Origin of the sequence: Pseudomonas sp. URMO17WK12:I9, assembly GCF_900230165.1 — a bacterium.
Taxonomy (GTDB): Bacteria; Pseudomonadota; Gammaproteobacteria; order Pseudomonadales; family Pseudomonadaceae; genus Aquipseudomonas; species Aquipseudomonas fulva.
Genome location: NZ_OCMQ01000010.1, coordinates 1 through 54072 on the forward strand (window position 1 = coordinate 1; position 54072 = coordinate 54072).

Sequence of the window (54072 nt, forward strand, 5' to 3'; positions counted from 1 at the left end):
TTTGATCGTTCCCTTCCCCACGTTAACGTCGGCACTATCGGCCACGTTGACCACGGTAAGACCACTCTGACCGCAGCTCTGACTCGCGTCTGCTCCGAAGTATTCGGTTCGGCAGTCGTTGAGTTCGACAAGATCGACTCGGCTCCGGAAGAAAAAGCGCGCGGTATCACCATCAACACCGCTCACGTTGAGTACAACTCGACCATTCGTCACTACGCTCACGTTGACTGCCCAGGTCACGCTGACTACGTGAAGAACATGATCACCGGTGCTGCCCAGATGGACGGCGCGATCCTGGTTTGCTCGGCCGCCGATGGTCCGATGCCACAAACCCGTGAGCACATCCTGCTGTCCCGTCAGGTTGGCGTTCCGTACATCGTGGTCTTCCTGAACAAGGCTGACCTGGTAGACGACGCTGAGCTGCTGGAACTGGTCGAGATGGAAGTTCGCGACCTGCTGTCCACCTACGACTTCCCAGGCGACGACACCCCGATCATCATCGGTTCGGCTCGTATGGCGCTGGAAGGCAAAGACGACAACGAAATGGGCACTACCGCTGTTAAGAAGCTGGTAGAAACTCTGGATTCCTACATCCCTGAGCCAGTTCGTGCCATCGACCAGCCTTTCCTGATGCCGATCGAAGACGTGTTCTCGATCTCGGGTCGTGGTACCGTTGTAACCGGTCGTATCGAGCGTGGTATCGTCCGCGTTCAGGATCCGCTGGAAATCGTTGGTCTGCGTGACACCACCACCACCACCTGCACCGGTGTTGAGATGTTCCGCAAGCTGCTGGACGAAGGCCGTGCTGGCGAGAACTGCGGCGTTCTGCTGCGTGGTACCAAGCGTGACGACGTTGAGCGTGGCCAGGTTCTGGTCAAGCCAGGTTCGGTCAAGCCGCACACCAAGTTCACCGCAGAAGTCTACGTTCTGTCGAAAGAAGAAGGCGGTCGTCACACTCCGTTCTTCAAAGGCTACCGTCCTCAGTTCTACTTCCGTACCACTGACGTGACCGGTAACTGCGAACTGCCGGAAGGCGTTGAAATGGTAATGCCAGGTGACAACATTCAGATGACTGTTACCCTGATCAAGACCATCGCAATGGAAGACGGTCTGCGCTTCGCTATCCGTGAAGGCGGTCGTACCGTCGGCGCCGGCGTCGTAGCCAAAATCATCGAGTAACCACTCGACCGATTGAAAAAGCCCCCGCTCAGCGGGGGCTTTTTTTATTGGGTTGACACCAAATGGGGGCATCTATAGAATCACGCCTCCTTTTAGCGGGCGTAGTGCGTCCGTTGGGAACAGCCTGGAGTCTGAAATCCAATGCAAAATCAGCAAATCCGTATCAGGTTGAAGGCTTTCGACCATCGCCTGATCGACCAATCCACCCAGGAAATCGTGGAAACCGCGAAACGTACTGGTGCACAAGTGCGTGGTCCAATTCCACTGCCTACCCGCAAAGAGCGTTTCACCGTTCTGGTCTCCCCGCACGTCAACAAAGACGCGCGTGATCAGTACGAGATTCGCACTCATAAGCGTGTTCTGGACATCGTCCAGCCAACGGATAAAACCGTTGACGCGCTGATGAAGCTTGATCTGGCGGCAGGTGTGGAAGTACAGATCAGCCTCGGCTAAGACTTCGGTCTGGTCGTGTAACGCTCTGAAATGGGCGGCCATAGCGGGTGAAAGCCCCGTACACTCATGAGGTTTACAACATGACTATTGGTGTAATCGGTCGCAAGTGCGGTATGACCCGCATTTTCACCGAAGAAGGTGTCTCCATTCCGGTCACGGTCATTGAGATCGAGCCGAATCGCGTCACCCAGTTCAAAACTGAAGAAACCGATGGCTACCGTGCAGTGCAAGTCACTGTCGGCGAGCGTCGTGCTTCGCGCGTGACTGCCGCTCAGGCAGGCCACTTTGCCAAGGCCAACGTTGCTGCTGGTCGCGGTGTTTGGGAGTTCCGTCTTGAAGAAGGCGATTTCCAGGCTGGCGATCTGATCAAAGCTGAACTCTTCACTGCAGGCCAGCTGGTAGACGTTACTGGTCAGTCCAAAGGTAAAGGCTTCGCCGGTACCATCAAGCGCTGGAACTTCCGTGGCCAGGACAACACCCACGGTAACTCCGTGTCGCACCGTGTCCCAGGTTCCATCGGCCAGTGCCAGACTCCTGGTCGTGTGTTCAAGGGCAAGAAGATGTCCGGTCACATGGGCGCCGAGCGCGTGACTGTTCAGTCCCTGGAAGTTGTTCGCGTAGACGCTGAGCGCAACCTGTTGCTGGTCAAGGGTGCCGTTCCAGGCGCTACTGGCGGCGACGTGGTTGTACGTCCAGCTGTCAAGGCTCGCGGTTAAGGGGAAACTGACATGCAACTTAATGTAAATGACGCTCAGGCGATCGAAGTTTCCGAACTGACTTTCGGTGGCGAATTCAACGAGACGCTGGTACACCAAGCAGTCGTGGCCTACATGGCCGGCGGCCGTCAGGGCACCAAGCAGCAAAAGACCCGTTCCGACGTGGCTGGTGGCGGTAAGCGCCCATGGCGTCAGAAGGGTACTGGCCGTGCTCGTGCTGGTACCACTCGTGGTCCGATCTGGCGTGGCGGTGGTGTAACCTTCGCAGCTCGCCCTCAAGATCACTCGCAGAAGCTCAACAAGAAGATGTATCGCGCAGCTCTGCGCTCCATCCTCGCTGAGCTGGTGCGTAGCGACCGTCTGGTCGTGGTTCAGGACTTCGCTGTTGAAGCACCGAAAACCAAAGATCTGCTGAACAAGCTGAACGGCATGGGTCTGAGCGATGTGTTGATCGTTTCCGACGCTGTTGATCAGAACCTGTACCTGGCTGCTCGTAACCTGCCGCACGTCGACGTTCGTGACGTACAAGGTTCCGACCCGGTCAGTCTGATCGCATACGAGAAAGTGTTGATCACTGTCTCGGCCGTGAAGAAATTCGAGGAGCTGCTGGGATGAACCAGGAACGCGTATTCAAAGTCCTCCTTGGCCCGCACGTTTCCGAGAAGGCTACCGTTCTGGCTGAGAAGAAAGGCCAGTTCGTATTCAAGGTTGCTACTGACGCAACCAAGCTGGAAATCAAGAAAGCTGTCGAAGGCCTGTTCAACGTAAAAGTTGAAAACGTGTCGACCGTTAACGTTCTGGGTAAAACCAAGCGTACCGCACGTGGTCTGGGCAAGCGTAATGACTGGAAGAAGGCGATCGTCTCCCTTCAGCCAGGCCAAGATCTCGATTTCAGCAGCAGTGCTGAGTAAGGAAGGGGTGCATCATGGCAATCGTTAAATGCAAACCGACTTCCCCTGGCCGCCGTTTCGTGGTCAAGGTGGTCAACAAGGAGCTGCATAAAGGCGCTCCTCACGCACCGCTGCTCGAGAAAAAATCGAAGTCTGGTGGTCGTAACAACAATGGCCGCATCACTACGCGTCACGTAGGTGGTGGTCATAAGCAGCATTACCGTCTGGTCGACTTCCGTCGCAACGACAAAGATGGCATCCCAGCCACTGTCGAGCGTATCGAATACGATCCAAACCGTACTGCTCACATCGCCCTGCTGTGCTACGCAGACGGTGAGCGTCGCTACATCATCGCCCCTAAAGGCGTGAGCGCTGGCGACCAGCTGATCGCAGGTGCCCTGGCCCCAATCAAGGCCGGTAACTCCCTGCAGCTGCGCAACATTCCAGTAGGTAGCACCATTCACGGCATCGAACTGAAGCCGGGTAAAGGTGCACAGATCGCTCGTTCCGCTGGTGCTTCGGCTCAGCTGATCGCTCGTGAAGGTGTCTACGTGACCCTGCGTCTGCGCTCTGGTGAAATGCGTAAAGTCCTGGCTGAGTGCCGTGCGACCCTGGGCGAAGTCTCGAACTCCGAGCACAGCCTGCGTTCGCTGGGTAAAGCTGGTGCCAAACGCTGGCGCGGCGTTCGCCCAACCGTTCGTGGTGTTGCCATGAACCCGGTTGACCACCCACATGGTGGTGGTGAAGGTCGTACCTCCGGTGGTCGTCATCCGGTATCGCCATGGGGCTTCCCAACCAAGGGTGCTAAAACCCGTGGTAATAAGCGTACCGACAACATGATCGTCCGTCGTCGCAAGTAACTAGAGGGATACGACAGTGCCACGTTCTCTGAAAAAAGGTCCTTTTATCGATCTTCACCTCTTGAAGAAGGTCGAAGTGGCGGTGGAGAAGAACGATCGCAAACCAGTTAAAACCTGGTCGCGTCGCTCGATGATCCTGCCACAAATGGTCGGTCTGACCATCGCGGTTCACAACGGTCGCCAGCATGTTCCAGTTCTCGTGAACGAAGACATGGTCGGCCACAAACTGGGCGAGTTCGCCGGTACCCGCACCTATCGCGGGCACGTGGCTGACAAGAAAGCCAAGCGTTAAGGGGTAAGGAAATGGAAGTAGCCGCTAAGTTGTCGGGCGCTCGAATCTCCGCCCAGAAAGCCCGCTTGGTCGCCGACCAGATCCGCGGGAAGAAGGTGGGCGAAGCGCTCAACCTGTTGGCCTTCAGCAGCAAAAAAGCCGCTGAAATCATGAAGAAAGTCCTCGAGTCGGCCGTAGCCAACGCCGAACACAACGAAGGCGCAGACGTTGATGACCTGAAGGTCTCCACCGTCTTCGTCAACGAAGGGCGTTCGCTGAAGCGCATCATGCCACGTGCCAAAGGCCGTGCTGATCGCATCGTCAAGCGGTCTTGCCATATCACTGTCAAGGTTGCGGACAAGTAACGGAGTCGATCAGATGGGTCAGAAAGTACATCCCACTGGCATTCGCCTGGGAATCGTCAAGGAGCACACCTCCGTCTGGTACGCAGACGGTGCTACTTACGCAGATTACCTGTTGAAGGATCTGAAAACGCGTGAGTACCTCCACGACAAACTAAAAAGCGCGTCCGTAAGCCGTATCGATATTCATCGTCCGGCTCAAACTGCACGCATCACCATCCACACCGCTCGTCCAGGTATCGTTATCGGGAAGAAAGGTGAGGATGTCGAGAAGCTGCGCCAGGACCTGACCAAGCAGATGGGTGTGCCTGTGCACATCAACATCGAAGAGATCCGCAAGCCGGAACTCGACGCCATGCTGGTTGCGCAAAGCGTAGCTCAGCAGCTGGAACGCCGCGTTATGTTCCGTCGCGCCATGAAGCGCGCCGTACAGAACGCCATGCGTATTGGTGCCAAGGGCATCAAGATCCAGGTGAGCGGTCGTCTCGGCGGCGCTGAGATTGCTCGTACCGAGTGGTATCGCGAAGGTCGTGTGCCTCTGCACACCCTGCGTGCCGATATCGACTACAACACCTACGAAGCTCACACCACTTACGGTGTGATCGGTGTGAAGGTTTGGATTTTCAAAGGCGAAGTTATTGGTGGTCGCCAAGAAGAACTGAAACCACAAGCACCAGCGCCTCGTAAAAAAGCTGCTAAGTAAGGGGTACGCCAAATGTTGCAACCTAAGCGTACAAAATTCCGCAAGCAGATGACTGGCCACAACCGTGGTCTGGCACTGCGCGGTAGCAAAGTCAGCTTCGGCGAATTCGCCCTGAAAGCTGTTGCTCGCGGTCGCCTCACCGCCCGCCAGATCGAGTCCGCACGTCGTGCGCTGACCCGTCACGTAAAACGTGGCGGCAAGATCTGGATCCGTGTATTCCCGGACAAGCCGATCTCCAAGAAACCTCTCGAGGTTCGTATGGGTAAAGGTAAGGGTTCCGTTGAGTACTGGGTTGCCCAGATCCAGCCAGGCAAAGTCCTGTACGAGATCGAGGGTGTTTCTGAAGAGCTGGCGCGCGAAGCTTTCGCTCTGGCCGCTGCGAAGCTGCCTCTCGCCACCTCCTTTGTTAAGCGGACGGTGATGTGATGAAAGCGAATGAACTTCGTGAAAAATCCGCACAGCAACTGAACGAGCAACTGCTCGGCTTGCTGCGCGACCAGTTCAATCTGCGTATGCAGAAAGCAACTGGCCAGTTGGGGCAGTCGCACCTGCTCTCGCAAGTCAAGCGTGACATCGCTCGCGTGAAGACTGTGCTCAACCAGCAGGCAGGTAAGTGATCATGGCTGAAGCTGAAAAAACCGTCCGTACGCTGACTGGCCGTGTCGTCAGCGACAAAATGGACAAGACCATCACCGTTCTGATCGAGCGTCGCGTTAAGCACCCGATCTACGGTAAATACGTTAAGCGTTCGACTAAGCTGCATGCGCACGACGAAACCAATCAGTGCAAGATCGGCGACAAGGTTTCCATTACCGAAACCCGTCCGCTGGCCAAGACCAAGTCCTGGGCACTGGTTGAAGTCCTCGAACGCGCTGTTGAAGTCTAAGGGCTAGGGGTCGGAGAAATTTTATGATTCAGACTCAATCCATGCTCGATGTGGCCGATAACAGCGGCGCTCGTCGCGTCATGTGCATCAAGGTGCTCGGCGGTTCTCACCGCCGTTACGCCGGCATCGGTGACATCATCAAAGTTACCGTCAAGGAAGCAATTCCGCGCGGTAAGGTCAAAAAAGGCCAAGTGATGACTGCTGTTGTCGTGCGCACCCGTCACGGTGTTCGTCGCGCTGACGGTTCCATCATTCGTTTCGACGGCAACGCTGCTGTTCTGCTGAACAACAAGCAAGAGCCGATCGGCACTCGCATCTTCGGGCCAGTGACCCGTGAACTTCGTACTGAGAAGTTCATGAAGATCGTCTCGCTCGCCCCTGAAGTGCTGTAAGGAGATCCGACATGCAAAAGATTCGTCGTGACGACGAGATCATCGTGATCGCCGGCAAAGACAAAGGTAAGCGCGGTAAGGTGCTGAAGGTTCTCGCTGACGACCGTCTGGTCATCGGTGGTGTGAACCTGGTCAAGCGTCATACCAAGCCTAACCCGATGGCGGGCGTTCAGGGCGGTATCGTCGAAAAAGAAGCGCCTCTGCACGCTTCCAACGTTGCCATCTTCAACGGTGAAACCAACAAGGCTGACCGCGTTGGTTTCAAAGTAGAAGACGGTAAGAAAATTCGTGTCTTCAAGTCGACCCAAAAAGCGGTTGATGCTTGAACACTGCTAGGTAGAAGACCATGGCACGACTGAAAGAGATTTACCGGAACGAGATCGCTCCTAAGCTTAAGGATGAACTTAAGCTGTCGAACGTGATGGAAGTTCCGCGCGTTACCAAAATCACCCTGAACATGGGTCTGGGCGAAGCGATCGGTGACAAGAAGGTCATCGAGCACGCTGTTGCCGACCTGGAAAAGATCACCGGTCAAAAGCCGGTCGTGACTTTCGCTCGCAAATCCATCGCTGGCTTCAAAGTCCGCGAAGGCTGGCCGATCGGCGTCAAGGTGACCCTGCGTAGCGACAAGATGTACGAATTCCTGGACCGCCTGCTGGCGATCTCCCTGCCTCGGGTTCGCGACTTCCGCGGCCTGAATGCCAAGTCCTTCGACGGTCGTGGCAACTACAGCATGGGCGTGAAAGAGCAGATCATCTTCCCGGAAATCGACTACGACAAGATCGATGCTCTGCGCGGTTTGGACATCACCCTGACCACCACTGCTCGTTCGGACGACGAAGGCCGCGCTCTGCTGCGTGCTTTCAAGTTCCCGTTCCGCAACTGATTGGAGTAGGAAAATGGCCAAGAAGAGCATGAAAAACCGTGAGCTGAAGCGTCAGCAAACGGTAGCCAAGTACGCTAAAAAGCGCGCTGAGCTGAAAGCGACCATCGTCAATCTGAACGCCTCTCCTGAAGAGCGTTTCGCTGCCGTTGTCGCTCTGCAGAAGCAGCCTCGCGATGCTAGCGCTGCACGCCTGCGCAACCGTTGCCGCCTGACCGGTCGTCCTCACGGTGTATACCGTAAGTTCGGCCTGGGCCGTAACATGCTGCGTCAAGCGGCAATGCGTGGCGACGTACCAGGTCTGGTCAAGGCCTCCTGGTAATCGCTGCAGGTTGAGTCGTCGGCGTAGGGGGTTAATCTTCCGACCGCCGGTGACGCTTCCCACGAACAAGCCCCTACATGGGGCTTGTTTCGTTTCTGGCTTGTGTCTAGAATGACCGGCTCACCTGAGCCTGGGCTTCTTGCCCTGCCTGTTCAGGTGGTTGTGATAGCCGCAAGGCTAATAATTCTTGTATCAGGAGCATCTAGCCCATGAGTATGCAGGACCCGTTAGCGGACATGCTAACTCGCATCCGTAATGCCCAGATGGCTGAAAAGTCCGTCGTAAGCATGCCTTCCTCCACCCTGAAGGTCGCGGTTGCCAAAGTTCTGAAAGATGAAGGTTACATCGCTGGTTACCAGGTAACTGGTGAAGCCAAGCCTTCCCTGTCGATCGAACTCAAGTACTTCGAAGGCCGTCCGGTCATCGAGGAACTGAAGCGTTCCAGCCGTCCAGGCCTGCGCCAGTACAAGTCCGTCACAGATCTGCCGAAAGTACGTGGCGGCCTGGGCGTGTCTATCGTCTCCACCAACAAAGGTGTGATGACTGACCGCGCTGCGCGCGCTGCCGGTGTCGGCGGCGAAGTTCTGTGCACAGTGTTCTAAGGGGAGATAGGCATGTCTCGCGTCGCTAAGAACCCCGTTAAGCTGCCAGCAGGCGTCGAAGTAAAATTCGCCGGCCAGCAGCTTTCGGTGAAGGGTGCCAAGGGCACTCTCGAACTGAACGTTCACTCGTCTGTTGAAGTTACCGAAGAGTCCGGCGAACTGCGCTTCGTCGCTCGCAACGGTGATCAGCAAGCTCGCGCCATGGCCGGTACTACCCGCGCTCTGGTGAACAACATGGTCCAAGGCGTAAGCCAAGGCTTCGAGCGCAAGCTCCAGCTGGTCGGTGTTGGTTACAAGGCACAGGCAAAAGGCACCGTCCTGAACCTGGCTCTGGGCTTCTCGCATCCAGTGGACTACGAACTGCCAGCCGGTATCACCGCAGAAACCCCAAGCCAAACCGACATCCTGATCAAGGGTATCGATAAGCAGCTGGTGGGTCAGGTGGCCGCTGAAATCCGCGATTTCCGTCCGCCAGAGCCTTACAAAGGCAAGGGTGTGCGTTACGCGGACGAAGTAGTCCGTCGTAAAGAAGCCAAGAAGAAGTAGGGCCTAGCAAATGACCGACAAAAAAGTTACTCGACTGCGTCGCGCTCGCAAAGCACGTCTCAAGATGCACGAACTCGAAGTCGTGCGCCTGTGCGTGTTCCGCTCCTCGCAGCATATCTACGCCCAGGTCATTTCGGCCGACGGCAGCAAGGTTCTGGCAAGCGCCTCGACCTTGGACAAAGACCTGCGTGATGGCGCCACTGGCAACATCGACGCGGCCACTAAGGTTGGCAAGCTGGTAGCTGAGCGCGCGAAAGCCGCCGGTGTATCTCAAGTTGCCTTTGACCGTTCCGGCTTCAAGTACCATGGCCGCGTCAAAGCGCTGGCTGATGCTGCTCGTGAAGGCGGGCTGGAGTTCTAAGTTATGGCAAATAACGATCAAAAGCGCGACGAAGGCTACATCGAGAAGCTGGTTCAAGTTAACCGCGTTGCCAAAACCGTAAAAGGCGGCCGTATCTTCACCTTCACCGCGCTGACCGTGGTGGGTGATGGCAAGGGTCGTGTTGGCTTCGGCCGTGGCAAGTCGCGCGAAGTACCTGCCGCGATCCAGAAAGCCATGGAAGCTGCTCGTCGCAACATGATTCAGGTAGACCTGAAGGGCACCACTCTGCAGTACGCCACCAAGGCCGCCCACGGCGCCTCGAAGGTTTACATGCAGCCTGCCTCGGAAGGTACCGGTATCATCGCCGGTGGCGCAATGCGTGCCGTCCTGGAAGTTGCTGGTGTTCAGAACGTTCTGGCCAAGTGCTACGGTTCGACCAACCCAGTGAACGTGGTTTACGCCACCTTCAAGGGTCTGAAAGCCATGCAATCTCCTGAATCCATTGCTGCCAAGCGCGGCAAGAGCGTCGAGGAGATCTTCTGATCATGGCAACCGTTAAAGTAACGCTGATCAAAAGCACCGCCGGCCGTCTGCCTAACCACATTCTGTGCGTTAAAGGCCTGGGCCTGCGTCGCATCGGTCACACTGTAGAAGTCCAAGATACTCCCGAGAACCGCGGGATGATCAACAAGGCTTACTACATGCTGAAGGTCGAGGGTTAATCAATGAAACTCAATGATCTGAGTCCAGCGCCGGGTTCCCGTCGCGAGAAGCATCGTCCGGGCCGTGGTATCGGTAGCGGTTTGGGTAAGACTGGTGGCCGTGGTCACAAAGGTCAGACCTCCCGTTCCGGTGGCACCATCGCTCCGGGCTTCGAAGGCGGTCAACAGCCGCTGCACCGTCGTCTGCCGAAGTTCGGCTTCGTTTCCCTGAAAGCCATGGACCGCGCAGAAGTGCGTCTGTCCGAGTTGGCCAAAGTGGACGGCGACGTGATCTCCGTGCAATCCCTGAAGGATGCCAACGTGATCGGCCAGAACGTACAGCGTGTGAAAATCATGCTGTCTGGCGAAGTCACTCGCGCAGTCACCATCAAGGGTATCGCAGCCACCAAGGGTGCGCGTGCGGCTATCGAAGCAGCTGGCGGCAAGTTCGAGGAATAAATGGCTAAGCAAGGTGCTCTCTCTTCGCTCGGTAAGGGCGGGATGTCGGAACTCTGGGCTCGTCTGCGCTTTCTGTTCATGGCGATCATCGTCTATCGGATAGGTGCGCATATCCCGGTTCCCGGCATCAATCCGGACCGTCTGGCGGATCTGTTTCGGCAGAATGAGGGGACCATTCTTAGCTTGTTCAACATGTTTTCCGGTGGCGCGCTTGAGCGCATGAGCATCTTTGCATTGGGGATCATGCCGTACATTTCGGCATCGATCATCATGCAGCTGATGACCGCGGTCAGTCCGCAACTGGAGCAGTTGAAGAAGGAAGGTGAAGCTGGCCGTCGCAAGATCAGCCAGTACACCCGCTACGGCACCGTTATCCTGGCGCTGGTCCAAGCCATTGGCATGTCCATTGGCCTGGCCAACCAGGGCGTGGCGTTTTCTGTAGGCCTCGGCTTCCATGTCGTTGCCGTCTCCACCTTTGTGGCAGGCGCAATGTTCATGATGTGGCTGGGCGAGCAGATCACCGAGCGCGGTGTGGGCAACGGTATCTCGATGTTGATTTTCGCAGGTATCGTTGCCGGTCTTCCGAGAGCAATCGGGCAGTCTTTCGAGTCTGCACGCACGGGTGATATCAACATTTTCGCCCTGGTCGCTATCGGTTTGCTGGCAGTAGCGATCATCGGTTTCGTGGTGTTCATCGAGCGTGGTCAGCGGCGTATTGCCGTTCATTACGCCAAGCGCCAGCAGGGCCGCAAGGTCTTCGCTGCGCAGACCAGCCACTTGCCGCTGAAGGTGAACATGGCGGGGGTTATCCCGGCCATCTTCGCGAGCAGCATCTTGCTGTTCCCGGCTTCGCTGGGTGCCTGGTTCGGTCAGTCCGAAGGTATGGGCTGGCTGCAGGACATCTCGCAGTCGATCGCTCCTGGTCAGCCGTTGAACATTCTGCTGTTTAGTGCAGGGATCATTTTCTTCTGCTTCTTCTACACAGCATTGATGTTCAATCCGAAAGACGTAGCGGAAAACCTGAAGAAGTCCGGTGCCTTTATTCCGGGTATCCGTCCTGGTGAGCAGTCGGCGCGCTACATTGATGGCGTTCTGACTCGTCTGACCATGTTCGGTGCTCTTTACATGATGGCCGTCTGCCTTCTGCCCCAGTTCCTGGTGGTGGCAGCAAATGTGCCGTTCTACCTTGGCGGGACCTCGTTGCTGATTGTGGTAGTGGTTGTGATGGACTTCATGTCCCAAGTACAATCGCACCTCGTTTCGCACCAGTACGAATCCCTGATGAAGAAAGCCAACCTGAAAGGCTACGGTGGCAGCGGTTTGCTGCGCTGATAAGCCCCTAAGGTTCGAGGAGTCGGTAATGAAAGTTCGTGCATCGGTGAAAAAGCTGTGCCGCAACTGCAAGATCATCCGTCGCGAAGGCGTCGTACGAGTGATCTGCAGCGCGGAACCGCGTCACAAACAGCGCCAAGGCTGAGTGTGATTCGCGCTTCAAACCCAGCAGCTAGTGTGCTGCTGGGTTGATTATTTGTTTCTACAGCGATATTATCTCGCGCCCTATTTCTTGGCTTCCGGGGCGTAGGTAGCTGTCAATTGGAGTCCCACTGAATGGCCCGTATTGCAGGCGTTAACATTCCAGATAACAAGCATACTGTTATCTCGCTGACCTACATCTATGGTGTCGGTCGCACTACTGCACAGAAAATCTGTGTAGATGCTGGTGTAAATCCAGCCGCTAAGATCAAGGATCTGAGCGACGAGCAAATCGAAACCCTGCGTGGCGAAGTCGCGAAGTTCACCACCGAAGGTGACCTGCGCCGTGACGTAAACATGAAGATCAAGCGCTTGATGGACCTGGGTTGCTACCGCGGCCTGCGTCATCGTAAAGGTCTGCCGGTTCGCGGTCAGCGCACCAAGACCAACGCACGCACCCGTAAGGGCCCGCGTAAGCCGATCCGCAAGTAATCGCCCAGGAATATAGACATGGCAAAACCTGCTGCTCGTCCTCGTAAAAAAGTCAAAAAGACAGTGGTTGATGGCATCGCCCACATCCACGCTTCTTTTAACAACACCATCGTGACCATCACCGACCGTCAGGGCAATGCTTTGTCCTGGGCGACCTCCGGTGGTTCGGGTTTCCGTGGTTCGCGCAAATCCACCCCGTTCGCAGCTCAGATCGCTGCTGAGCGTGCTGGTCAAGCTGCGCTGGAATACGGTCTGAAGAACCTCGACGTAAACGTCAAGGGTCCAGGTCCAGGTCGTGAGTCCGCCGTTCGTGCATTGAACAGCTGCGGCTACAAGATCGCCAGCATCACCGACGTGACGCCAATCCCGCATAACGGGTGCCGTCCGCCGAAGAAGCGTCGCGTGTAATCAGGAGACAGATAAATGGCACGTTACATTGGTCCAAAATGCAAACTGTCTCGTCGTGAAGGCACCGATCTGTTCCTGAAGAGCGGCGTTCGCGCTCTGGAATCGAAGTGCAACATCGAAGCAGCCCCAGGTATCCACGGCCAGCGCCGTGGCCGTCAGTCCGACTACGGTACCCAGCTGCGCGAGAAACAAAAAGTCCGTCGTATCTACGGTGTTCTGGAGCGTCAGTTCCGCGGTTACTACCAAGCTGCTGCCTCGAAAAAAGGCGCAACCGGTGAGAACCTGCTGCAACTGCTCGAGTGCCGTCTGGATAACGTCGTTTACCGTATGGGCTTCGGCTCGACTCGTTCCGAGTCCCGTCAGCTGGTTTCGCACAAAGCGATCAGCGTCAACGGTAAGACTGTAAACATTCCATCCTACCAAGTTCGTCCGGGTGACGTGGTCGCGGTTCGTGAGAAGTCGCTGAACCAGCTGCGCATTGTTCAAGCCCTTGAACTGTGTGCCCAGCGTGGCCGCGTTGAGTGGGTTGACGTGGATGCTGCCAAAAAGTCGGGCGTTTTCAAGAACGTTCCTGCTCGCAGCGACCTGTCTGCCGACATCAACGAAAACCTGATTGTCGAGCTCTACTCCAAGTAAGGGCTAGAAAATAGGTGCATCCATGCAGATTTCGGTAAATGAGTTCCTGACTCCCCGCCACATTGATGTGCAGGTAGTCAGTCCGACCCGCGCCAAGATCACGCTCGAGCCTCTCGAGCGTGGCTTCGGCCATACCCTGGGCAACGCGCTGCGCCGCATCCTGTTGTCCTCCATGCCTGGCTGTGCAGTAGTCGAGGCCGAGATCGATGGCGTACTCCACGAGTACTCCGCGATCGAAGGTGTACAGGAAGATGTCATTGAAATCCTGTTGAACCTGAAAGGCCTGGCTATCAAACTGCACGGTCGTGACGAAGTTACGCTGACCTTGTCGAAAAAGGGTTCGGGGGTGGTTACCGCTGCCGATATTCAGCTGGATCACGATGTCGAGATCGTCAACCCCGATCACGTAATCGCGAACCTGGCGTCGAATGGCGCCCTGAACATGAAGCTCACTGTAGCTCGTGGTCGCGGTTACGAGCCGGCCGACTCCCGTCAGACCGACGAAGACGAAAGCCGTAGCATTGGCCGTCTGCAGTTGGACGCTTCGTTCAGCCCTGTGCGTCGTATCGCCTATGTGGTCGAAAACGCACGTGTTGAGCAGCGTACCAACTTGGACAAGCTGGTCATTGATCTGGAAACCAACGGCACCCTGGATCCTGAAGAGGCTATCCGCCGCGCTGCGACCATCCTGCAACAGCAGTTGGCCGCGTTCGTCGACCTCAAAGGTGACAGTGAGCCTGTCGTAGTCGAGCAGGAAGACGAGATCGATCCGATCCTGCTACGTCCGGTTGACGACCTGGAACTGACTGTACGTTCGGCCAACTGCCTGAAGGCGGAGAACATCTACTACATCGGCGACCTGATTCAGCGTACCGAAGTAGAGCTGTTGAAGACTCCTAACCTTGGCAAGAAGTCCCTGACTGAAATCAAGGACGTCCTGGCCTCTCGTGGTCTGTCTCTCGGCATGCGCCTCGACAACTGGCCGCCTGCAAGTCTTAAGAAGGACGACAAGGCGACCGCCTGATCGTCGTAATCACCGAACGTAGTGTTTGGTAAGGAATGAATCATGCGTCATCGTAAAAGTGGACGTCACCTGAGCCGCACCAGCTCTCACCGCAAGGCTATGTTCCAGAACATGGCAGTGTCGTTGATCGAGCACGAGCTGATCAAAACCACCCTGCCGAAAGCCAAGGAACTGCGTCGCGTTGCCGAGCCGCTGATCACCCTGGCCAAGGAAGACAGCGTTGCCAACCGTCGTCTGGCCTTCGACCGTACCCGTTCGAAGTCTGCTGTTGGTAAACTGTTCAACGATCTGGGCAAGCGCTACGCCACCCGTCAGGGCGGCTACCTGCGCATCCTGAAGTGCGGTTTCCGCGCTGGCGACAACGCGCCAATGGCGTACGTCGAGCTGGTTGATCGTCCAGTCGGTGGTGCTGTAGAAGCTGCCGAGTAAGACGTTTTGTCTGCTACAAAGAACCGGGCCTAGTGCCCGGTTTTTTGTATTTCAGGTTATTAAAACTATCTATCACATCCAGTAATTCAATAAATTTCCAGGTGGGGCCAATTCTGCTGATAATCCTCTCAAGCCGATAAACAGGCATTTGAGACTGATCGAGGAGAGCCCATGAGCAAAACGCTTACTACCGCCAGCGGTGCACCTGTAGCGGATAACCAGAATTCCCGTACCGCAGGTCAACGCGGTCCACTGCTGCTAGATGACTTCCACCTGATCGAGAAGCTGGCGCATTTCAACCGCGAAAACATCCCTGAGCGACGTGTGCATGCCAAAGGCTCTGGTGCCTACGGTACGTTCACGGTGACGCGCGACATTACTCACCTCACCAGTGCGAAACTGTTTGAGCAAATTGGCAAGCAGACCGAAACGTTTCTGCGATTTTCCACGGTAGGTGGGGAGCGTGGCTCGGCCGACACAGAGCGTGACCCACGAGGGTTTGCGGTCAAGTTCTATACGGAAGAAGGCAACTGGGACATCGTCGGCAATAACACGCCTGTGTTCTTCATCCGTGATCCACTGAAGTTTCCAGACTTCATTCACACGCAAAAACGCCATCCTCAGACCAATCTGAAGAATGCCCAGATGATGTGGGACTTCTGGTCTCATTCGCCGGAAGCGCTGCACCAGGTCACGATCTTGTTTTCGGACCGCGGTATCCCCGACGGTTATCGGCATATGCACGGCTTCGGCAGCCATACCTACAGCTTGATCAGCGCCGACGGTCAGCGTACGTGGGTCAAATGGCACTTCAAGACCCAGCAGGGCATCAAGAACCTGGCGCCTGCTGAAGCTGCGCGTCTGGCCGGCACCGATCCGGATTACGCCCAGCGCGACCTGTACGAGGCCATCGAGCGTGGCGACCACCCGCGCTGGACGGTGTGTATTCAGGTCATGGCTGAAGCAGAGGCCGCGAACCGTTCCGAAAATCCGTTCGACGTGACCAAGACCTGGTCGCAGAAAGATTACCCGCTGATCGAAGTGGGTGTACTGGAGCTCAACCGCAACCCACTGAACTACTTCGCCGAAGTCGAGCAGGCTGCATTCGGTCCGAGCAACATGGTGCCTGGGGTGGGGCTGTCACCTGATCGCATGCTGCAAGGCCGCGTGTTCGCCTATGCCGATGCGCACCGCTATCGGGTAGGCACCAACCATCAGCAATTGCCGGTGAATGCTCCCCGGTGTGCTGTCAACAGCTACCAGCGTGATGGCTCGATGGCGCTGGGTACCTACGGTGGGGCACCCAATTATGAGCCCAACAGCTACGCGGATGCTCCCAAGCAATCGCCGCGTCATGGTGAGCCTGGGCTTGCGCTGAATGGTTTGGCCGACCGGTATGATCATCGCGAGGACACCGATTACTTCAGCCACGCGGGCGCCCTGTTCCGGCTGATGAGCCAGGCGCAGCAGGAGCTACTGGTCAACAACATTGCGGGGGCCATGTCCGGAGTTACCGACGATGTCATCCAGCGTCAATTGCAATACTTCTTCAAAGCCGATCCCGCTTACGGGGCAGGTGTCGCAAAGGCGCTTGGGATGAATATCGCCTAAGTCGAAGTGATAAGAATAACCGCCCTCATTTGGGCGGTTTTTCAATGAATATCACTACCGTTTGCCCGATTTTTTCCAGTGAGTCGCGCGGTTTTCAGTGACCAGGCGCACAACGTGGTTCACACTATGCGGTATACACGCTTTCACATGGAGAACCCCGGCGATGCAAGGCCACCCAGACGTCATCAATTACCTCGTCATGCTGCTGAAGGGCGAACTGGCTGCACGTGACCAGTACTTCATTCACTCGCGCATGTACGAAGACTGGGGCCTGACCAAGCTCTACGAGCGCATCAACCATGAGATGGAAGAAGAGGCGCAGCACGCTGACGCTTTGATGCGCCGCATTCTCATGCTCGAGGGCACCCCGGACATGCGTGCGGACGATCTCGAAGTGGGAACCACTGTCCCTGAAATGATCGAAGCGGATTTGAAGCTCGAATACAAAGTGCGAGCGGCGCTTTGCAAGGGGATCGAGTTGTGCGAACTGCACAAGGATTATGTGAGCCGTGACATTCTGCGCGCGCAATTGGCCGATACCGAGGAAGATCACACCTATTGGCTCGAGAAGCAGCAAGGCTTGATCAAGGCGATCGGTCTGCAGAATTACCTGCAATCACAGATGTAATGCTTCGATTGCATTGTGCTTGGGCCTTGTAGTGGCTCTAGCATGAAAGCGATGAGCCGATAAGAAAGGGGCGCCTAGGCGCCCCTTCACGTTCATCACGCTCGGTCTCGCTCCAGCAGAGGCTTGAGGTAGTGCCCGGTGTAGGATTGTTTTATCTTGCTCAGTTCCTCGGGCGTACCGCATGCGATGATCTGCCCACCCTTTGAGCCGCCCTCTGGCCCGAGGTCCACCAGCCAATCGGCTGTCTTGATGACGTCCAGGTTGTGCTCGATGACCACTACGGTGTTGCCATGGTCACGAAGCCGGTGCAGAACGTCCAGCAGCTGCTGGATATCGGCGAAGTGCAGGCCCGTAGTAGGCTCGTCCAGGATATACAAGGTCTTACCGGTATCGCGCTTGGACAGCTCCCGTGACAGCTTCACGCGCTGGGCTTCGCCCCCCGAAAGCGTCGTCGCCGATTGACCTAGCTTGATGTAGGAAAGCCCTACGTCCATCAGGGTCTGGAGCTTGCGCGCCAATGCAGGCACCGCATCGAAGAACTCACGCGCATCCTCGATGGTCATTTCCAGCACCTCGTGGATGTTCTTGCCCTTGTACTTGATCTCCAGGGTTTCGCGGTTGTAGCGCTTGCTCTTGCACACATCGCAAGGCACGTAGATGTCCGGGAGGAAATGCATTTCCACCTTGATCAGGCCGTCGCCCTGGCACGCTTCGCAGCGCCCGCCTTTCACGTTGAACGAGAACCGGCCTGGGCCATACCCGCGCGAGCGTGATTCAGGCACCCCAGAGAACAGCTCGCGGATCGGCGTGAAGATCCCTGTGTAGGTGGCAGGGTTGGACCGGGGGGTGCGGCCGATGGGGCTCTGGTCGATATCCACCACCTTGTCCAGGTGCTGCAACCCGTCCATGCTGGCATGGGGCGCCGCTTCCAGGCTGCTCGCGCCGTTCAGGGCGGTGGCTGCGAGCGGGAACAGGGTGTTGTTGATGAGCGTGGACTTGCCGGAGCCTGAGACGCCGGTCACGCAGGTCAGCAGCCCGATGGGGATTTCCAGATCGACGTTCTGAAGGTTGTTGCCACGTGCGCCCTTGAGCTTGAGCTGCAGCTTTTTGTCGCGCGGTGTGCGCTTGGCAGGGACCACGATCTTTCTACGGCCGGACAGGTACTGGCCGGTTACGGAGCCCGGGTGGTCCATGACTTCCTGAGGCGTACCCTCAGCGACGATCTTGCCGCCATGCACGCCGGCCCCTGGCCCAATGTCCACCACGTAGTCCGCCAGGCGGATCGCATCCTCGTCATGCTCGACGACGATTACGGTGTTGCCCAGATCACGCAGGTGATTGAGGGTGGCGAGCAAGCGATCGTTGTCGCGCTGATGAAGGCCAATTGACGGCTCGTCCAGGATATACATCACCCCCACCAAGCCTGCCCCGATCTGGCTGGCGAGGCGGATGCGCTGAGCCTCACCACCGGACAGGGTTTCTGCGCTACGGTCAAGGGTGAGGTAATCCAGGCCCACGTTCACCAGGAACTGCAACCGTTCGCAGATTTCCTTGAGAATCTTGGCCGCGATTTCGCCACGGCGACCGGTCAGGGTCAGCGTGCTGAAGTAGCCACTGGCGTCACCGATCGGCATGTTGGCGACCGCCGGCAGCGTCTTCTCACCGACCCACACATGACGCGCCTCGCGCCGCAGCCGCGTGCCACGGCAGTCCGGGCACGGCTGGGTGCCCAGGTACTTGGCCAGTTCCTCGCGTACGGTATTGGACTCGGTTTCGCGGTAGCGGCGTTCCAGGTTGGGGATGATCCCTTCGAACGGGTGCGAGCGCTTGACGATGTCACCCCGGTCGTTGAGGTACTTGAAGTCCACGCTGTGCTTGCCGCTGCCTTGCAGGATCACCTTCTGATGCTCCGGCGCAAGCTCGCCGAATGCTTCGTCCAGGCTGAAGTCGTAATGCGCAGCCAGCGACCCCAGCATCTGGAAGTAGTAGACGTTACGGCGATCCCACCCGCGAATGGCGCCTTCGGCCAAGGTCAGTTCCGCATTGACCAGGCGCTTGGTATCGAAATACTGCTTCACGCCCAGGCCGTCACAGGTCGGGCAGGCACCGGCCGGGTTGTTGAACGAGAACAGCTTGGGTTCCAGTTCGCTGATCGCATGACCGCAAATGGGGCAGGCAAAGCGCGCCGAAAAAATGGTCTCTTCGCCTTTCTCGTCGTCCATGGGAGCGATCAGCGCGATACCATCCGCCAGCTTCAACGCGGTCTCGAACGACTCGGCCAATCGCTGCTGAAGATCGGCACGCACTTTGAAACGATCGACCACCACATCGATACTGTGCTTTTTCTGCTTGTCCAGCTTGGGCAACTCGTCCAGTTCGTAGAGTTTGCCGTTGACGCGGGCGCGGACGAAGCCTTGGGCGCGCAGCTCGTCGAACACCGCCAGGTGCTCACCCTTGCGCTCACGGATGACCGGGGCCAGGAGCATCAACTTGCTGCCTTCCGGGCGCTCCAGTACCAGGTCGACCATCTGGCTGACCGTTTGCGCTTCCAGGGGTATGTCATGGTCTGGGCAGCGGGGTGTCCCGACCCTGGCGTACAGCAGGCGCAAGTAGTCGTAGATCTCGGTGATGGTGCCGACGGTGGAGCGGGGGTTGTGTGAGGTGGATTTCTGTTCGATGGAAATGGCCGGTGACAGCCCTTCGATGGTATCGACGTCAGGCTTTTCCATCATCGAGAGGAACTGGCGGGCATACGCCGACAGCGATTCCACATAACGACGCTGGCCCTCGGCGTACAGCGTATCGAAGGCCAGGGATGACTTGCCCGAGCCCGACAGGCCGGTAATGACGATGAGCTTGTCCCGGGGCAGGGTCAGGTCGATGTTCTTCAGGTTGTGGGTACGTGCCCCACGAATCAGGATCTTGTCCACTGCGGCCTCGCTCGGCGGGCATAAACGAAGAATTATACGGCGCCCTGCCAGTACGCGGCAAAGCGTCGCGTAGATGCCGTCAAGCTGTCGGACTGATAGAATCGCCGCCGGTTCACACGAGATTAATCCATGCACGACACCCACAACGAGCGCATGAGCGGCAATGAAACCCGCGCCGCCGGCGGTCTGGCTCTGGTCTTCGCTTTTCGTATGCTGGGCATGTTCATGGTCTTGCCGGTCCTGGCCACCTATGGCATGGACCTGGCCGGCGCCACGCCCGCGCTGATTGGCCTGGCCATTGGCGCCTATGGCCTCACCCAGGCCGTGTTGCAGATTCCCTTCGGGATGATTTCAGACCGCATCGGCCGTCGACCCGTCATCTACCTGGGCTTGATCGTGTTTGCCCTGGGCAGCGTCCTGGCAGCCCAGGCCGATTCCATCTGGGGCATCATCGCAGGGCGCATCCTGCAAGGGGCCGGCGCCATTTCGGCGGCGGTGATGGCGCTGCTGTCGGACCTGACCCGGGAACAGCACCGCACCAAGGCCATGGCCATGATCGGGATGAGCATTGGTCTTTCCTTTGCAGTGGCAATGGTCGTCGGGCCTTTGCTGACAAGTGCCTTTGGCTTGTCAGGATTGTTCCTTGCAACGGCCGGCTTGGCCTTGGTTGGCATCGCGTTGATTGCCTTCGTGGTACCTGCCACGCACAACATTCTGCAGCATCGCGAATCGGGCGTTGCGCGTCAGGCCATCGGCCCGACCCTGCGTCACCCGGACCTTCTACGGCTGGATGTGAGCATCTTCATCCTGCATGCCATTCTCATGGCCAGCTTCGTCGCGCTGCCTCTGGCCTTCGTCGAGCGCGGCGGACTGCCCAAGGAGCAACACTGGTGGGTCTACCTGACCGCGCTGTTCGTCTCATTTTTTGCAATGGTACCGTTCATCATCTACGGCGAAAAAAAGCGCAAGATGAAACGTGTGCTGGCCGGGGCCGTCAGCGTACTGCTGTTGGTCGAGCTATTCTTCTGGCAGTGGGCTGACGGTTTGCGCGGACTGGTGATCGGCACCGTGGTATTCTTCACCGCATTCAACCTGCTGGAGGCTTCGTTGCCTTCGCTGGTCAGCAAGGTGTCGCCAGCAGGTGGCAAGGGAACGGCGATGGGGGTGTACTCCACCAGCCAGTTTCTCGGTGCTGCGCTAGGGGGCATCCTGGGTGGCTGGCTGTTCCAGCATGGTGGGCTGAACACCGTGTTCCTTGGCTGCGCGATACTGTGTGCCATCTGGTTGGCCGTTGCCTTGAGCATGAACGAGCCACCGTATGTGACCAGCTTGCGCATGCCTTTGTCGCCGGAGGCCGCCAAGGATGCTGGCCTGGCTGCACGGTTGATGGCCGTGCCCGGCGTGACCGACGCCGTTGTGGTCTCGGAAGAATCAGCCGTCTATATCAAACTGGATACGAAAATTTTGGACCGTACGACCCTGGAGCGCCTGATCAATCCGGCCTCAGCGGCGTGCGAAGCCTAGGAGAACGTTATGGCCCGTGGGGTTAACAAAGTCATTCTGGTCGGTACCTGTGGCCAGGATCCCGAAGTCCGCTACCTGCCCAACGGTAATGCCGTGACCAACCTGAGCCTGGCAACCAGCGAGCAATGGACCGACAAGCAGTCGGGCCAGAAGGTCGAGCGTACCGAATGGCACCGTGTGTCGCTGTTCGGCAAGGTTGCTGAGATTGCCGGCGAGTACCTGCGCAAAGGTTCGCAGTGCTACATCGAAGGCAAGCTGCAGACCCGTGAGTGGGAAAAAGACGGCATCAAGCGCTACACCACTGAAATCATCGTTGACATCAACGGCACCATGCAGCTGCTGGGCGGCCGTCCGCAGAACCAGCAAGGCGGCGGCGACCCGTACAACCAGGGTGGCGGTAACAACTACAACCAAGGTGGCGGTCAGCAGCAACAGTACAACCAGCAACCTGCGCGCCAGCAGGCCCCGCGCCCGCAACAGCAACAGCGCCCGGCGCCGCAGCAGCCAGCGCCGCAACCGGCGGCTGACTTCGACAGCTTTGATGATGATATTCCGTTCTGATTTGAACGGTAGGGCATCGCGCTACAGTAAAAACCCGGGGCAATTGCTCCGGGTTTTTTTATACTTGGGGCATGGTCAACTATTAAGTTTGTTGGCGAGTAAGAACAGTACTCAATGAACTTTCTCCTTCTGCCGTAGGGTCTTTCCCAAGTTTGCATGACACCGACTATGCAGTGCCAATATTGCTTAGTATCTCAGCTTTGACAAGGAGAGGCTCATGCAATCAGGAACTGAACAGCGGGAGATAAAACTGACAGCGTCGACTGGGGACTATCACGTTTCGGGGTTCAGCGAAGACTACGCGGCATATCTCAAGGGTCGCGATAGAGGTGCTGAATATTCTGGCTGGTTCGTGATGGCGGTAGGTATCATCATCGCCTTGGTGGGCTTCGGTACGCTCGTTCTAGGCCCTGAAACGATTACGTACAACAGAGTGGCAGGCCCTACCTTGCTGCAGTACATACAGATGTACCCTGGGCCAATATTCAGTGTGGGTGGCGTCCTGTTTGCAATTGGTACCCGACTTCACGCCAGCAGCGAGGTCAGCCAGGAAGCGTTTCTACTGTCACGTTACAAGTTCATTGCTCCGGACGGCACATACGTCAATGACGACGTTAAACTTAGTTACTTGGGAGATGACAATTTTTCTATAACTACTCAATGATCTTTCAACTGACCACGCGGCCACTGCGGGGGCTACTGTCCGTCTCAATATCTGAGCGCTAGGTAGGGTACGGAGAAAGGCAACGTAAACACCGCATGGAGCAAGTCAGTGAGACCATCACGGCATGACTTCTGCGAGCTTGTCGAGACCCGTTCCAAGGGGGCGATCTTTTTTCAGCCAGCCGAACATGCGCTCGATGGACATGGTGTTGTAGGTATTTGCGCCGGTCGAACAACCTGGGCAAACCCGGCTTAGGCTTGCGCTTCATCGAGCGCTTCGGAATGACGGGCTGTATGCGGCACCGGTCGAAGTACTGACGCAACGCTTGTGCGTCATAGCCTTTGTCGGCGAGCAGCCACGTGCTGAGATGTATGATCTATCTTCAGCCTACCTGACCCACGTCATCGCACCTTTTCGATTCCTTGCTAGTCTTACCTGTTGGCGGTCATCAAACCGCCGTCACCGTGACTACCAAGAGGCGCCGGCCATGTTCCGTGCGTCCAAATCTGATCAGGAGTGCACGATGGATCTCAACCGTCGGCAATTCTTCAAGGTCGCCGCCGTCGGCCTTGGAGGCTCGAGCCTTGCGGCGCTGGGCATGGCCCCAACGCCTGCGTTCGCCGAGCAAGTGCGCCACTTCAAGCTGGCGCATACCAAAGAAACCCGTAACACCTGCCCCTACTGCTCGGTCGGCTGCGGCTTGATCCTGTACAGCCAGGGTGATGCAGGCAAGAACGTCAAGCAGAACATCATCCACATCGAAGGTGACGCCGACCATCCGGTGAACCGCGGCACCCTTTGCCCCAAAGGCGCAGGTTTGCTCGACTTCATCCACAGTCCAAGCCGTCTCAAGTACCCCGAGGTGCGCAAGCCGGGTAGCAACGAGTGGGTACGCGTCAGCTGGGACGAAGCGCTCGATCGCGTGGCCGCCTTGATGAAGGAAGATCGCGACGCGAACTTCATCGAGAAAAATGCCCAGGGGCAGACGGTCAACCGCTGGCTCACCACCGGTTTTCTTGCCGCTTCCGCCGCCTCCAGCGAGGCCGGCTACCTGACTCACAAGGTTGTTCGCGCAACAGGCATGCTGGGGTTCGATAACCAAGCACGTGTCTGACATGGCCCGACGGTGGCAAGTCTTGCCCCGACGTACGGCCGTGGCGCCATGACCAACCACTGGTCCGATATCGCCAACGCGAATCTGGTCCTTGTGATGGGTGGCAACGCAGCAGAAGCGCATCCGTGCGGCTTCAAATGGGTGACCGAGGCCAAGGCGCACAACAAGGCGCGGCTGATCGTGGTCGACCCAAGGTTTACCCGTACCGCTTCGGTGGCCGATTACTACGCGCCCATCCGCACCGGTACCGACATCGCGTTCATGGGCGGGTTGATCAATTACCTGCTGAGCAATGACAAGATCCAGCACGAATATGTGCGCAATTACACCGACGTATCCTTCATCGTCAAGGACACCTATGGCTTCGAGGATGGCCTGTTCAGCGGCTATGACGAGAGCAAGCGCATTTATGCCGACAAGTCGGGCTGGGGTTACGAGCTGGGCGAGGACGGTTTTGCCAAGGTAGACCCGACACTTCAGCACCCACGCTGTGTGTTCCAGCTGATGAAGCAGCACTACAGCCGCTACACCCCAGAATTGGCGAGCATGACCTGTGGCATGCCGCAGGACGCCATGATGAAGGTGTGGGAAGAGATCGCCACCTGCTCGGCGCCGGGCAAGACCATGACGATCCTGTATGCGCTGGGGTGGACGCAACATTCGATCGGCGCGCAGATCATCCGCAGCGCGGCGATGGTGCAGCTGTTGTTGGGCAACGTGGGCATGCCAGGTGGGGGCGTGAATGCCTTGCGGGGTCACTCCAACATTCAGGGCCTGACCGACCTGGGGTTGCTGTCCAACTCGCTGCCGGGTTACCTGACACTTGCCGGCGACGCCGAGCAGGACTACGCCGCGTTCATCGACAAGCGTGCGTCCAAGCCGCTGCGCCCGGGGCAGCTGTCCTACTGGCAGAACTACGGCAAGTTCCACGTCAGCCTCATGAAGGCCTGGTACGGCCCCAACGCCACCGCCGACAACAACTGGGGCTACGATTGGCTGCCCAAGCTCGACGTGCCTGCCTACGACGTGCTGCGCATGTTCGAGATGATGAGCCAAGGCAAGGTCAACGGCTACATGTGCCAAGGTTTCAACCCGATTGCCGCCCTCCCTGACAAGAACCGCGTGACCGCGGCACTGGCCAAGCTCAAGTGGTTGGTAGTCATGGACCCGCTGGCCACCGAGACGTCCGAGTTCTGGCGCAACGTGGGGCCGTTCAACGATGTGGACACGGCCGGTATCCAGACCGAGGTGATCCGCCTGCCCACCACCTGCTTCGCTGAAGAGGACGGCTCGCTGGTCAACAGCAGCCGCTGGCTGCAATGGCACTGGAAAGGCGCCGACGGCCCGGGTGAAACCCGCACTGACGTGCAGATTATGAGCGAGTTGTTCCTGCGCTTGCGTCAGCGTTACCAGAAGGAAGGGGGTACCTACCCCGATCCTCTGCTGAACATTCACTGGCCCTACAAGATCGCCGAAGAGCCGTCACCTGAGGAGCTGGCGAAGGAGATGAACGGCTGGGCCGTGACGGACTTCACCGACCCGACCGGTGCGACCGTCAAGTCCGGTCAGCAACTGTCGGGCTTTGGCCAGCTCAAGGATGACGGCAGCACGGCTTCGGGCTGCTGGATCTTCGCCGGTTGCTGGACCGAGCAGGGCAACCAGATGGCGCGCCGCGACAACAGCGACCCCTACGGCATGCACCAGGTCCAGAACTGGGCGTGGGCGTGGCCGGCCAACCGACGCATTCTCTATAACCGTGCCTCCAGCGACCCGCAGGGCAAGCCTTGGGATCCGGAGAAGAAGCGTCTTGTCTGGTGGAACGGCAAGGCGTGGGGCGGGACCGACGTGCCTGATTTCAAGGTCGATTCGCCGCCGGAAGCGGGCATGAACCCATTCATCATGAACCCCGAGGGTGTGGCGCGTTTCTTCGCCATCGACAAGATGGCCGAAGGGCCGTTCCCCGAGCATTACGAGCCTTTCGAAACACCGATTGGCATCAACCCCCTGCACCCGAATAACAAGAAGGTCGTCAGCAACCCGGCAGGCCGCATCTTCGATTCGGTGTGGGAAACCTTGGGCACACATGATGAATTCCCCTACGCGGCCACCACCTATCGCCTGACCGAGCATTTCCACTTCTGGAGCAAGCATTGCCGGCTCAACGCCATTGCCCAGCCTGAGCAGTTCGTCGAGATTGGTGAAGTCCTGGCCAATGAAAAAGGCATCAAGGCAGGCGACAGGGTGCGTGTATCGAGCAAGCGCGGGCATATCGATGCGGTTGCGGTAGTGACCAAGCGGATACGTCCGCTGCAGGTCAACAACCAGACGGTGCATCAGATCGGCATCCCGCTGCACTGGGGCTTTACCGGGTCCACGCGGCACGGGTACCTGACCAACACCCTGGTTCCGTTCCTGGGTGATGGTAATACCCAGACACCGGAGTCCAAGTCGTTCCTCGTCAAAGTGGAGAAACTCTGATGGCCAGCCAAGACATCATCGCCCGGTCGGCCACCACCACAGTGCCGCCTTCGGTACGCGAGCAGGAGCAGGTGGCCAAGCTGATCGACACCACCAAGTGCATCGGCTGCAAGGCCTGCCAGGTGGCGTGTTCGGAATGGAACGAGTTGCGTGACGAGGTTGGGCACAACCACGGGACCTACGACAACCCTCAGGACCTGAGCGCCGAAACCTGGACATTGATGCGCTTCACCGAGCACGAGCGCGACGACGGCAACCTGGAGTGGCTCATCCGCAAGGATGGCTGCATGCACTGCGCAGATCCCGGTTGCCTGAAGGCGTGCCCAAGCCCAGGTGCGATCATCAAGCACGCCAACGGCATCGTCGACTTCGACCAGGACCATTGCATAGGCTGCGGCTACTGCATCACCGGCTGCCCGTTCAATATCCCGCGCATTTCCCAGAAGGATCACAAGGCCTACAAGTGCACGCTGTGTTCCGACCGTGTCAGCGTAGGGCTGGAGCCAGCTTGCGTTAAAACCTGCCCGACCGGCGCCATCGTTTTCGGCAGCAAGGACGAGATGAAGGTGCATGCCGATGAACGCATCGTCGACCTCAAGTCCCGAGGCTACGAGAACGCTGGGCTGTATGACCCCGACGGGGTAGGGGGCACCCATGTGATGTACGTATTGCACCATGCCGACACACCTAAGCTGTATGCCGGGCTCCCGGACCAGCCGGTGATCAGCCCGCTGGTGGGGCTGTGGAAGGGCTTCACCAAGCCGCTGGCCTTGCTGGCCATGGGGGCGGCGGTGCTGGCCGGCTTCTTCCACTACGTACGGGTCGGGCCGCAACGTGTCGAGGAGGACGAGCAGCCTGTAGCGTCCGACACCAGCGTGCACCAAGTCGACCCGGCAGTGCATGTGTTCGATCCGAACAAGCCTGATGGGCAAGGGGAGCAGCGGCCATGAACGACAACAAGCCTATCCTGCGTTACACCGCCAACGAGCGCAGCAACCACTGGGTAGTGGCGATCCTGTTCTTTCTGGCGGGCCTGTCGGGGCTGGCGCTGTTTCATCCCGCCTTGTTCTGGCTAAGCAATCTGTTCGGCGGCGGTCCATGGACACGCATCCTGCACCCGTTCCTGGGTGTGGCGATGTTCGTTTTCTTCCTGGGCCTAGTGGTGCGTTTCTGGCGTGCCAACTTCATTACCGCCAACGACCGCCTGTGGTTGCGCAGAATCGATCGGGTCATGCGCAACCAGGAGGACGGTGTGCCTGCCATCGGCAAGTACAATGCCGGCCAGAAACTGCTGTTCTGGACGCTGCTAGTGTGCATGCTGATCCTGATGGTCAGTGGCGTGGTGATCTGGCGTGCTTACTTCAGTCACTACTTCGACATCGGCGCCATACGCCTGGCCACCTTGCTACACGCCTTCGCGGCGTTCGTGCTGGTGCTCAGCATCATCGTGCACATCTACGCCGGCATCTGGATCAAGGGGTCGGTAGGCGCCATGCTGCATGGCTGGGTCAGCCGGGCCTGGGCGCGCAAGCACCATGAACTGTGGTATCGCGACGTGACCGGTGACAAAACGCCGACCGAGCACCGACGAAAAGAAGGATGAACGCTTGAGTACCGTACTTGAACCTGGGCAGATCGAAGCGTCGGCCGTCATGCCGCCGTTTCTGCACCTGCCACCAGGCAACCTCTTCGACGTGCGAGCGGCTCGCCTGGAGCGCTTGGCCCAGGGCCACGCCATGGGCGACTACCTGCTGTTGATCGCGCGGCTTTGCCGCATCCAACAGCAGCTTGTGGATAACCCGCCGAGTGCGCTGCCTGTTGCCGAGGACCGTCAGCGTCTGTGCATAAGTCACGGGCTGCCGCCCCTGGCTGCTGACAGCCTTGTGCGCGAAGGCGCATGGCTGGCGTGGTTGCAGGCGCTGCTCGATCATTTCGATGAGTCGGGCCAAGGGCCCCTGCAAGATGCACTGCACAGGCTGCGCATCAGTGACGATACCCAGCGCAAAGGTTGGGCAATTGCCCTGCTCAGCGGCCAGTACGATGCCGTGCCCCCTGCACTGGTGCCGTTCGTGGGCGCAGCCTTGCAGGCGGCCTGGTCAAGCTGGTTGCTGGCGCTGCCAAGCACCGAACTCAAGCCCGCTGCCAGCCTTGCCCAATGCCCGGCATGCGGCTCGCCGGCCATGGCGGGCGTGGTACGCAACCGTGGCAAGCACAACGGCTTGCGTTACCTTGCCTGTTCGTTGTGCGCCTGTGAGTGGCACGTGGTGCGGGTCAAGTGCGTGTACTGCGACTCCAGCAAAGACCTGCGCTACAGCGCGCTCGACGATGACCGTCACGGACCCGGCAAGGCACCGCTGCGTGCCGAGTGTTGCCCAGGGTGCAACAGCTACCTCAAGCAGCACTACCTGGAAAACGACGCAGCAGCCGAAGCGTTGGCCGACGACTTGGCCAGCCTGGCCCTGGACATGCGCCTGGACGAGGAGGGGTACCATCGTCTGGCACCCAACCTGATGGTCTCGCCCGGCTAGCGGTTGATTGTCTACACTGTGAGACCGAGTTGCCTTGCCCAGGCAAGCGTCCTTGACACGGGTTTCGAAGGTTCCCGGACCTGCGGATGCCTGCGTTACCGTCGCTTGCCTGCCACAAGGCCAGCAGACAATGGACCCGTCCAAGGTAGTACCGCATGCCCTCCAGCTTAGCCAGCGTCACGCCTCGCCTGCCTTCCATCGATACACTCCTGCGCCACACCGCCTGTCTTGCGCTCATCGAGCGTTACGGCCGTGAAGCTGTTCTGTCGACCTTGCGCCACTTGCTGAATGATCTGCGCGACCTTGTCCGCAATGGCCAGCTGAATGCTGCCGAGGTGGCGCCGGAGTTACTGCTGGGCCGCGCCGGCGAACGACTCGACGTCCAGCAACGCAGCCAGGTTCGCCGCGTGTTCAACCTCACCGGCACGGTGTTGCACACCAATCTGGGCCGCGCCTTGCTCCCCGAAGAAGCCATCGAGGCCATGGAATGCGCAGCGCGCTACCCGCTGAACCTCGAGTTCGACCTGAGCACGGGCAAGCGCGGTGATCGCGATGACCTGATCGAAGGGTTGATTCGCGAACTGACCGGCGCCGAGGCCGTCACCGTGGTGAACAACAATGCAGCCGCTGTGTTGCTGGCGCTCAACAGCTTGGGCGCCCGCAAGGAAGGCATCATCTCCCGTGGCGAGCTGATCGAGATCGGGGGCGCCTTCCGCATACCCGACATCATGGCCCGGGCCGGCGTCAGGCTGCACGAGATCGGCACCACCAACCGCACCCACGCCCGCGACTACGAGGCGGCCATCAGCCCGCGCACTGGGTTGCTGATGCGCGTGCACTGCAGTAATTACAGCATCCAGGGCTTTACCACCCAGGTACCCACCCCGGAGCTGGCCCGCATTGCCCGCCAGCACAACCTGCCGCTCCTCGAGGACCTGGGCAGTGGCAGCCTGCTGGACCTCACGCGCTGGGGGCTACCCGCCGAACCGACGGTGCGCCAGGCACTGAGCGATGGCGCCGACATTGTCACCTTCAGTGGCGACAAACTGCTGGGCGGTCCGCAGGCAGGGATCATCGTCGGGCGTAAGGACTTGATCGCCAGGATCAAGAAGAACCCGCTCAAGCGCGCCCTGCGCGTGGACAAGATCACCTTGGCCGCCCTGGAGGCCGTATTGGCGCTGTACCGCAACCCTGATCGCCTGGCCGAGCGCCTGCCCAGCCTGCGCCTGCTCACGCGTGCCCAGGCGGAGATTCACACCCAGGCCCTGCGCGTGGCGCCCGCGATGCAAGCCTGCCTGGGCGAGCAGTGGCGCGTCAGCGTAGAGCCGACGCTGGGCATGATCGGCAGCGGCAGCCAGCCTGTCGCCCGCTTGCCCAGCGCCGCCTTGTGCCTGCGTCCACAGGTGTCCAAGCGGCTGCGCGGGCGCAGCTTGCATGCTTTGGAGCGAGCGCTGCGTGAATTACCGGTGCCTGTGCTTGGGCGCATCGACGACGATGCGTTGTGGCTGGACTTGCGCCAGCTGGACGATGAACCCCAATGGCTGGCGCAGCTGCCAAGCCTGCAGTTGGGGGCCTTGCAGTGATCGTCGGTACCGCCGGGCACATCGATCACGGCAAGACGGCGCTGCTGCAGGCGCTCACCGGCCAAGCCGGGGACCAGCGTCAGGAGGAACAGGCCCGTGGCATGACCATCGACCTGGGTTATCGCTACGCGTCGCTGGCCGAGGAGGCGCCACTGACTGGCTTCATCGACGTGCCGGGCCACGAGCGGTTTGTCCACAACATGCTGGCCGGTGCCCACGGCATCGACCTGGTATTGCTGGTGGTGGCGGCAGACGATGGCGTCATGCCGCAGACCCGCGAGCACCTGGCGATCATCGAACTGTTGGGCATTCCCCAGGCGCTGGTGGCCATCAGCAAGTGCGACCGGGTCGAGCCCGCACGCGTGGAAGCGGTGAAGCAGCAAGTCAGCCAACTGCTGGCGCCTGGCCCGTATGCCGATGCGCTGCACTTTCCCGTATCCAGTACCGTTGGTACCGGCATCGACGCCTTGCGCCAGGCCCTGCTGGCGGCAGCGCCCCATGCCCGCCGTCGCAGTGTGGCCGGAGGCTTTCGTCTTGCCGTGGACCGGGCGTTCGCCGTTACGGGCGCGGGGGTAGTGGTGACCGGCACGGCGCTTGCGGGGCGGGTGACTGCTGGCGACACGTTGCTGCTGGGCAAGGCTGGCAAACCGGTGAGGGTGCGCGGGTTGCATGCTCAGAATCAGCCCGCGCTGGTGGCTGAGGCAGGGCAACGTGTGGCGCTCAACATCGTCGCCGAGCGCCTGGCGGTGGACCAGATACGCCGCGGCGATTGGCTGGTGCCGCAGTGGTTGCACGCGCCTAGCACACGCATCGATATCACCTTGAGCCTGCTGCCTGGCCAAGCCCGTGCCTTAGAGCACTTCAGTGCAGTGCACGTGCACCTGGGTACTCAGGACGTGACAGCCAGGGTGGCTTTGCTCGAGGGGCAGAGCTTGGCGGCGGGGCAGCGCATGTTCGCACAGTTGCTGCTCAACGCGCCGTTGCAAGCGGTGCATGGCGACCGTCTGGTGCTGCGCGATCAGCGCGCTCAGTACACGCTGGGCGGCGGCACGGTCCTGGACCCGTTCGCCCCCAGTCGTCAACGCCGCAGCGTCGAAAGGCTGCAACAGTTGCAGGTGCTGCGCGACTGTACAGGTCTTGAGCAGGCCTTGCCGGGTTTGCTGGCCAGCGCACCGGGTGGGCTAGATCCACAGCGCCTGGAGCGGCAGTTCAATCGCCTGCGTGACAGCTGGCAGTTACCCGACGACGTACGCGTGATCGCCACCCGCCAAGGCCAGTTGTTGTTCGCTGCAAGCCAGTGGCAGGCGCTCAAGCAACGTGTGCTGGCCCAGCTGGCGGCCTTTCACGAGCAGGAGCCCGATCAATTGGGCCCGGACCGTGACAGGCTGCGCCGTTTCGCGGCGTTGCCACTGGACAGGCCGGGGTTCGTCAGTTTGCTCGAGCAGTTGCTGGCCGAAGGCGCCGTAGCCGGCAGCGGCCCCTGGCTGCATTTGCCTGATCATCAGGTTCAGCTCAGTGCCGCGGATGAGGCGCTCTGGGCGCGCCTGCAGCCAAGGTTGCAGGCTGGCGCTTACGATCCGCCTTGGGTAAGGACATTGGCGAGCGAGGAAAAATGCGCCGAGGCCGATGTACGCCTGCTGCTGCGCAAGCTGGCGCGACTGGGGTTGGTGCATCAGGTGGTGCGGGACCTGTTCTACCCAGAGTCGACCCTACGCCGCATGGCAGAGCTGCTACAGCATCACATAGGTGACACGCCGGTAGTGCAGGTTGCTGCATTTCGCGATATGTTGGGCATCGGTCGCAAGCGCAGTGTGCAGATTCTGGAATATTTCGACCGCATCGGTCTGACCCGCAGGGTCGGCGATCAGCGGTACATTCGCAGTGACAGTGCCCTGGCCCGCTAGCAGGCCAGGCACCGATTTCAAGGAAGGCAATCGCGCCCGGTGGCGCGGCCGGGCTTCAAACCCGGTTGGGGACGGCATCCGTTCCCGGGCAGGTTCGACTCCCGCTGCCTTCCGCCACTTCTAGCGTTCGCCGCACAAGTCCAGGGCAAACCAGTGCTCGGCCTCTTTCACGTCCAGCCCGGCACCCAGCAGCGCGAACATCTTGCCAAGGGCCGCCTCCCGCGTCATGCCGCCCCCGCTGACCAGGCCTGCTGCCCGCAGGCGGCTACCGGCAGCATAGGTATCGAAGACCACATCGCCTTCCGGGCACTGGGAAATGGCCACCAACATGACGCCACGCTGGCGTGCTGCACGCAAGGTGTCGAGCAGCGCCTGATCATCGGACGGCCCAGTGCCGCTGCCATAGCATTCCAGCAACAAGCCCTGCACGCCGCTGCCGAGCAAAGCCTCCAGATGACCTGCCTGCAAACCAGGGAACACCGGCACTACCGCAAGGTTCACGCGCTCACGGGGCTGCTGGTAACCCAAGCGCGCCGGCAAGGGGGCTACGTGCTCACTCTGGCGATGGCGCGGCAAGGCCGCAAAGGCATCGAACGCTTCGCTGCGCAGCTTGGAGGCGCGGCAACCGTGCAGCAGCTTGCCCGCGAAGTACAGTTGCACACCCGCTTCGAGGGGATGATCGAACTGGCGCAGTGCGCCGCACAGGTTTTCCCAGGCGTCGCTGCCAGGTGCCCCTGCCGGCAGCATCGAGCCGGTCAGCAGGATGGGAACCGGCAGCCCCAGCAACAGGAACGACAGTGCCGCTGCACTGTAGGCCAGGGTGTCGGTGCCATGCAGCACCAGTACCGCATCATGGCCACGGACACGCACGGCATCGACGATCGCATCACGCATCGCCAGCCAGTTGTGCTGCTGCATGTTGGCACTGTCGAGCAGTGGGTCCAGTTCCTGGAGTGTCCAGGTGACTTCGGGGGCGTCTGCCATCATGGCGAAGTGATCGCGCATGCGGGACTCGAAGCCGCCGGATGGGGCCAGGCCTTCCGGCGTTTCGAGCATACCGATGGTGCCACCGGTGTAGAGCACGAGGAGGTTCTTTACTGCGCGCATGGAAAGCGTCCGTAGCGATGAACGGGAAAGAAGAGCCGCGCTTTGCAGGGAAGGCTAGTGGGGCCGCAATGCGGCCCCTGGTGACTCAACCGACTGGCACAACCCTCGCTGGGGCGGCTGGCGATGTCAGCCTATCAGCGCAGCGGCTGAGCCTGGCCGACAGCTTTGTCAGCGGCTGTTTCCACCTGCGGGTTGGCAGGCCATGCAGTGCGGTCCAGGTCCAGGTCGGCGAACTTGGCCGAATCGAACACAGGCTGCTTGATGCCAGCCTTGCGCTGGTCATCGTAGTCGCGCATCACACGCAGGCCGACCTTGAACAGCAGGGCCAAGGCCATCAGGTTGACGAAGGCCAGGCACGTCATGGTGATGTCAGCGAAGGCGAACACGGTGGTCAGGTCCTGCATGGAGCCCCACACGACCAGCGCCAGCACCAAGGCACGGAAGCCCATCAATACTGCCCGGTTACGGGTGAGGAACTGCAGGCTGTTCTCACCCAGGTAGTAGTTGTAGAGGATGCAGGTGAACACGAACAGCGACAGGGCCACGCTGACGAAGATACGGCCCCAGTCGCCTACCACGGCAGCCAGCGAGTTCTGGGTCAGGACAATGCCATCGCCCTCGAAGCCAGGGGTGTAGAAGCCCGACAGCAGGATCAGCAGCGCGGTGCAGGTGCAGATCACGAACGTATCCAGGAACACGCTGAACGCCTGTACCACACCCTGGGCACCTGGGTGCTTCACGGCTGCGACGGCGGCCACGTTCGGTGCGCTGCCAAGGCCGGCTTCGTTGGCGAATACGCCACGCTTCACGCCCATGACGATGGCGCTGCCCAGCAGGCCGCCAAACGCCGGGTCAAGACCGAAAGCGCTCTTGAAGATGGTTTCGAGCATGGCCGGCACGTGTTCGATCTGGGTACCGATCACGTACAGGGTCACGCCGATGTAGGCCAGGGTCTTGATCGGTACGAGCAGGTCGGACACCGCCGCGATGCGCTTGATGCCTCCAATGAAGGTGATGGCCAACAGCACTGCCAGCACGATGCCGGTATGGCGTGGGTCGAAGTGGAAGGCGTTTTGCAGCGAGTGGGTCACGGTGTACGACTGCAGGCCGATGAAGGCGAAGCCATAGGTGACCAGCAGCAGAATCGAGAAGACGATCGCCATGCCCTTGTACTTCAGGCCATGCTGAATGTAGTAGGCCGGGCCGCCACGGTACAGGCCGTCGCCGTCGGCGCGCTTGTACACCTGGGCCAGGGTACATTCGAAGAAGCTGCTCGACATGCCCACCAGCGCGGTGACCCACATCCAGAACACGGCACCTGGGCCGCCCAGCGTCACGGCGATGCCGACACCTGCAATGTTACCGGCGCCCACGCGGCCGGCCAGGCTCAGCATCAGGGCCTGGAATGAACTCAGTTGGCCTGCCTGGCCACGCAGCGATTCCTTGAACACACCGAACATGTGTACGAAGTGGCGGAACTGGACGAACCGGGAACGGAGGGTGAAGTAGCTACCCAGCCCCACGATCAGCACGATGAGCAGTTTCCCCGAGAGGAAATCGTTGAGTACTTCGAGCATTGGAAAATGACCTCGATTCTTATTCTTCGTGTGGAAAGACCAGCGGCCGGCAGGCGTACCGCTATTCGTTGGGGCGCATGGTTGGCCATGACAAGAGTCGTTACAATTTCGCGGTTTGGTCTTAATTGATGCGACTTGATGCTAAACTGGCGTCATTCGCGTCACGTAGGCCTTTGTCATGAGCGAGCATTTCGCTACCAATCTCAAGCTGGCTTGCAGCCACTACCGCTCTATCTCCGAAGTTTGCCGCCAACTGTCGATCAATCGCGCCCAGTTCAACAAATACCTGAGCGGCCAAAGCCGTCCGACGGCTTACAACCTCAAACGCATTGGCGATTTCTTCGGGGTGGAGGAATACGAGCTCGACCTGCCCGCCGATCAGTTTTCACGCTTGATCGGCGCGCGAGTGCCGTCTTCGGTCGAGCAAGCCGGCGATCCGATCAGCGAGCTGTTTCGGCCTCTGCATGATCACGCGGGCAACCTGTCGCGTTACTGCGGGTATTACTTCGAGTACTCCAACTGCATGTCGGTGCCGGGTACGGTCCTGGTGTCGCTGGTGCATCTGTGGGAGGAGGGCGGGCGCTTCCTATTCGAGCGCCAGGAGCGTCAGGAGCGGTCTACCGCGACAGACCAGCACGCCGAAGTGCGCTGTCGTTACCTGGGGGCTGCCTTCCAGTTGCAGGACCGGGTGTTCCTGATCGACTACGAATCGCTTACCTTCAACGAAATGAGCCAGACCATTCTCATCCCAAGCTTCAAGAGCCGTATCACCCGCCTCAATGGCCTCAAGGCCGGCGTGTCCAGCGGGGACCGGCGCAATCCTGCCTGTACCCGAGTGGTGTGGGAGTACCTGGGGCAAGAGATCAATCGCATCAACGCGTACCGCCAGGTGAAACTGTACCGGCCTGATGATCCACGCATAGATGAAGACATCCGCGAGCGGCTGGATGTGGGCCCGCTCAGGAATGGGTTGTTTGAAGTCGAGTAGGGGGAGCCGCGTCATGCGTGGTAGAGGATGAGGTCGGCCACGGCGCAACCTCCTCCGCCGCAATGATCATACGGCCCCACGTTGGACTTCCCCGCCCGGAAACCGCAAAATGGCCGCTTTCCCTTACAACCTCCGGATCTGCTGACTCTATGCGTATGCGCCTAATGCTGTTGGGTGGTGGCAATGCCCTCGGGCAAGCGCTGATTCGTCTTGGGGCCGAGGAGGACATCGCTTTCATGGCGCCGCGCCCTCCTGAGGAGGGCTGGGCGCCTGCCAGCCTCACCCAGTTGCTCGACGATCATCGCCCCGACGCCGTGGTCAACCTGGCGTATTACTTCGACTGGTTCCAGGCCGAGTCGGTCAGCGAGCAGCGTCTGGCGCTTCAGGAGCGCGCGGTGGAGCGGCTGGCAGAGTTGTGCCAGCACCACCAGATCACACTGGTCCAGCCCTCGAGCTACCGTGTGTTCGATGGCTCGCGTGCCACCGCCTACAGCGAGAAGGACGAGCCATTGCCGCTTGGCCTGCGTGGGCAGGCCCTCTGGCGTATCGAACAAAGCGTGCGTGCGGCCTGCCCGCAACATGTGCTGTTGCGCTTCGGTTGGGTGCTGGACGAAAGCATCGATGGCCTGCTTGGCCGTTTCCTGACGCGCGCCGAGCTCCCCCAGGAATTGCTGCTGGCCGATGATCGCCGTGGCAACCCGACACCCGTCGACGATGCGGCCAGGGTCATTCTCTCGGTGCTCAAGCAGCTGGACTGCAATTCGCCGCTGTGGGGGACCTACCACTACGCCGGGAACGAAGCGACCACCCCCGTGGCGCTAGGCCAGGCGATTCTCGCCGAGGCCGGCCAGCATCGTCAGCTCGCGGTACAGACGCCAACGCCGCAGGCTCATGCCGCGCGCCCGGATGCCAGCGAAGAGCCGCAGAACGCCGTGCTGGCCTGCAAGAAAATCCTTCATACCTTCGGTATCAAGCCCCGTGCCTGGCGTGCAGGCTTGCCGCCTCTTCTGGACCGGTTCTATCGCCATGGCTGATGCCCCCATCCTGATCACCGGCGGTGCCGGCTTCATCGGCTCCCACCTGAGTGACGCCTTGCTGGCGCGTGGCTACGCCGTGCGCATCGTCGACGACCTCTCCACGGGCAAGCGCGACAACCTGCAACTGGACCACCCCCTGCTTGAGCTTGTCGAGGGGGACGTTGCCGACGCCAAGCTGGTCCAGCGCGCTGCGGCGGGCTGCCAGGCCGTGGTGCACCTGGCTGCGGTGGCCTCGGTGCAGGCTTCGGTCGACGACCCGGTGCGCACGCACCAGAGCAATTTCATCGGCACGCTCAACGTGTGCGAAGCCATGCGTGTTCACGGGGTGCGCCGCGTGTTGTTCGCGTCCAGTGCAGCGGTCTACGGCAATAACGGTGAAGGCCAGTCCATCGCCGAAGACACACCCAAGGCGCCGCTGACACCGTACGCCGTGGACAAGCTGGCCAGCGAGCAGTACCTGGAGTTCTATCGGCGCCAGCATGGCCTTGAGCCTGTAATCTTCCGGTTCTTCAATATCTTCGGGCCGCGGCAGGATCCTTCCTCGCCCTATTCGGGCGTCATCAGCATCTTCAGCGAGCGTGCAGTGCAAGGCCAGCCAATCACCGTGTTCGGTGACGGCGAGCAGACGCGGGATTTCCTGTATGTAGGTGACCTGGTGCAGGTCATGGTCCAGGCGCTCGAACAAGCGCAGGTCGAGGAGGGGGCCGTGAACATCGGTCTCAACCAGGCCACGTCGCTGAACCAGATGCTCGCTGCGCTCCAGCAGGTGGTGGGCAGCTTGCCAGCAGTCAGCTACACCACGCCGCGGTCGGGCGACATCCGCCATTCGCGTGCGGACAACAGGCGGTTGCTGGCTCGTTTCGACTTCCAGCGGGCCACCTCGATGGTGGAGGGGCTGGCCCGGTTGCTGGGCAAGCTCCGTTAGCAATCGAGGGGCGCTCTATTGGGCGTTCAGCAAGACGGTAACGAAAAAGGGGCGGCCTTGGCCGCCCCGTGCGTTTTGCAGCGGTCGATCAGAACTTGTAGCCCAGGCCGACCATGTAGACCCAAGGGTCAACGTCCACGTCGACCTTGGTCTTGCTATAACCCAAGGCGCTCGGGCCGTTCACGCTGGCCTTGGTGTCGATGTCCACGTACCAGACGGCGGCATTGACCAGCAGGTTGTCGGTGATCATGTAATCCATGCCCAGCTGGCCGGCGAACCCTACCGAATCCTGCAGTTTCAGGTTGCTGAACCCTTGCTGCTTGCGGTTGCTGCTCAGGTCTTCATCGAAGAACAAGGTGTAGTTGATGCCCACGCCCGCATAAGGTTGGAACTTCGACGACGCCTCCATCGGGTAGTACTGCAACGAAAGGGTCGGCGGCAGCTGCTTGATGTCGGCCAGCTTGCCATCCAGCCCGCCGCCCAGCCCTTTCACGCCTACCGTGTGCTTGAACGGCGTGGCTGCCAGCAGTTCCAGGCCAACGTGGTCGGTGAGCATGTAGGCGAATGCCAGACCCAGCTGGGTATCGCTGTCCAGGGTCGCCTTGGTGCCTGCCACCTTGTTGCCGTCGAACTTCAGGTCGCTGCTGCTCTCGTTGGGCGCAGTGGTGATGGCGCCTGCACGTACGATGAAATCACCGGGCTGATACGCGTGCGCAGCCGGGGCGGCGAGTGCCAGGGCCACGAGTGAGGCACCGAGCAAGGACTTGTTCATGGAAGCTCCCAAAGGACGTTGATAATCGTGTAGTCCAATGGTACGGATGCGATTAAACAGAAAGTTTGACCCAGCTCAACGAAGCGTCTGCACCGGCCTTCGGAAGGCTCATCTGAGTTCGTAGGCGTAGATCTTCTCGGCTTCCATCTGGTAACCCGCCTCAGCCAGTTCGCTGCTCGAAGGTTTGACGTGCATCGTGCCCTCTATCCAGTAGGGCTGGTACAGATCCTCTACCCGTACGCCCATTTCACTGACGATGTGCACAATCTGGTTCGACGGGGGCGGGGGCACATGGATGCACGCGCCGTAGTACGGCACCAGCAGAAATTCGGTGGTGCGGCCTTGCTCATTGACTTCCAGCGGCACGATGTAGCCCGGCAGCTTGATCTGCTGGCCATCGAGGCTGTTCACCACCGGTGCACCGGGCGCCTGCTGGCGCGCGGCTGGGGCGGACTCGGCAGACAGCGCATCGCTGAGCTGCGACATGTCATGCAGGGGTGCCAGTTGCGGTGCGACGACCGGTGCGCCCTCTGGGATCAGGGCGGGCCAGTCGAGCTCCCGGGGCTGCGATGCCCACGCAGGCACCGCGAGCATCACGAGCAGCGAACAAAGCAGGCGCCGGGCGGGGCTGCTGATTGACAGGCCGGCGCCAAAACGGCCAGTCCATGCGCTTGCTAGCGCGTCGCGAGCCACGAAGCAGGCGGTGAGAAATCGCATCATCACAGGCTCTCAAAGGTGGATCGACAAGCCATCTGCCAACGACTGTCGATAGGCTCGCCATGCCGGGACGCTGCCCATCAACAGCGCTGCGCCAAGGATGATAGCCAGCAACGACCATTCATGCGTGCTGGGCCAGGCCAGTGGCAGGTACAAGCCATAGTTGGCCTGCACGTAACCCTGGGCCAGGGCGATACCGGCGTACAGCAGGCCAAGCCCGGCAACGATTCCGGCAGTCGCCAGTGCCAGGGCCTCAAGCACCAGCAGCCCGGCGATGTGCCATGGCCGTGCACCGACCGAGCGCAGGATCGCCATTTCCCGGCGGCGCTCGTTCAGGCTGGTGAGAATCGCCGTGAGCATGCCAATCAGGCCAGTGAGCACGACGAACAGCGACACCACGAACAGGGCCTGTTCGGCAGTGCCCATCAGGCTCCACAACTCCTGCAACGCCACCCCTGGCAAAATCGCCAACAGCGGCTCGTTCCGGTACTCATTGATTTCGCGCTGCAGGCTGAAGGTGGCGATCTTGTTGTTCAAACCCAACATGAACGCCGTGATCGCAGCGGGTTGCAGGTCCATGCCACGCGCCTGTTCTGCACTGATGCGTCCCGCACCTCGGGCCGGCACGCCGTTGTGCCAGTCGATATGGATGGCCTCCATGCCGGCCAGGCTGATGTGCAAGGTGCGGTCAACCGGCGTGCCGGTGCGCTTGAGTACACCGACCACGGTAAAGGGTTTGTCGTCGTGCTTGACCAGGCTGATCGCCGCCACGCCATGGGCCAGCACCAGTTTGTCGCCCAGCTTGTAGTGCAAGGCATCGGCAACCTCTGCACCCAGTACCACCTCGAAAGGATCGTCGGCAAATTCCCGACCCTGGCGCAACGTCAGGTGCTGCTTGCGCCCGTACTGATAGTGGTCGAAATAGGCGCCGGTGGTGCCCATCACCCGGTAGCCGCGGTGCGAGTCGCCCAAGGAGATGGGGATCGCCCACTTCACCCGTGGGTCCTGGGCGTAGTGCTGGTAGCTGTCCCAGCGGATGTTGTTGGTGGCATTGCCGATGCGAAACACCGAGTACAGCAACAGGTTCACCGAGCCTGACCGCGCCCCGACAATCAGGTCAGTACCACTGATGGTGCTGGCAAAGCTGGCGCGGGCTTCGGTGCGCACCCGCTCGACGGCCAGCAGCAGGCACACCGACAAGGCGATGGCGAACGCGGTGAGAAAGGCGGTGAAGCGGCGGTTGGCCAGGCTGGCCAAGGCAAGACGAAGCAGGTACATCATGCCTCCCGGGGTTTGGCGGCGCGATTGAGCTCGGCCAGGGACAGGTGACGGTCGAACAGCGGGGCCAGGCTTTGGTCATGACTGACGAACAGCAAGCTCGAGCCTGCCGCGCGGCATTCGTTGAACAGCAAGGCGATGAACGCTTCGCGGGTATCGGCATCCAGCGCTGATGTGGGCTCATCGGCGATCACCAGCTCGGGCTGGCCGATCAAAGCGCGGGCGGCGGCGACGCGTTGCTGCTGGCCGATCGACAGGCTGTCGGCTCGCCGCGCCAGCAACTGCCTATCGCCCAGGCCCAGATGGGCGAGCAATTCGCTGGCGGCCTGGTCGACGCTACCGTGGCGCTCGATGGCACGCTGGGCGCGGCTGCGGGAGAAACGACAGGGCAGCTCGACATTTTCCCGTACCGAGAGAAACGGCAGCAGGTTGAATTGCTGGAAGATGTATCCGGTGTGGTCCACACGGAAACGGTCACGGGCACCTTGGCCGAGTAAGGCCAGGTCCTGCCCAAGCAGTTGGATTCGCCCATGGGCTGGCCGGTTGACCCCGCCGAGCAAGCCCAGCAGGGTGGTCTTGCCACTGCCGCTGGGGCCCTTGAGAAACACGGCTTCACCGGCTTGCAGGTCAAAGGCGGGGATATCCAGCAACGGCGGTTGCCCCGGCCAGGCGAACTCCACGCCTTGCAGGTGGATCAGCGGCTGGTTCATTCAGAGTGTGACCACGGCCTTGGTTGGCGCGGTTTCCACTCCCTTCTGGCCGTTCGGGCCGATCAATTGCACATTGATTTTCTGCGTGGCGGGGAAGGCCTTGAACAGCGGCGACAGGTCGATCTGGGTGAGCTTTTCGGGCGCTGCGCAGGTGAATTGGTAATGGGCGTTGATGTCGCTGTGGACGTGGCCTTTCTCGTGCTCGTCGCCATCGTCGTCAGCCTTGGCCGCATCCCCGAACAGTGGGCTTTGCAGTTCTTGCTGGTCTGGCGTGCAACCAGCGGCCGCCGTCAGGGCGAACAACTTCAGGGGCTGTTCCAATTGCTGACGCACGGCGGCTACCTTGGCCTTGTCGGCATCGCTGCTGGCCATGTGCTCGAAGCCGACCAGGTTCATCGCCGGGCTGTCCAGCTCAAGCTCCAGGGTTTTGCCGTCGAGCACGGCATTGAGCTTGGCCACACCATGCTCATGGGCGGCAAGCGTGCCATGGCCGTGATCATGCTCATGTTCATCGTGGGCATGGGCCATCATGGCCAGGGGCAAGCAGGCGAAGGGCAGGGCTAGCAGCAGACGACGCATGGATGACTCCAGGAGCAGGTCAATAGGAGTGGTTATGTTATAACGATTGTTTGGCGGGCCGCCAGCATCGTGGCTCAGGTTTCATGTTGCGGTAGCATGGCGACAATGACTTGAGTGAGGACCTACAGTGAGAATTCGTGGAACGATCGGTGAGTGGCCGGTGGACTTGACCATTGAGCTTGATCCCCAGGAATGGGCGCAGTTGGCGCGGCCAACCGAACAACTCCCCGCTTCGACACCCCAGCCAGCTGCCGCGATGCCTCCCGCAGCGACGAAGGATGACGGGCCATGGCGGGTAGCCTGCGAGTTGTTGCGCACGGCTGGCCGTATGGAGGGGCCAGAGCTGCTTGAGCAACTGCAGGGCGTCACGGGGGACTTTGGCGCAGCCAAGCGGTTGCTGGTGCGGTTGCGGCACCATGGGCAGGTACGGGTGTTCAGTGAGGGCGAAACGCCGGTGTATGTATGGCAGACCGACGAAAAGGCGTAGATGACCTTCAAAGGCGTGACAGGTGTACCTATGGCCGGCTCGCGGGTCATGGATGAACAGCCCAGGCAACGGGTGCTGTGCAGTCATCGTCAAGCTGTAGCCCTCATCAGCCTCCAGCCATTCTTAGCCCTCGGCGGGCATGAGCAAGGCGGCGTGCCTCACTCGTGCCTTTCACGCCTGCTAAGCGTCAGTACATCGCAGCGAACAGCTTACGGCGATACGTACCCACCAGCGGATGGGCACTGCCGAGCAACTCGAACACCTGCAGCAATGCCTTGTGCGGTAGCCCATTTTCGTAACCGCGATTGCGCTGGAACAACTTGAGCAGGCTTTCAAGCGCGGGCTCGTACTGCTGGCGTGCCAGCTGCTGGATGCACAGTTGGTACGTGGCCTCGTCATCTTGTGGGTTCTGTGCCAGACGGCTTTTCAGGTCTGCAACCTCCGGCAGGCTGGCGGCCTGGCGCAGGAAAGTCAGTTGCGCCTTGGCGCCGGCCAGGGCGGCCTTATGGTCCTCGGTCTTGACCGCGTCTAGCACCACCTGGGCCTCGCCCAGCTCACCGCGCTCGGCCAGGCAGCGGGCGTACAGGATCAGGCCTTCGGCGTTGCTATTGTCTTCTGCAAGCAATTGCTGCAGCACCGCTTCGGCTTCGCCAAAACGGCTTTCGGCGAACAGCGCCTGAGCCTGTTCCAGCGGCGAGGCGGTGGGTGGCGCCGGCAGTTGCACATGTGGCTCGAGCATGGTGCGGATCGCCGATTCCGGCTGAGCACCGGCAAAACCGTCGACCGGCTGGCCATCCTTGAACAGCACCACGGTTGGCAGACTGCGGATGCCGAATTGCGCCACGACCTGTTGCTCGACGTCGCAGTTGATCTTGGCCAGCAGCAGTTCGCCCTGGTACTCCTCGGCAATTTTTGCCAGAAGCGGCATCAGCGCTTTGCAAGGCGCGCACCATTCGGCCCAGAAATCGACCAGCACTGGCTTGTGGAATGAATTCTCGATCACCAGCTGCTGGAAGGTGGCATCGGTGGCATCGAAGATATAGGGGGTGTCCTGGGTCATCGCGACTCTCGCAAATCCGTGAATGGCACCACTATAAAGGCTCGCGGCTGGCGTGGTACAGGCTGACCCGGCGGAATTCGTGCGGCTCGGCCAAGTCCGGCAGGGTCAAGGCGTCGAGCACCCCAAGCGGTCGGTACAACGGGTGGCTGAAGTCCCGTACTCGAGAGTCGGCCACCAGTGCCTGTCGGCCCCGGTCGAGGAAGGTATCGAGCAGCGGCAGGTTGGCGCGGTCGTAGAGCACATCGGCCACCAGGATCAGGTCGAAACGGTCATCCTCGGCAAAAAAGTCGCTGCTGTAGCCCAGTTCCACCTGGTTCAAGGCGGCGTTGGCACGGCAGGCGTCCAAGGCCAGCGGATCAAGGTCGCAGGCCACGACCTCCAGCGCACCTGCACGGGCAGCGGCGATGCCGGCGATACCGGAACCGGCGCCAAAATCGAGCACCCGCTTGCCGGCTACCCACTCCCGGTGCTCGGCCAGGTAGCGCGCCATGGCCAGGCCACTGGCCCAGCAGAAGCTCCAGTACGGCGGATCTTCGAGAATGCGCCGGGTTTCTTCGCTGCTAAAAGCGCGATCCATGTTCTGATCATCGATCAGCCATAATTTCAACGCACAGTCAGGCAGGTCGCTGATCACCAGCCGTGCCTCGCCAATCAGGCCGCTCAAGGCCTGTTGCAACGCCACTGGCGCCACTTACGGTGCCTTTTCGAACTGCAGCGGGCCAGTGGCCTGGGTCTGTGCCTGGGTGATGCGCAGCGGCGGCAAGTGCATGATCAACTGGCCTGAGCGGCTGGCTCGTCCACGCAGCTCTACCCTGGCGCCGGCCGGAAATGCCTCGGGGTTGAAACGCAGCTGGTAGGACAGGGCCTGGCCGGTACCCGGCAAGGTGCTACTGGCCAGCAGCTGTTGCGGCCTGTCGCGGTCATCGATCACCAGCAGGGCAAGTTCTACCTCTGCGCCGGCGGGGATGCCCAGCAACGTGCCGCTCAGCTCGCGCTGATAGGCCGGCAAGGGGCCAAGCGGCTGGGCCTTTTTGGACACTTTGGCGGGCGCCGGAGCAGGCGGTTGTTCGGTCTTGGGCTGGTCACTGCCGCAGGCGGTGAGCAGGGCGGCGCAGCACAGCACGGCAAGCGCTCGAAGTGGCATGGGGTAGTCCTTCAGGGGCAGAATTGCATGGATGTTAACCCCTTTGGCTTGTCTTGCCAGTGGGATGCGCTACCATGGCCCTCCCTTTTTTTGTTGCCTGCCACCATGCACTGTCCCTTTTGCGGTGCCAACGACACCAAGGTCATCGACTCGCGCCTGGTCGCCGAGGGCGAGCAAGTGCGGCGCCGTCGCGAATGCGTCGCCTGCGGCGAGCGCTTCACCACCTTCGAGACCGCCGAGCTGGTACTGCCCCGGCTGATCAAACAGGACGGTACTCGCCAGCCCTTCGACGAAGACAAGTTGCGGGCCGGCATGCAGCGTGCGCTGGAAAAACGCCCTGTCAGTGTCGAGCGCCTCGAGGCCGCCCTGGCCCACATCAAGAGTCGGCTGCGCGCCACCGGCGAGCGCGAGGTCAAGTCGCTGGTGGTGGGCGAGTTGGTGATGGGCGAGTTGCGCAAACTCGATGAAGTCGCCTACATCCGCTTCGCCTCGGTTTATCGGCGCTTCCAGGACCTTGACGAATTCCGCGAAGAAATCGACCGCCTGGCCCGTGAGCCGGCCAAAGAGTGAGCATGCAAACCCCCGCAGCTGTGCTTGACGCCCATTACATGGCCCGCGCCCTTGAGTTGGCGCGCAAGGGGCTCTACACCACCCACCCCAACCCGCGTGTGGGTTGCGTCATCGTCCGCGATGGCGAGGTGGTGGGCGAGGGCTGGCATGTGCGCGCCGGGGAACCCCATGCCGAGGTGCATGCGCTTGCCCAGGCAGGCGAGCGTGCGCGGGGCGGCTGTGCCTATGTCACCCTCGAACCCTGCAGCCACCATGGCCGTACGCCGCCGTGTGCCGAAGCCTTGGTCATGGCCGGTGTGGCGCGCGTAGTGGCCGCCATGCAGGACCCCAATCCCCAGGTGGCTGGGCGGGGCCTGCAGCGACTTGCCCAGGCCGGTATCGACGTGGCCGGCGGGGTGCTCGAAGAGCAGGCGCGGGCACTCAACCCCGGGTTCCTCAAGCGCATGGAACAGGGGTTGCCGTTCGTGCGCGCCAAGCTGGCCATGAGCCTGGATGGTCGTACCGCCATGGCCAGCGGCGAAAGCCAGTGGATCACCGGCCCTGCGGCGCGTTCTGCCGTGCAGCGTCTGCGCGCGCGCTCCAGCGTGGTGCTGACCAGTGCAAGCAGCGTACTGGCTGACGGTGCCCGCATGACGGTGCGTGGCGCCGAGTTGGGCCTGGACGCCGAAACCACCGCGCTTGCCCTGAGCCGGGCACCGCTGCGGGTGCTGGTCGATGGCCGTTTGCGCTTGCCCTTGCAGGCGCCCTTCTTCCAGGCCGGCCCCGCGCTGGTGGTGACCGCCGTCGCAGATGACCCACGTTATGCCGCTGCCGGCCATGAACTGCTCAGCCTGCCGGGCGACAATGGCCATGTGGACCTGCGTGCCCTGCTTCAAGCTCTGGCCGCCCGTGGCGTCAACGAAATCCTGCTGGAAGCCGGCGCCGGCCTGGTCGGGGCCTTCGCCCAGCAAGGCCTTGTCGACGAGTACCAGCTGTTCATGGCAGGCACCTTCCTTGGCTCAAGCGCACGCCCACTGCTGGACTGGCCACTGAATCGCATGAGCGAGGCACCGCGGCTGAAGATCACCGACATGCGCGCAGTAGGCGATGACTGGCGGGTCACAGCCGTACCGCTGCCTGCGCCCGGCGTATAATGCGCGGCTTGCCCCGCGCACACCGTTTTGAGGAAGACCCATGTTCACCGGCATCATCGAATCCATCGGCACCATCCGCAGTCTGACGCCCAAAGGCGGCGACGTGCGCGTGCACGTCGACACCGGCAAGCTTGACCTGGGTGACGTCAAGCTCGGCGACAGCATCGCCGTCAATGGCGTTTGCCTGACGGCGGTGGAATTGCCTGGCAACGGCTTCTGGGCCGATGTGAGCGTGGAGACCCTCAAGCGCACGGCTTTCGTCGACTTGAAAAGTGGCAGCAAGGTCAACCTTGAAAAAGCGCTGACGCCAACCACCCGGCTGGGGGGACACCTGGTCAGCGGTCACGTCGACGGTGTCGGCGAAATCATCTCGCGCAGCGATAACGCCCGCGCCATCCAGTTTCGCGTGCGTGCGCCGCGAGAACTGGCCAAGTACATCGCCCACAAGGGTTCGATTACCGTCGATGGCACCAGCCTGACGGTCAACGAGGTCAATGGCGCCGAATTCGAGCTGACCATCGTCCCGCACACCCTGTCCGAAACCATCATGGCCGACTACCGCGCAGGGCGTCGGGTAAACCTTGAGGTCGACCTGCTGGCCCGTTACCTGGAGCGCTTGCTGCTGGGCGACAAGGCGGCCGAGCCGAGCAAGGGCAGTGGCATCACCGAAAGTTTCCTGGCCGCCAACGGCTTCTTGAAATCCTGATTGAGAAGGGGGTGCCGCGTGGCGCTCAACAGCATCGAAGAACTGGTCGAAGACATCCGCCAGGGCAAAATGGTCATCCTGATGGATGACGAAGACCGTGAGAACGAAGGCGATATCATCATGGCAGCCGAATGCTGCCAGCCCGAGCACATCAACTTCATGGCCAAGCACGCCCGTGGCCTGATCTGCATGCCGATGACCCGCGAACGTTGCGAAACCCTCAAGCTGCCCCTGATGGCGCCGCGCAATGGTTCAGGCTTCGGCACCAAGTTCACCGTTTCGATCGAGGCTGCCGAGGGTGTCACCACCGGCATTTCCGCCGCCGACCGTGCCCGCACCGTGCAAGCGGCTGCCGCCAAGGACGCCAAGGCCGAAGACATCGTCAGCCCTGGGCACATCTTCCCGCTCATGGCTCAGCCAGGCGGTACGCTGGCTCGCGCCGGGCACACCGAGGCAGCCTGCGACCTGGCACGCATGGCCGGGTTCGAGCCCAGCGGCGTGATCTGCGAGGTGATGAACGACGACGGCACCATGTCGCGCCGCGCCGAACTGGAAGTGTTCGCTGCCGAGCACGGCCTGAAGATCGGCACCATCGCCGATCTCATTCACTACCGCATGATCCACGAGCGCACCGTGCAGCGGGTTTCCGAGCAGTCGGTGGAAAGCGAGCTGGGCGAGTTCAACCTGGTCACCTACCGCGATGCGGTTGAAGGTGACGTGCACATGGCCTTGACCCTGGGCGCCATCTGCGCCGAAGAGCCCACCCTGGTGCGCGTGCACAACATGGACCCGCTGCGCGACCTGCTGCTGGTCAAGCAGCCGGGTCGCTGGAGCCTGCGCGCCGCCATGGCCGCCGTGGCCGAAGCCGGAAGCGGTGTGGTGCTGCTGCTGGGGCACCCGCTCGATGGCGATGTGCTGCTTGCGCATATTCGCGAAAGTGCAGGCGATGCACCGGCCAAGACCCCGACCACCTACAGCACCGTGGGTGCCGGTTCGCAGATCCTGCGTGACCTCGGCGTGCGCAAGATGCGCCTGATGAGTTCGCCGATGAAGTTCAATGCGATATCCGGATTCGACCTGGAAGTTGTAGAATACGTGCCCTCCGAGTGACTTGAGGCGGCAATGACGCCCTGCAGCTCGAGTCCATACCCCTGTCGAGGCCGCCAGCAAGCGGCCTTGCGTTTGAAGATGAGAATATCGCAATGACCCTGAAGACCATCGAAGGTACCTTCATTGCCCCCAAAGGTCGCTATGCTTTGGTGGTTGGCCGCTTCAACAGCTTCGTCGTCGAAAGCCTGGTAAGTGGTGCCGTTGATGCCCTGGTACGCCATGGTGTCAGCGAGAACGACATCACCATCATCCGTGCGCCTGGTGCGTTCGAGATTCCGCTGGTTGCCCAGAAGGTCGCCCAGCAAGGTGCTTACGACGCGATCATCGCGCTGGGCGCTGTAATCCGTGGCGGCACCCCGCACTTTGAATACGTGGCGGGCGAGTGCACCAAGGGCCTGGCTCAGGTGTCCATGGAGTTCGGTGTTCCTGTGGCGTTCGGCGTACTGACCGTCGACTCCATCGAACAGGCCATCGAACGTTCCGGCACCAAGGCCGGCAACAAAGGTGCAGAAGCTGCCCTGTCTGCCCTGGAAATGGTAAGCCTGCTGGCGCAGTTGGAGGCCAAGTGATTAGCGACGAAAGCGATCGTTTCAACCCGCGCGATCCCAAGCCTGCGGATGCCGGCAAGCCATCGAAAAGCGCCAAACGCCGTGAAGCCCGCAAGCTCGCGACCCAGGCACTGTATCAATGGCACATGGCGCATCATTCGTTGAACGAGATCGAAGCGCAGTTTCGGGTCGATAACGATTTTGCAGATGTCGACGGCGCCTACTTCCGTGAAATCCTGCATGGCGTTCCGGCCATCAAGGGCGAAATCGACGGTGCGCTCGAGCCCTGCCTGGACCTGAGCCTTGACGAACTCGACCCGGTCGAACTGGCCGTGTTGCGTCTGTCCACCTGGGAGTTCATCAAGCGCATCGACGTGCCTTACCGCGTTGTGATCAACGAAGGCGTCGAGCTGGCCAAGGTCTTCGGCGCCACCGACGGTCACAAGTTCGTCAACGGCGTGCTCGACAAACTGGCACCGACGCTGCGCGAAGCCGAAGTCAAGGCGAACAAGCGCTGATTGCGGCGCAGCCTGGCCATGGGTGAGTTCGAGCTGATCAACCGTTACTTCGCCTCCGCACACTGTGCAGTGCACGGCGAGGGCGAAGGGGTGGCGCTGGGCATCGGTGACGACTGTGCTCTGCTGGATCTGCCTCCCGGTGAGCAGTTGGCCGTCTCGACCGATACTCTGGTAGCTGGTGTGCATTTCCCTGCCGTCTGCGACCCGAAGCTGCTGGGTCAGCGCTGCCTGGCAGTCGCCGTCAGTGACCTGGCCGCCATGGGCGCTACCGCGATCGGTTTCACGCTGGCCCTCACCCTGCCTGACGTCAGCCACGCGTGGTTGGAGGAATACTCGGCAGGGTTGAGCCGCATGGCTCACCGTTGCCGCATGAGCCTGATTGGCGGGGACACGACCCGGGGTCCGCTGAGCATCACCGTGACGGTGTTCGGCCGTGTGCCGGCCGGGCAGGCATTACGCCGCACTGGCGCCCAGCCGGGCGACCTGCTGTATGTCGGTGGCGTGCTGGGCAAGGCCGCTGGCGCCTTGCCTCTGGTGCTCGGGGAGCGCCAGGCGCCGCCGGACGTGGCAGAGCCGCTGCTGGCCCACTATTGGGCGCCCATGCCGCAGCTCACCCTCGGTGCCTTGCTCAGAGGGCACGCCACGGCGGCACTGGATATTTCCGATGGGTTGCTGGCCGATTGCGGTCATATCGCCAAGGCCTCTGGCGTGGCGCTCGAGGTGAACCTGGCGCAGGTGCCAGTGTCCCCCGAAGTGGAGGCGTTCCTGGGCCGCGAGGCAGCCGTGCAAGCAGCGCTCGCCGGTGGCGACGACTACATACTGGCGTTCACGGCACCTCCGGACGCCTTGACGCACCTTGCGCACTTTGGCTTCATCCAGGTCTACCCCATTGGCCGCGTGCTGCAAGGGCAGGGCGTGTCCCTGCGCGATGCGCACGGTCAGGACATCACGCCTCGGCAGCGGGGCTATCAACACTTTAGGGAGATACCGTGACCGACCACCCCAATCAGGTGCCTGCGGAGTTCGTTCCGCCATCGGTCTGGCGCAACCCTTGGCACTTCATCGCGTTCGGGTTCGGCTCCGGCACCTTGCCCAAAGCGCCCGGCACCTGGGGCTCGCTGGTGGCGATACCCTTCATTCCGCTCTGGCAGATGCTGCCCGATTGGGGGTATTGGCTGGTACTCGGGATCACCATGCTGTTCGGCTTCTGGCTGTGCGGCAAGGTGGCCAATGACTTGCGCGTGCATGACCACGAAGGCATCGTCTGGGACGAAATGGTCGGCATGTGGATCACGCTGTGGTTGGTGCCCGATGGCTGGCAGTGGCTGTTGGCGGGTTTTTTGATGTTCCGTTTCTTCGACATCCTCAAGCCTTGGCCCATTCGCTGGATCGATCGTCACGTGCATGGCGGCGTCGGCATCATGCTCGATGACGTGCTGGCCGGCGTCTTCGCCTGGTTGGGCATGCAGGTTCTGGTATGGGCTGTCGCGTAGAACGGGGGCTGCCATGGTGCTGAAGGGTATGCTACTGGCATTGTTGATGGCCGCTGCCCCATGGGCGGCTGCCGGCGACAGCCAGCCTGGCCAGATTCGCCTGGTCAGCGAGGAGTGGGCCGACTACACCAACGCAGATGGCACCGGTGTGGCCTGGGACGTGATGCGCAAGGTGTTCCAGCCCGCAGGGATCGAGGTCGTGCCGCAGAGTGCGCCGTATAGCCGTGCCATTGGCCTGGTCAAACGTGGCGAGGCTGACGCCTGGGTTGGCTCGTACAAGGACGAAAGTGAAGACAACCTCTACCCTCGCTGGCATTTCGACGTCGACCATATCTACGCCCTGGGGCTTGCCAGCAAGCCGGCCCCCACACTGGCAACCATAGGCGACTATCGCCTGGCCTGGGTGCGTGGCTATGCCTATGGCAAATACCTGCCCCGCGTGCGGGAGTACCGTGAAATCCAGCGACGCGAAGGCATTCTGCCCATGCTGGAGCATGACCGGGTGGACTTCTATGTCGACGCCATGACCGAAGTGGACTACGTCATCGGGCAAAGCTCGCAACCCGATCGATTCCGGCGCACCCATGTGGTCGAGCTGCCCATGTACCTGGCGTTTGCCCGCAGTGAGCGGGGTGAGGCACTGCGTGATGTGTTCGACAAACGCATGGCCGAACTGGTGCGCAGCGGCGAACTCAAGCCGATATTCGAACGTTGGAAACAGCCTTATCCTTTCGATGCCAGTACCAAACCGTAGCGCGTGGTACATGCCCGTAACCGCTACGCATCGAGGTTTTCGATAATAACCGGCGGTATACTGCGGGAGCACTGCCTGTAAGCTGCTGATACAATCGGTCCATTGAAATTCCCACTTATCCCAGGAGCACAACGTGCCCGTCGTCTTTGTTGCCGCCTCTAAACTCCCGACGCCTTTCGCGACTTTCACCATGCACGGCTTTCTGGATGAAGCCACTGGCCGCGAGCATGTGGTGCTCAGCCTGGGTGATATCGCCGATGGGCAGCCGGTACTGGGGCGCCTGCATTCCGAATGCTTGACCGGCGATGCCTTGTTCAGTCAACGCTGTGATTGCGGGTCGCAACTCGAAGCTGCCCTCCAGGCGATCGCCCGAGAAGGTCGTGGCGTGCTGCTTTACCTGCGCCAGGAAGGCCGTGGCATTGGCCTGCTGAACAAGATCCGCGCCTACGAACTGCAGGACGGAGGGGCGGACACGGTCGAAGCCAACGAGCGCCTCGGGTTTGCTGCGGATCAGCGCGACTATGCCATCTGCCTGCCGATGCTCGAGCACCTGGGTGTCAAGGCGTTGCGCTTGATGACCAACAACCCGCGCAAGGTCAAGGCCTTGACCGACATGGATATCGTGGTGGCCGAGCGTGTGCCGCTACACACCGGGCACAACCCGCACAACAGCCATTACCTGGCAACCAAGGCCGGCAAGCTGGGCCACATGCTGGGCAATGAACACCAGGGCGAGGTGCCCCAGGCGTGACCCGCGCCGAGGTCAAGCGGCGCCTCGCCCTGGCTTGGTGGCAGTACCTGGCGGTGGGGCTTGTGCCGCTGCCGGTCATGGCCTGGGCCTTTGGCGGTGGCGAGGCGATGATTCCCATGTTGGCCATGCCGCTGTTCATCGCTGGCGCAGCCACGTTGTTTCTCACCTTGCCGCGCTTCGGTGCCTACAAGCGCGCGCTGATTGCCACCTCCAAGGCGCTCGGTACCGAAGCCGAGCCTGCTGCGTGGATCGAACTGGCTCGCGTGCGGCGCCTGGCCATGACCTATGCCTGCTTCCCCGCCTGGGTAGCCGCCGTGTCGGTACTGGTGGGCCTGGAAACCGTCCCACAGGTGCTGCTGGCCTTGTCCACCGTGGTCTTGCTCTACTTGTACCGTCTGCCGTCTCAGCTCGGCTGATGCGCCGGCTCATAGCGGGGCTGGCGCTACTGGCCTGCAGCCTGGCGAGCGCTGGGCCACTACGCGTCGTCAGCCTGGCACCGTCGTTGACGGAAATCATGCTCGAACTGCAGGCAGGCGACCTGCTGGTGGGGGTGCTCGATGGGGGTGAACGGCCACCGGCGTTGCGAGCGTTGCCCTCGGTGGGGCGCTATGGCCAGCTGGACATGGAGGGTTTGCTCAGTCTGCGCCCCGATCTGCTGCTGCTGTGGCCGGGCAGCGTACCCCCCGCGCAACGCGACCAGCTCAAACGTCTGGGCATCCCTGCCTTCAGCGCAGAGCCCCACAGCATCGAGCAGTTGATTGGCCAGATCGAAGAAATCGCTGAACACGTAGGCCACGCTGACCAAGGCCGCCGCTACGCTCGCGCCCTGCGTGCACGATTGAAAACACTGCGCCAGCAGTACCGTCGCGACAGGCCCCTGCAGGTCTTCTACCAGGTCTGGGATCGCCCCTTGTACACCTTGGGTGGTCAGCAAGTGATCAGCGATGCACTGGCCGTCTGTGGTGCGCGTAATGTCTTTGCGGATTTGAACCCGGCAGCGCCCCAGGTGAGCGTAGAGTCGGTCATTGCGCGCGACCCCGACATCATCCTGGCCGCCGATGCGCAACAGTTGGCCAGTTGGAAGGCCTGGCCGGCGCTGCGCGCGGTGGCGCAAGACGGGTTACTGGTGGTGCCGGACAACGGCATCGAGCGCCCCAGTGGGCAGATGATCGAAGCGACGGCTCGCCTGTGCGAACTGCTGGCCGCTAGAGCGCCGGTGCCCACGTCACGCTGAACAACAGCGTGCGCCCTTCTTCCTGGTAGGCATGGGGGCTGCCCTCGTAGCTGTACAGGGCGCGGCTGTAGCCACGGTCGAACAGGTTGTCCAGCTTCGCCTCCACGGTCAGCGCCTCGGTGGCTGCCCAACTGCCGCGCAGGCCCAGCAACCCATATCCACCCAAACGGTTGCGGTTGGCTTCATCATCGTAGCTGCTGCTGACAGCCTGTACGCTGGCACCGATGCCGAAGGGTCCCACACGGCGGTCCAGGTCCAGGCTCAGGGTGCGGCGTGCCCGTCGGGCCAATGTATGGCCACTGTCGCGGTCACGTGGGTCGATCATTGCCAGGCCCAGCTG

General features: G+C 60.7%; 68 protein-coding genes, 1 tRNA gene and 1 pseudogene (1 of these 70 only partly in view). 57 read left to right on the forward strand and 13 right to left on the reverse strand.

Translation table 11 applies throughout. From position 1 onward, the window contains the following. From tuf to bfr, 31 genes are all read left to right on the forward strand, one after another. Positions 1-1179 (forward strand): elongation factor Tu (gene tuf, locus CRP40_RS17675; RefSeq protein ID WP_102047708.1); only part of this gene is annotated, 1179 nt, incomplete at its 5' end. A gap of 141 nt (positions 1180-1320) precedes the next feature. Then, positions 1321-1632: a 30S ribosomal protein S10 gene (gene rpsJ, locus CRP40_RS17680; RefSeq protein ID WP_003186070.1), complete on the forward strand. Its 312-nt coding sequence runs from the start codon at positions 1321-1323 to the stop codon at positions 1630-1632. Between the two features lie 80 nt (positions 1633-1712). Continuing rightward, positions 1713-2348: a 50S ribosomal protein L3 gene (gene rplC, locus CRP40_RS17685; protein WP_003257089.1), complete on the forward strand. Its 636-nt coding sequence runs from the start codon at positions 1713-1715 to the stop codon at positions 2346-2348. Between the two features lie 12 nt (positions 2349-2360). After that, positions 2361-2963 carry a 50S ribosomal protein L4 gene (rplD, locus tag CRP40_RS17690; RefSeq protein ID WP_003255485.1) on the forward strand — a complete coding sequence of 201 codons (603 nt, stop codon included), beginning with the start codon at positions 2361-2363 and terminating at the stop codon, positions 2961-2963. Further along, positions 2960-3259 carry a 50S ribosomal protein L23 gene (gene rplW, locus CRP40_RS17695; protein ID WP_003255484.1) on the forward strand — a complete coding sequence of 100 codons (300 nt, stop codon included), beginning with the start codon at positions 2960-2962 and terminating at the stop codon, positions 3257-3259. The genes rplD and rplW overlap by 4 nt, the downstream gene beginning before the upstream one ends. A 14-nt stretch (positions 3260-3273) precedes the next feature. Next, a complete protein-coding gene (gene rplB, locus CRP40_RS17700) occupies positions 3274-4098 on the forward strand; it encodes a 50S ribosomal protein L2 (protein ID WP_027915105.1) in 825 nt (274 codons plus the stop codon). Between the two features lie 16 nt (positions 4099-4114). Then, positions 4115-4390, forward strand: coding sequence for a 30S ribosomal protein S19 (rpsS, locus tag CRP40_RS17705; RefSeq protein ID WP_003255482.1), 276 nt, complete (start codon positions 4115-4117; stop codon positions 4388-4390). An 11-nt stretch (positions 4391-4401) separates the two neighbouring features. Continuing rightward, positions 4402-4734, forward strand: coding sequence for a 50S ribosomal protein L22 (gene rplV, locus CRP40_RS17710; protein ID WP_003103908.1), 333 nt, complete (start codon positions 4402-4404; stop codon positions 4732-4734). 13 nt (positions 4735-4747) lie between these two features. After that, positions 4748-5434, forward strand: coding sequence for a 30S ribosomal protein S3 (rpsC, locus tag CRP40_RS17715; RefSeq protein WP_023535026.1), 687 nt, complete (start codon positions 4748-4750; stop codon positions 5432-5434). A gap of 12 nt (positions 5435-5446) precedes the next feature. Beyond that, positions 5447-5860: a 50S ribosomal protein L16 gene (gene rplP, locus CRP40_RS17720; RefSeq protein WP_003255479.1), complete on the forward strand. Its 414-nt coding sequence runs from the start codon at positions 5447-5449 to the stop codon at positions 5858-5860. After that, on the forward strand, positions 5860-6051 hold the full coding sequence (gene rpmC / locus CRP40_RS17725) for a 50S ribosomal protein L29 (RefSeq protein ID WP_002555481.1): 192 nt from the start codon (positions 5860-5862) through the stop codon (positions 6049-6051). The genes rplP and rpmC overlap by 1 nt, the downstream gene beginning before the upstream one ends. A gap of 2 nt (positions 6052-6053) precedes the next feature. Beyond that, positions 6054-6320 (forward strand): 30S ribosomal protein S17, encoded by a 267-nt coding sequence (gene rpsQ, locus CRP40_RS17730; RefSeq protein WP_023534981.1) that lies wholly within the window; start codon positions 6054-6056, stop codon positions 6318-6320. A gap of 23 nt (positions 6321-6343) precedes the next feature. After that, the gene (gene rplN / locus CRP40_RS17735) at positions 6344-6712 is read left to right on the forward strand and encodes a 50S ribosomal protein L14 (RefSeq protein WP_002555479.1); all 369 of its coding nucleotides are present in this window, start codon (positions 6344-6346) and stop codon (positions 6710-6712) included. Positions 6713-6723: 11 nt separating this feature from the next. Beyond that, positions 6724-7038 carry a 50S ribosomal protein L24 gene (gene rplX, locus CRP40_RS17740; protein WP_003255476.1) on the forward strand — a complete coding sequence of 105 codons (315 nt, stop codon included), beginning with the start codon at positions 6724-6726 and terminating at the stop codon, positions 7036-7038. Between the two features lie 20 nt (positions 7039-7058). Then, on the forward strand, positions 7059-7598 hold the full coding sequence (gene rplE, locus CRP40_RS17745) for a 50S ribosomal protein L5 (RefSeq protein WP_023535025.1): 540 nt from the start codon (positions 7059-7061) through the stop codon (positions 7596-7598). Between the two features lie 13 nt (positions 7599-7611). Next, positions 7612-7917, forward strand: coding sequence for a 30S ribosomal protein S14 (rpsN, locus tag CRP40_RS17750; protein ID WP_023534988.1), 306 nt, complete (start codon positions 7612-7614; stop codon positions 7915-7917). Positions 7918-8126: 209 nt separating this feature from the next. After that, a complete protein-coding gene (gene rpsH / locus CRP40_RS17755; protein WP_008089805.1) occupies positions 8127-8519 on the forward strand; it encodes a 30S ribosomal protein S8 in 393 nt (130 codons plus the stop codon). Positions 8520-8531: 12 nt separating this feature from the next. Continuing rightward, the gene (rplF, locus tag CRP40_RS17760; protein WP_009681972.1) at positions 8532-9065 is read left to right on the forward strand and encodes a 50S ribosomal protein L6; all 534 of its coding nucleotides are present in this window, start codon (positions 8532-8534) and stop codon (positions 9063-9065) included. A gap of 10 nt (positions 9066-9075) precedes the next feature. Beyond that, a complete protein-coding gene (rplR, locus tag CRP40_RS17765; protein WP_008089801.1) occupies positions 9076-9426 on the forward strand; it encodes a 50S ribosomal protein L18 in 351 nt (116 codons plus the stop codon). Between the two features lie 3 nt (positions 9427-9429). Beyond that, positions 9430-9930, forward strand: a complete 501-nt coding sequence (gene rpsE, locus CRP40_RS17770) for a 30S ribosomal protein S5 (RefSeq protein ID WP_003255465.1) — start codon at positions 9430-9432, stop codon at positions 9928-9930. 2 nt (positions 9931-9932) lie between these two features. Beyond that, complete coding sequence (gene rpmD, locus CRP40_RS17775) at positions 9933-10109, forward strand: 50S ribosomal protein L30 (protein WP_023535007.1); 177 nt, start codon at positions 9933-9935, stop codon at positions 10107-10109. Between the two features lie 3 nt (positions 10110-10112). Then, on the forward strand, positions 10113-10547 hold the full coding sequence (gene rplO, locus CRP40_RS17780; RefSeq protein WP_023535012.1) for a 50S ribosomal protein L15: 435 nt from the start codon (positions 10113-10115) through the stop codon (positions 10545-10547). Beyond that, positions 10548-11879: a preprotein translocase subunit SecY gene (secY, locus tag CRP40_RS17785; RefSeq protein WP_003257108.1), complete on the forward strand. Its 1332-nt coding sequence runs from the start codon at positions 10548-10550 to the stop codon at positions 11877-11879. 28 nt (positions 11880-11907) lie between these two features. Next, positions 11908-12024 carry a 50S ribosomal protein L36 gene (gene rpmJ / locus CRP40_RS17790; protein ID WP_002555468.1) on the forward strand — a complete coding sequence of 39 codons (117 nt, stop codon included), beginning with the start codon at positions 11908-11910 and terminating at the stop codon, positions 12022-12024. A gap of 131 nt (positions 12025-12155) precedes the next feature. Continuing rightward, positions 12156-12512: a 30S ribosomal protein S13 gene (gene rpsM / locus CRP40_RS17795; protein ID WP_009681976.1), complete on the forward strand. Its 357-nt coding sequence runs from the start codon at positions 12156-12158 to the stop codon at positions 12510-12512. An 18-nt stretch (positions 12513-12530) separates the two neighbouring features. After that, the gene (gene rpsK, locus CRP40_RS17800; RefSeq protein WP_003255454.1) at positions 12531-12920 is read left to right on the forward strand and encodes a 30S ribosomal protein S11; all 390 of its coding nucleotides are present in this window, start codon (positions 12531-12533) and stop codon (positions 12918-12920) included. 15 nt (positions 12921-12935) lie between these two features. Next, positions 12936-13556: a 30S ribosomal protein S4 gene (gene rpsD / locus CRP40_RS17805; RefSeq protein ID WP_003257114.1), complete on the forward strand. Its 621-nt coding sequence runs from the start codon at positions 12936-12938 to the stop codon at positions 13554-13556. A gap of 22 nt (positions 13557-13578) precedes the next feature. Continuing rightward, entirely contained in the window at positions 13579-14580 is a 1002-nt protein-coding gene (gene rpoA, locus CRP40_RS17810) for a DNA-directed RNA polymerase subunit alpha (RefSeq protein ID WP_003255452.1), read from the forward strand. Positions 14581-14622: 42 nt separating this feature from the next. Continuing rightward, entirely contained in the window at positions 14623-15009 is a 387-nt protein-coding gene (gene rplQ, locus CRP40_RS17815; RefSeq protein WP_003255451.1) for a 50S ribosomal protein L17, read from the forward strand. A gap of 171 nt (positions 15010-15180) precedes the next feature. After that, positions 15181-16620 carry a catalase gene (locus CRP40_RS17820; protein ID WP_027915106.1) on the forward strand — a complete coding sequence of 480 codons (1440 nt, stop codon included), beginning with the start codon at positions 15181-15183 and terminating at the stop codon, positions 16618-16620. A 163-nt stretch (positions 16621-16783) separates the two neighbouring features. Further along, positions 16784-17248: a bacterioferritin gene (gene bfr, locus CRP40_RS17825; RefSeq protein ID WP_023534970.1), complete on the forward strand. Its 465-nt coding sequence runs from the start codon at positions 16784-16786 to the stop codon at positions 17246-17248. Between the two features lie 95 nt (positions 17249-17343). On the opposite strand, the gene uvrA is transcribed toward bfr, so the two are convergent. Further along, the gene (gene uvrA / locus CRP40_RS17830; RefSeq protein ID WP_027915107.1) at positions 17344-20178 is read right to left on the reverse strand and encodes an excinuclease ABC subunit UvrA; all 2835 of its coding nucleotides are present in this window, start codon (positions 20176-20178) and stop codon (positions 17344-17346) included. A 129-nt stretch (positions 20179-20307) separates the two neighbouring features. On the opposite strand from uvrA, the gene CRP40_RS17835 reads away from it, so the two are divergent. The 3 genes from CRP40_RS17835 (at position 20308) to CRP40_RS17845 (ending at position 22927) form a co-directional block, all read left to right on the forward strand. Then, on the forward strand, positions 20308-21702 hold the full coding sequence (locus CRP40_RS17835) for an MFS transporter (RefSeq protein WP_023534992.1): 1395 nt from the start codon (positions 20308-20310) through the stop codon (positions 21700-21702). A 9-nt stretch (positions 21703-21711) separates the two neighbouring features. After that, entirely contained in the window at positions 21712-22263 is a 552-nt protein-coding gene (locus CRP40_RS17840) for a single-stranded DNA-binding protein (protein WP_023534972.1), read from the forward strand. A 217-nt stretch (positions 22264-22480) separates the two neighbouring features. Continuing rightward, a complete protein-coding gene (locus tag CRP40_RS17845; RefSeq protein WP_050587330.1) occupies positions 22481-22927 on the forward strand; it encodes a hypothetical protein in 447 nt (148 codons plus the stop codon). A gap of 58 nt (positions 22928-22985) precedes the next feature. Here the strand turns inward: CRP40_RS17845 and CRP40_RS17850 are convergent. Continuing rightward, positions 22986-23285, reverse strand: a pseudogene (locus CRP40_RS17850) (transposase); the annotation flags it as partial. A gap of 165 nt (positions 23286-23450) precedes the next feature. Here CRP40_RS17850 and fdnG point away from each other — a divergent pair. The 7 genes from fdnG to CRP40_RS17890 all read left to right on the forward strand — a co-directional run bounded on the left by fdnG (position 23451) and on the right by CRP40_RS17890 (position 32651). After that, the gene (gene fdnG / locus CRP40_RS17860; protein WP_140174981.1) at positions 23451-26519 is read left to right on the forward strand and encodes a formate dehydrogenase-N subunit alpha; all 3069 of its coding nucleotides are present in this window, start codon (positions 23451-23453) and stop codon (positions 26517-26519) included. Continuing rightward, positions 26519-27469, forward strand: coding sequence for a formate dehydrogenase subunit beta (fdxH, locus tag CRP40_RS17865; RefSeq protein WP_027915109.1), 951 nt, complete (start codon positions 26519-26521; stop codon positions 27467-27469). Before fdnG ends, fdxH begins: the two co-directional genes overlap by 1 nt. Further along, a complete protein-coding gene (locus tag CRP40_RS17870; RefSeq protein WP_027915110.1) occupies positions 27466-28122 on the forward strand; it encodes a formate dehydrogenase subunit gamma in 657 nt (218 codons plus the stop codon). Before fdxH ends, CRP40_RS17870 begins: the two co-directional genes overlap by 4 nt. A gap of 4 nt (positions 28123-28126) precedes the next feature. Continuing rightward, positions 28127-29047 carry a formate dehydrogenase accessory protein FdhE gene (gene fdhE / locus CRP40_RS17875; RefSeq protein WP_027915111.1) on the forward strand — a complete coding sequence of 307 codons (921 nt, stop codon included), beginning with the start codon at positions 28127-28129 and terminating at the stop codon, positions 29045-29047. Between the two features lie 155 nt (positions 29048-29202). After that, the gene (gene selA, locus CRP40_RS17880) at positions 29203-30630 is read left to right on the forward strand and encodes an L-seryl-tRNA(Sec) selenium transferase (protein WP_027915112.1); all 1428 of its coding nucleotides are present in this window, start codon (positions 29203-29205) and stop codon (positions 30628-30630) included. Then, positions 30627-32534, forward strand: coding sequence for a selenocysteine-specific translation elongation factor (gene selB, locus CRP40_RS17885; protein ID WP_027915113.1), 1908 nt, complete (start codon positions 30627-30629; stop codon positions 32532-32534). Before selA ends, selB begins: the two co-directional genes overlap by 4 nt. A 21-nt stretch (positions 32535-32555) precedes the next feature. Beyond that, positions 32556-32651: transfer RNA gene (locus CRP40_RS17890), tRNA-Sec, on the forward strand. A 3-nt stretch (positions 32652-32654) separates the two neighbouring features. Here CRP40_RS17890 and CRP40_RS17895 read toward each other — a convergent pair. After that, positions 32655-33641 carry an asparaginase gene (locus CRP40_RS17895; protein ID WP_027915114.1) on the reverse strand — a complete coding sequence of 329 codons (987 nt, stop codon included), beginning with the start codon at positions 33639-33641 and terminating at the stop codon, positions 32655-32657. 134 nt (positions 33642-33775) lie between these two features. Next, on the reverse strand, positions 33776-35218 hold the full coding sequence (locus CRP40_RS17900; RefSeq protein WP_027915115.1) for an alanine/glycine:cation symporter family protein: 1443 nt from the start codon (positions 35216-35218) through the stop codon (positions 33776-33778). 178 nt (positions 35219-35396) lie between these two features. Between CRP40_RS17900 and CRP40_RS17905 the strand changes: the two genes are divergently transcribed. The 3 genes from CRP40_RS17905 (at position 35397) to CRP40_RS17915 (ending at position 38168) form a co-directional block, all read left to right on the forward strand. Then, positions 35397-36206 (forward strand): helix-turn-helix transcriptional regulator, encoded by an 810-nt coding sequence (locus CRP40_RS17905; protein WP_027915116.1) that lies wholly within the window; start codon positions 35397-35399, stop codon positions 36204-36206. A 149-nt stretch (positions 36207-36355) separates the two neighbouring features. Next, positions 36356-37240: a sugar nucleotide-binding protein gene (locus CRP40_RS17910; protein WP_033695074.1), complete on the forward strand. Its 885-nt coding sequence runs from the start codon at positions 36356-36358 to the stop codon at positions 37238-37240. Then, a complete protein-coding gene (locus CRP40_RS17915) occupies positions 37233-38168 on the forward strand; it encodes an NAD-dependent epimerase/dehydratase family protein (protein ID WP_027915118.1) in 936 nt (311 codons plus the stop codon). Before CRP40_RS17910 ends, CRP40_RS17915 begins: the two co-directional genes overlap by 8 nt. A gap of 88 nt (positions 38169-38256) precedes the next feature. Here CRP40_RS17915 and CRP40_RS17920 read toward each other — a convergent pair whose 3' ends face one another. The 5 genes from CRP40_RS17920 to CRP40_RS17940 form a co-directional block, all read right to left on the reverse strand. Further along, complete coding sequence (locus CRP40_RS17920) at positions 38257-38940, reverse strand: OmpW family outer membrane protein (RefSeq protein WP_023534960.1); 684 nt, start codon at positions 38938-38940, stop codon at positions 38257-38259. Between the two features lie 108 nt (positions 38941-39048). Beyond that, positions 39049-39534, reverse strand: coding sequence for a DUF3299 domain-containing protein (locus CRP40_RS17925; protein ID WP_033695077.1), 486 nt, complete (start codon positions 39532-39534; stop codon positions 39049-39051). 135 nt (positions 39535-39669) lie between these two features. Then, a complete protein-coding gene (locus CRP40_RS17930; RefSeq protein WP_027915120.1) occupies positions 39670-40935 on the reverse strand; it encodes an ABC transporter permease in 1266 nt (421 codons plus the stop codon). Beyond that, complete coding sequence (locus tag CRP40_RS17935) at positions 40935-41645, reverse strand: ABC transporter ATP-binding protein (protein WP_027915121.1); 711 nt, start codon at positions 41643-41645, stop codon at positions 40935-40937. The genes CRP40_RS17930 and CRP40_RS17935 overlap by 1 nt, the downstream gene beginning before the upstream one ends. Beyond that, a complete protein-coding gene (locus CRP40_RS17940) occupies positions 41646-42224 on the reverse strand; it encodes a DUF2796 domain-containing protein (protein WP_027915122.1) in 579 nt (192 codons plus the stop codon). 127 nt (positions 42225-42351) lie between these two features. Between CRP40_RS17940 and CRP40_RS17945 the strand changes: the two genes are divergently transcribed. Continuing rightward, complete coding sequence (locus CRP40_RS17945; protein ID WP_027915123.1) at positions 42352-42711, forward strand: hypothetical protein; 360 nt, start codon at positions 42352-42354, stop codon at positions 42709-42711. Between the two features lie 187 nt (positions 42712-42898). On the opposite strand, the gene trxA is transcribed toward CRP40_RS17945, so the two are convergent. From trxA to CRP40_RS17960, 3 genes are read right to left on the reverse strand one after another with little or no spacing between them, the layout of a single operon-like run. After that, positions 42899-43771: a thioredoxin gene (gene trxA / locus CRP40_RS17950; protein WP_027915124.1), complete on the reverse strand. Its 873-nt coding sequence runs from the start codon at positions 43769-43771 to the stop codon at positions 42899-42901. A 31-nt stretch (positions 43772-43802) separates the two neighbouring features. Then, the gene (locus tag CRP40_RS17955) at positions 43803-44462 is read right to left on the reverse strand and encodes a 50S ribosomal protein L11 methyltransferase (protein WP_027915125.1); all 660 of its coding nucleotides are present in this window, start codon (positions 44460-44462) and stop codon (positions 43803-43805) included. After that, on the reverse strand, positions 44463-44915 hold the full coding sequence (locus CRP40_RS17960; RefSeq protein ID WP_027915126.1) for a YbaY family lipoprotein: 453 nt from the start codon (positions 44913-44915) through the stop codon (positions 44463-44465). A gap of 105 nt (positions 44916-45020) precedes the next feature. Here CRP40_RS17960 and nrdR point away from each other — a divergent pair, with 105 nt between their 5' ends. The 12 genes from nrdR (at position 45021) to CRP40_RS18020 (ending at position 53732) form a co-directional block, all read left to right on the forward strand. Continuing rightward, positions 45021-45485 carry a transcriptional regulator NrdR gene (gene nrdR / locus CRP40_RS17965; protein WP_027915127.1) on the forward strand — a complete coding sequence of 155 codons (465 nt, stop codon included), beginning with the start codon at positions 45021-45023 and terminating at the stop codon, positions 45483-45485. Positions 45486-45487: 2 nt separating this feature from the next. Next, positions 45488-46618, forward strand: coding sequence for a bifunctional diaminohydroxyphosphoribosylaminopyrimidine deaminase/5-amino-6-(5-phosphoribosylamino)uracil reductase RibD (ribD, locus tag CRP40_RS17970; protein ID WP_027915128.1), 1131 nt, complete (start codon positions 45488-45490; stop codon positions 46616-46618). A 40-nt stretch (positions 46619-46658) separates the two neighbouring features. Then, positions 46659-47324: a riboflavin synthase gene (locus CRP40_RS17975; protein ID WP_023534964.1), complete on the forward strand. Its 666-nt coding sequence runs from the start codon at positions 46659-46661 to the stop codon at positions 47322-47324. Between the two features lie 18 nt (positions 47325-47342). Next, positions 47343-48434 carry a bifunctional 3,4-dihydroxy-2-butanone-4-phosphate synthase/GTP cyclohydrolase II gene (gene ribBA, locus CRP40_RS17980; protein WP_027915129.1) on the forward strand — a complete coding sequence of 364 codons (1092 nt, stop codon included), beginning with the start codon at positions 47343-47345 and terminating at the stop codon, positions 48432-48434. 92 nt (positions 48435-48526) lie between these two features. Beyond that, entirely contained in the window at positions 48527-49003 is a 477-nt protein-coding gene (ribE, locus tag CRP40_RS17985; RefSeq protein WP_023534949.1) for a 6,7-dimethyl-8-ribityllumazine synthase, read from the forward strand. Continuing rightward, complete coding sequence (nusB, locus tag CRP40_RS17990) at positions 49000-49500, forward strand: transcription antitermination factor NusB (RefSeq protein WP_027915130.1); 501 nt, start codon at positions 49000-49002, stop codon at positions 49498-49500. Before ribE ends, nusB begins: the two co-directional genes overlap by 4 nt. A gap of 18 nt (positions 49501-49518) precedes the next feature. Then, a complete protein-coding gene (thiL, locus tag CRP40_RS17995) occupies positions 49519-50493 on the forward strand; it encodes a thiamine-phosphate kinase (protein ID WP_027915131.1) in 975 nt (324 codons plus the stop codon). Continuing rightward, positions 50490-50993 (forward strand): phosphatidylglycerophosphatase A, encoded by a 504-nt coding sequence (locus CRP40_RS18000; protein WP_023535011.1) that lies wholly within the window; start codon positions 50490-50492, stop codon positions 50991-50993. The genes thiL and CRP40_RS18000 overlap by 4 nt, the downstream gene beginning before the upstream one ends. Positions 50994-51006: 13 nt before the next feature. Then, positions 51007-51747: a transporter substrate-binding domain-containing protein gene (locus tag CRP40_RS18005; protein WP_027915132.1), complete on the forward strand. Its 741-nt coding sequence runs from the start codon at positions 51007-51009 to the stop codon at positions 51745-51747. A 133-nt stretch (positions 51748-51880) separates the two neighbouring features. Continuing rightward, on the forward strand, positions 51881-52498 hold the full coding sequence (gene ribA, locus CRP40_RS18010) for a GTP cyclohydrolase II (RefSeq protein ID WP_023534989.1): 618 nt from the start codon (positions 51881-51883) through the stop codon (positions 52496-52498). Then, positions 52495-52914 carry a hypothetical protein gene (locus CRP40_RS18015; protein ID WP_027915133.1) on the forward strand — a complete coding sequence of 140 codons (420 nt, stop codon included), beginning with the start codon at positions 52495-52497 and terminating at the stop codon, positions 52912-52914. Before ribA ends, CRP40_RS18015 begins: the two co-directional genes overlap by 4 nt. Next, on the forward strand, positions 52914-53732 hold the full coding sequence (locus tag CRP40_RS18020) for a cobalamin-binding protein (protein WP_027915134.1): 819 nt from the start codon (positions 52914-52916) through the stop codon (positions 53730-53732). The genes CRP40_RS18015 and CRP40_RS18020 overlap by 1 nt, the downstream gene beginning before the upstream one ends. Here the strand turns inward: CRP40_RS18020 and CRP40_RS18025 are convergent. After that, on the reverse strand, positions 53704-54072 hold the end of the coding sequence (locus tag CRP40_RS18025; protein WP_027915135.1) for a TonB-dependent receptor. 1503 nt of this gene lie beyond the right edge of the window; only the last 369 of its 1872 coding nucleotides appear in the window; its start codon lies beyond the right edge, outside the window — the gene reads right to left on this strand; its stop codon occupies positions 53704-53706. The genes CRP40_RS18020 and CRP40_RS18025 overlap by 29 nt on opposite strands.

Excerpts from the sequence above, each read along its gene's own strand:
- bfr (WP_023534970.1), top strand. The coding sequence starts at position 16,784 with ATGCAAGGCCACCCAGACGTCATCAATTACCTCGTCATGCTGCTGAAG.
- CRP40_RS17840 (WP_023534972.1), top strand. The coding sequence starts at position 21,712 with ATGGCCCGTGGGGTTAACAAAGTCATTCTGGTCGGTACCTGTGGCCAG.
- rplV (WP_003103908.1), top strand. The coding sequence starts at position 4,402 with ATGGAAGTAGCCGCTAAGTTGTCGGGCGCTCGAATCTCCGCCCAGAAA.
- CRP40_RS17960 (WP_027915126.1), bottom strand. The coding sequence starts at position 44,915 with ATGCCACTTCGAGCGCTTGCCGTGCTGTGCTGCGCCGCCCTGCTCACC.
- rplO (WP_023535012.1), top strand. The coding sequence starts at position 10,113 with ATGAAACTCAATGATCTGAGTCCAGCGCCGGGTTCCCGTCGCGAGAAG.
- rplC (WP_003257089.1), top strand. The coding sequence starts at position 1,713 with ATGACTATTGGTGTAATCGGTCGCAAGTGCGGTATGACCCGCATTTTC.
- rplD (WP_003255485.1), top strand. The coding sequence starts at position 2,361 with ATGCAACTTAATGTAAATGACGCTCAGGCGATCGAAGTTTCCGAACTG.
- rpmD (WP_023535007.1), top strand. The coding sequence starts at position 9,933 with ATGGCAACCGTTAAAGTAACGCTGATCAAAAGCACCGCCGGCCGTCTG.
- CRP40_RS17935 (WP_027915121.1), bottom strand. The coding sequence starts at position 41,645 with ATGAACCAGCCGCTGATCCACCTGCAAGGCGTGGAGTTCGCCTGGCCG.
- fdxH (WP_027915109.1), top strand. The coding sequence starts at position 26,519 with ATGGCCAGCCAAGACATCATCGCCCGGTCGGCCACCACCACAGTGCCG.
- rplE (WP_023535025.1), top strand. The coding sequence starts at position 7,059 with ATGGCACGACTGAAAGAGATTTACCGGAACGAGATCGCTCCTAAGCTT.
- rpsQ (WP_023534981.1), top strand. The coding sequence starts at position 6,054 with ATGGCTGAAGCTGAAAAAACCGTCCGTACGCTGACTGGCCGTGTCGTC.
- CRP40_RS17845 (WP_050587330.1), top strand. The coding sequence starts at position 22,481 with ATGCAATCAGGAACTGAACAGCGGGAGATAAAACTGACAGCGTCGACT.
- rplP (WP_003255479.1), top strand. The coding sequence starts at position 5,447 with ATGTTGCAACCTAAGCGTACAAAATTCCGCAAGCAGATGACTGGCCAC.
- CRP40_RS17925 (WP_033695077.1), bottom strand. The coding sequence starts at position 39,534 with ATGCTCGCGGTGCCTGCGTGGGCATCGCAGCCCCGGGAGCTCGACTGG.
- rplB (WP_027915105.1), top strand. The coding sequence starts at position 3,274 with ATGGCAATCGTTAAATGCAAACCGACTTCCCCTGGCCGCCGTTTCGTG.
- rplN (WP_002555479.1), top strand. The coding sequence starts at position 6,344 with ATGATTCAGACTCAATCCATGCTCGATGTGGCCGATAACAGCGGCGCT.
- secY (WP_003257108.1), top strand. The coding sequence starts at position 10,548 with ATGGCTAAGCAAGGTGCTCTCTCTTCGCTCGGTAAGGGCGGGATGTCG.
- rpsK (WP_003255454.1), top strand. The coding sequence starts at position 12,531 with ATGGCAAAACCTGCTGCTCGTCCTCGTAAAAAAGTCAAAAAGACAGTG.
- CRP40_RS17930 (WP_027915120.1), bottom strand. The coding sequence starts at position 40,935 with ATGTACCTGCTTCGTCTTGCCTTGGCCAGCCTGGCCAACCGCCGCTTC.
- CRP40_RS17870 (WP_027915110.1), top strand. The coding sequence starts at position 27,466 with ATGAACGACAACAAGCCTATCCTGCGTTACACCGCCAACGAGCGCAGC.
- thiL (WP_027915131.1), top strand. The coding sequence starts at position 49,519 with ATGGGTGAGTTCGAGCTGATCAACCGTTACTTCGCCTCCGCACACTGT.
- rpsJ (WP_003186070.1), top strand. The coding sequence starts at position 1,321 with ATGCAAAATCAGCAAATCCGTATCAGGTTGAAGGCTTTCGACCATCGC.
- rpsM (WP_009681976.1), top strand. The coding sequence starts at position 12,156 with ATGGCCCGTATTGCAGGCGTTAACATTCCAGATAACAAGCATACTGTT.
- CRP40_RS17940 (WP_027915122.1), bottom strand. The coding sequence starts at position 42,224 with ATGCGTCGTCTGCTGCTAGCCCTGCCCTTCGCCTGCTTGCCCCTGGCC.
- rpsE (WP_003255465.1), top strand. The coding sequence starts at position 9,430 with ATGGCAAATAACGATCAAAAGCGCGACGAAGGCTACATCGAGAAGCTG.
- CRP40_RS17915 (WP_027915118.1), top strand. The coding sequence starts at position 37,233 with ATGGCTGATGCCCCCATCCTGATCACCGGCGGTGCCGGCTTCATCGGC.
- CRP40_RS18020 (WP_027915134.1), top strand. The coding sequence starts at position 52,914 with ATGCGCCGGCTCATAGCGGGGCTGGCGCTACTGGCCTGCAGCCTGGCG.
- CRP40_RS17835 (WP_023534992.1), top strand. The coding sequence starts at position 20,308 with ATGCACGACACCCACAACGAGCGCATGAGCGGCAATGAAACCCGCGCC.
- CRP40_RS17920 (WP_023534960.1), bottom strand. The coding sequence starts at position 38,940 with ATGAACAAGTCCTTGCTCGGTGCCTCACTCGTGGCCCTGGCACTCGCC.
- ribD (WP_027915128.1), top strand. The coding sequence starts at position 45,488 with ATGCAAACCCCCGCAGCTGTGCTTGACGCCCATTACATGGCCCGCGCC.
- CRP40_RS18005 (WP_027915132.1), top strand. The coding sequence starts at position 51,007 with ATGGTGCTGAAGGGTATGCTACTGGCATTGTTGATGGCCGCTGCCCCA.
- rplX (WP_003255476.1), top strand. The coding sequence starts at position 6,724 with ATGCAAAAGATTCGTCGTGACGACGAGATCATCGTGATCGCCGGCAAA.
- rpsD (WP_003257114.1), top strand. The coding sequence starts at position 12,936 with ATGGCACGTTACATTGGTCCAAAATGCAAACTGTCTCGTCGTGAAGGC.
- selA (WP_027915112.1), top strand. The coding sequence starts at position 29,203 with ATGCCCTCCAGCTTAGCCAGCGTCACGCCTCGCCTGCCTTCCATCGAT.
- CRP40_RS17820 (WP_027915106.1), top strand. The coding sequence starts at position 15,181 with ATGAGCAAAACGCTTACTACCGCCAGCGGTGCACCTGTAGCGGATAAC.
- rplF (WP_009681972.1), top strand. The coding sequence starts at position 8,532 with ATGTCTCGCGTCGCTAAGAACCCCGTTAAGCTGCCAGCAGGCGTCGAA.
- rpsN (WP_023534988.1), top strand. The coding sequence starts at position 7,612 with ATGGCCAAGAAGAGCATGAAAAACCGTGAGCTGAAGCGTCAGCAAACG.
- rplQ (WP_003255451.1), top strand. The coding sequence starts at position 14,623 with ATGCGTCATCGTAAAAGTGGACGTCACCTGAGCCGCACCAGCTCTCAC.
- rplW (WP_003255484.1), top strand. The coding sequence starts at position 2,960 with ATGAACCAGGAACGCGTATTCAAAGTCCTCCTTGGCCCGCACGTTTCC.
- rpmC (WP_002555481.1), top strand. The coding sequence starts at position 5,860 with ATGAAAGCGAATGAACTTCGTGAAAAATCCGCACAGCAACTGAACGAG.
- rpoA (WP_003255452.1), top strand. The coding sequence starts at position 13,579 with ATGCAGATTTCGGTAAATGAGTTCCTGACTCCCCGCCACATTGATGTG.
- rplR (WP_008089801.1), top strand. The coding sequence starts at position 9,076 with ATGACCGACAAAAAAGTTACTCGACTGCGTCGCGCTCGCAAAGCACGT.
- rpsC (WP_023535026.1), top strand. The coding sequence starts at position 4,748 with ATGGGTCAGAAAGTACATCCCACTGGCATTCGCCTGGGAATCGTCAAG.
- CRP40_RS17895 (WP_027915114.1), bottom strand. The coding sequence starts at position 33,641 with ATGCGCGCAGTAAAGAACCTCCTCGTGCTCTACACCGGTGGCACCATC.
- CRP40_RS17975 (WP_023534964.1), top strand. The coding sequence starts at position 46,659 with ATGTTCACCGGCATCATCGAATCCATCGGCACCATCCGCAGTCTGACG.
- nrdR (WP_027915127.1), top strand. The coding sequence starts at position 45,021 with ATGCACTGTCCCTTTTGCGGTGCCAACGACACCAAGGTCATCGACTCG.
- trxA (WP_027915124.1), bottom strand. The coding sequence starts at position 43,771 with ATGACCCAGGACACCCCCTATATCTTCGATGCCACCGATGCCACCTTC.
- rpmJ (WP_002555468.1), top strand. The coding sequence starts at position 11,908 with ATGAAAGTTCGTGCATCGGTGAAAAAGCTGTGCCGCAACTGCAAGATC.
- CRP40_RS17900 (WP_027915115.1), bottom strand. The coding sequence starts at position 35,218 with ATGCTCGAAGTACTCAACGATTTCCTCTCGGGGAAACTGCTCATCGTG.
- CRP40_RS17905 (WP_027915116.1), top strand. The coding sequence starts at position 35,397 with ATGAGCGAGCATTTCGCTACCAATCTCAAGCTGGCTTGCAGCCACTAC.
- CRP40_RS17910 (WP_033695074.1), top strand. The coding sequence starts at position 36,356 with ATGCGTATGCGCCTAATGCTGTTGGGTGGTGGCAATGCCCTCGGGCAA.
- ribE (WP_023534949.1), top strand. The coding sequence starts at position 48,527 with ATGACCCTGAAGACCATCGAAGGTACCTTCATTGCCCCCAAAGGTCGC.
- rpsH (WP_008089805.1), top strand. The coding sequence starts at position 8,127 with ATGAGTATGCAGGACCCGTTAGCGGACATGCTAACTCGCATCCGTAAT.